The 57,671-nt window shown below is 41.2% G+C and carries 55 protein-coding genes (2 of these 55 only partly in view); 26 read left to right on the plus strand and 29 right to left on the minus strand.

Features of this window, described 5'->3' with window-relative positions; translation table 11 throughout:
- Positions 1-70, minus strand: partial view of a CPBP family intramembrane glutamic endopeptidase gene (locus ACXZ1K_RS03445; protein ID WP_458971985.1) — the beginning only. The gene continues 884 nt to the left of window position 1, outside the view; the window shows 70 of its 954 coding nt (coding positions 1-70); the start codon lies at positions 68-70; its stop codon lies beyond the left edge, outside the window.
- A 53-nt stretch (positions 71-123) separates the two neighbouring features.
- Between ACXZ1K_RS03445 and dusB the strand changes: the two genes are divergently transcribed.
- Both dusB and apaG read left to right on the plus strand, forming a co-directional pair.
- Entirely contained in the window at positions 124-1,122 is a 999-nt protein-coding gene (gene dusB, locus ACXZ1K_RS03450; RefSeq protein ID WP_458971986.1) for a tRNA dihydrouridine synthase DusB, read from the plus strand.
- A complete protein-coding gene (gene apaG, locus ACXZ1K_RS03455) occupies positions 1,107-1,493 on the plus strand; it encodes a Co2+/Mg2+ efflux protein ApaG (RefSeq protein ID WP_458971987.1) in 387 nt (128 codons plus the stop codon). Before dusB ends, apaG begins: the two co-directional genes overlap by 16 nt.
- Here apaG and ACXZ1K_RS03460 read toward each other — a convergent pair.
- Entirely contained in the window at positions 1,490-2,185 is a 696-nt protein-coding gene (locus tag ACXZ1K_RS03460; RefSeq protein WP_458971988.1) for a zinc metallopeptidase, read from the minus strand. The two genes, apaG and ACXZ1K_RS03460, sit on opposite strands and share 4 nt — an antisense overlap.
- 220 nt (positions 2,186-2,405) lie before the next feature.
- On the opposite strand from ACXZ1K_RS03460, the gene ACXZ1K_RS03465 reads away from it, so the two are divergent.
- Complete coding sequence (locus ACXZ1K_RS03465; RefSeq protein WP_458971989.1) at positions 2,406-3,632, plus strand: DNA recombination protein RmuC; 1,227 nt, start codon at positions 2,406-2,408, stop codon at positions 3,630-3,632.
- Here ACXZ1K_RS03465 and thiL read toward each other — a convergent pair.
- Together thiL and nadA are read right to left on the minus strand one after the other, a co-directional pair.
- On the minus strand, positions 3,629-4,663 hold the full coding sequence (thiL, locus tag ACXZ1K_RS03470; protein WP_458971990.1) for a thiamine-phosphate kinase: 1,035 nt from the start codon (positions 4,661-4,663) through the stop codon (positions 3,629-3,631). The genes ACXZ1K_RS03465 and thiL overlap by 4 nt on opposite strands.
- Positions 4,663-5,661, minus strand: a complete 999-nt coding sequence (gene nadA / locus ACXZ1K_RS03475; RefSeq protein WP_458971991.1) for a quinolinate synthase NadA — start codon at positions 5,659-5,661, stop codon at positions 4,663-4,665. Before nadA ends, thiL begins: the two co-directional genes overlap by 1 nt.
- 449 nt (positions 5,662-6,110) lie before the next feature.
- On the opposite strand from nadA, the gene nadB reads away from it, so the two are divergent.
- Together nadB and ACXZ1K_RS03485 are read left to right on the plus strand one after the other, a co-directional pair.
- Positions 6,111-7,697 (plus strand): L-aspartate oxidase, encoded by a 1,587-nt coding sequence (nadB, locus tag ACXZ1K_RS03480; RefSeq protein WP_458971992.1) that lies wholly within the window; start codon positions 6,111-6,113, stop codon positions 7,695-7,697.
- Between the two features lie 3 nt (positions 7,698-7,700).
- On the plus strand, positions 7,701-8,210 hold the full coding sequence (locus ACXZ1K_RS03485) for a gamma carbonic anhydrase family protein (RefSeq protein WP_458971993.1): 510 nt from the start codon (positions 7,701-7,703) through the stop codon (positions 8,208-8,210).
- Positions 8,211-8,223: 13 nt separating this feature from the next.
- Here ACXZ1K_RS03485 and ACXZ1K_RS03490 read toward each other — a convergent pair whose 3' ends face one another.
- The 8 genes from ACXZ1K_RS03490 to ACXZ1K_RS03525 all read right to left on the minus strand — a co-directional run bounded on the left by ACXZ1K_RS03490 (position 8,224) and on the right by ACXZ1K_RS03525 (position 20,559).
- Positions 8,224-9,819, minus strand: coding sequence for an Ig-like domain-containing protein (locus tag ACXZ1K_RS03490; protein WP_458971994.1), 1,596 nt, complete (start codon positions 9,817-9,819; stop codon positions 8,224-8,226).
- 179 nt (positions 9,820-9,998) lie between these two features.
- Positions 9,999-11,861 (minus strand): tRNA uridine-5-carboxymethylaminomethyl(34) synthesis enzyme MnmG, encoded by a 1,863-nt coding sequence (mnmG, locus tag ACXZ1K_RS03495; RefSeq protein ID WP_458971995.1) that lies wholly within the window; start codon positions 11,859-11,861, stop codon positions 9,999-10,001.
- Positions 11,862-11,933: 72 nt separating this feature from the next.
- Positions 11,934-13,790, minus strand: a complete 1,857-nt coding sequence (locus ACXZ1K_RS03500; protein ID WP_458971996.1) for an ABC-F family ATP-binding cassette domain-containing protein — start codon at positions 13,788-13,790, stop codon at positions 11,934-11,936.
- A gap of 70 nt (positions 13,791-13,860) precedes the next feature.
- The gene (ybeY, locus tag ACXZ1K_RS03505) at positions 13,861-14,307 is read right to left on the minus strand and encodes an rRNA maturation RNase YbeY (protein ID WP_458971997.1); all 447 of its coding nucleotides are present in this window, start codon (positions 14,305-14,307) and stop codon (positions 13,861-13,863) included.
- A gap of 5 nt (positions 14,308-14,312) precedes the next feature.
- Positions 14,313-17,624 (minus strand): DUF4175 family protein, encoded by a 3,312-nt coding sequence (locus ACXZ1K_RS03510; RefSeq protein ID WP_458971998.1) that lies wholly within the window; start codon positions 17,622-17,624, stop codon positions 14,313-14,315.
- Positions 17,625-17,980: 356 nt separating this feature from the next.
- Positions 17,981-18,172 (minus strand): cold-shock protein, encoded by a 192-nt coding sequence (locus ACXZ1K_RS03515; protein ID WP_008241764.1) that lies wholly within the window; start codon positions 18,170-18,172, stop codon positions 17,981-17,983.
- Positions 18,173-18,277: 105 nt separating this feature from the next.
- A complete protein-coding gene (locus tag ACXZ1K_RS03520; RefSeq protein ID WP_458971999.1) occupies positions 18,278-19,246 on the minus strand; it encodes a hypothetical protein in 969 nt (322 codons plus the stop codon).
- A 62-nt stretch (positions 19,247-19,308) separates the two neighbouring features.
- Positions 19,309-20,559 (minus strand): aspartyl protease family protein, encoded by a 1,251-nt coding sequence (locus tag ACXZ1K_RS03525; RefSeq protein WP_458972000.1) that lies wholly within the window; start codon positions 20,557-20,559, stop codon positions 19,309-19,311.
- 41 nt (positions 20,560-20,600) lie between these two features.
- On the opposite strand from ACXZ1K_RS03525, the gene ACXZ1K_RS03530 reads away from it, so the two are divergent.
- The gene (locus tag ACXZ1K_RS03530; RefSeq protein ID WP_458972001.1) at positions 20,601-21,920 is read left to right on the plus strand and encodes a D-alanyl-D-alanine carboxypeptidase/D-alanyl-D-alanine-endopeptidase; all 1,320 of its coding nucleotides are present in this window, start codon (positions 20,601-20,603) and stop codon (positions 21,918-21,920) included.
- A gap of 4 nt (positions 21,921-21,924) precedes the next feature.
- Here the strand turns inward: ACXZ1K_RS03530 and ACXZ1K_RS03535 are convergent, their stop codons facing one another.
- Genes ACXZ1K_RS03535 through porX form a run of 3 tightly spaced genes read right to left on the minus strand, consistent with a single transcriptional unit; the run spans position 21,925 to position 25,183 of the window.
- Positions 21,925-23,151, minus strand: a complete 1,227-nt coding sequence (locus ACXZ1K_RS03535) for an alanine dehydrogenase (RefSeq protein ID WP_458972002.1) — start codon at positions 23,149-23,151, stop codon at positions 21,925-21,927.
- A gap of 57 nt (positions 23,152-23,208) precedes the next feature.
- On the minus strand, positions 23,209-23,628 hold the full coding sequence (tsaE, locus tag ACXZ1K_RS03540; protein WP_458972003.1) for a tRNA (adenosine(37)-N6)-threonylcarbamoyltransferase complex ATPase subunit type 1 TsaE: 420 nt from the start codon (positions 23,626-23,628) through the stop codon (positions 23,209-23,211).
- Between the two features lies 1 nt (position 23,629).
- The gene (gene porX, locus ACXZ1K_RS03545) at positions 23,630-25,183 is read right to left on the minus strand and encodes a T9SS response regulator signal transducer PorX (protein ID WP_458972004.1); all 1,554 of its coding nucleotides are present in this window, start codon (positions 25,181-25,183) and stop codon (positions 23,630-23,632) included.
- A 148-nt stretch (positions 25,184-25,331) separates the two neighbouring features.
- On the opposite strand from porX, the gene ACXZ1K_RS03550 reads away from it, so the two are divergent.
- The 7 genes from ACXZ1K_RS03550 to ACXZ1K_RS03580 all read left to right on the plus strand — a co-directional run bounded on the left by ACXZ1K_RS03550 (position 25,332) and on the right by ACXZ1K_RS03580 (position 32,272).
- Positions 25,332-26,555 (plus strand): HD domain-containing protein, encoded by a 1,224-nt coding sequence (locus ACXZ1K_RS03550; RefSeq protein WP_458972005.1) that lies wholly within the window; start codon positions 25,332-25,334, stop codon positions 26,553-26,555.
- 120 nt (positions 26,556-26,675) lie between these two features.
- The gene (gene lpxD / locus ACXZ1K_RS03555) at positions 26,676-27,752 is read left to right on the plus strand and encodes a UDP-3-O-(3-hydroxymyristoyl)glucosamine N-acyltransferase (RefSeq protein WP_458972006.1); all 1,077 of its coding nucleotides are present in this window, start codon (positions 26,676-26,678) and stop codon (positions 27,750-27,752) included.
- Positions 27,752-29,164, plus strand: a complete 1,413-nt coding sequence (locus ACXZ1K_RS03560) for a bifunctional UDP-3-O-[3-hydroxymyristoyl] N-acetylglucosamine deacetylase/3-hydroxyacyl-ACP dehydratase (protein WP_458972007.1) — start codon at positions 27,752-27,754, stop codon at positions 29,162-29,164. Before lpxD ends, ACXZ1K_RS03560 begins: the two co-directional genes overlap by 1 nt.
- Positions 29,161-29,946 carry an acyl-ACP--UDP-N-acetylglucosamine O-acyltransferase gene (lpxA, locus tag ACXZ1K_RS03565; RefSeq protein ID WP_048908154.1) on the plus strand — a complete coding sequence of 262 codons (786 nt, stop codon included), beginning with the start codon at positions 29,161-29,163 and terminating at the stop codon, positions 29,944-29,946. The genes ACXZ1K_RS03560 and lpxA overlap by 4 nt, the downstream gene beginning before the upstream one ends.
- 8 nt (positions 29,947-29,954) lie before the next feature.
- Entirely contained in the window at positions 29,955-30,569 is a 615-nt protein-coding gene (locus ACXZ1K_RS03570) for an ABC transporter ATP-binding protein (protein ID WP_458972008.1), read from the plus strand.
- Between the two features lie 154 nt (positions 30,570-30,723).
- Positions 30,724-31,284 (plus strand): elongation factor P, encoded by a 561-nt coding sequence (efp, locus tag ACXZ1K_RS03575; RefSeq protein WP_458972009.1) that lies wholly within the window; start codon positions 30,724-30,726, stop codon positions 31,282-31,284.
- A 421-nt stretch (positions 31,285-31,705) separates the two neighbouring features.
- Positions 31,706-32,272, plus strand: a complete 567-nt coding sequence (locus tag ACXZ1K_RS03580; protein WP_458972010.1) for a 5-formyltetrahydrofolate cyclo-ligase — start codon at positions 31,706-31,708, stop codon at positions 32,270-32,272.
- Between the two features lie 70 nt (positions 32,273-32,342).
- Here the strand turns inward: ACXZ1K_RS03580 and ACXZ1K_RS03585 are convergent, their stop codons facing one another.
- Both ACXZ1K_RS03585 and ACXZ1K_RS03590 read right to left on the minus strand, forming a co-directional pair.
- A complete protein-coding gene (locus tag ACXZ1K_RS03585; RefSeq protein ID WP_458972011.1) occupies positions 32,343-33,113 on the minus strand; it encodes an exodeoxyribonuclease III in 771 nt (256 codons plus the stop codon).
- The gene (locus ACXZ1K_RS03590; RefSeq protein ID WP_458972012.1) at positions 33,110-33,814 is read right to left on the minus strand and encodes a peptidylprolyl isomerase; all 705 of its coding nucleotides are present in this window, start codon (positions 33,812-33,814) and stop codon (positions 33,110-33,112) included. The genes ACXZ1K_RS03585 and ACXZ1K_RS03590 overlap by 4 nt, the downstream gene beginning before the upstream one ends.
- A 121-nt stretch (positions 33,815-33,935) precedes the next feature.
- Here ACXZ1K_RS03590 and ACXZ1K_RS03595 point away from each other — a divergent pair, with 121 nt between their 5' ends.
- The 7 genes from ACXZ1K_RS03595 (at position 33,936) to ACXZ1K_RS03625 (ending at position 41,017) form a co-directional block, all read left to right on the plus strand.
- Positions 33,936-34,334: an HYC_CC_PP family protein gene (locus tag ACXZ1K_RS03595; protein ID WP_458972013.1), complete on the plus strand. Its 399-nt coding sequence runs from the start codon at positions 33,936-33,938 to the stop codon at positions 34,332-34,334.
- A 70-nt stretch (positions 34,335-34,404) separates the two neighbouring features.
- The gene (locus ACXZ1K_RS03600) at positions 34,405-34,941 is read left to right on the plus strand and encodes a heavy-metal-associated domain-containing protein (protein WP_458972014.1); all 537 of its coding nucleotides are present in this window, start codon (positions 34,405-34,407) and stop codon (positions 34,939-34,941) included.
- Positions 34,942-34,948: 7 nt separating this feature from the next.
- Positions 34,949-35,755, plus strand: a complete 807-nt coding sequence (locus ACXZ1K_RS03605; RefSeq protein ID WP_458972015.1) for a hypothetical protein — start codon at positions 34,949-34,951, stop codon at positions 35,753-35,755.
- Between the two features lie 75 nt (positions 35,756-35,830).
- Entirely contained in the window at positions 35,831-36,406 is a 576-nt protein-coding gene (locus ACXZ1K_RS03610) for a YceI family protein (protein ID WP_458972016.1), read from the plus strand.
- 54 nt (positions 36,407-36,460) lie between these two features.
- Positions 36,461-37,288 (plus strand): 4,5-DOPA-extradiol-dioxygenase, encoded by an 828-nt coding sequence (gene ygiD / locus ACXZ1K_RS03615; RefSeq protein WP_458972017.1) that lies wholly within the window; start codon positions 36,461-36,463, stop codon positions 37,286-37,288.
- 92 nt (positions 37,289-37,380) lie between these two features.
- Positions 37,381-38,550 (plus strand): hypothetical protein, encoded by a 1,170-nt coding sequence (locus ACXZ1K_RS03620; protein WP_458972018.1) that lies wholly within the window; start codon positions 37,381-37,383, stop codon positions 38,548-38,550.
- Between the two features lie 100 nt (positions 38,551-38,650).
- Positions 38,651-41,017 carry a S9 family peptidase gene (locus tag ACXZ1K_RS03625; RefSeq protein ID WP_458972019.1) on the plus strand — a complete coding sequence of 789 codons (2,367 nt, stop codon included), beginning with the start codon at positions 38,651-38,653 and terminating at the stop codon, positions 41,015-41,017.
- Positions 41,018-41,047: 30 nt separating this feature from the next.
- On the opposite strand, the gene ACXZ1K_RS03630 is transcribed toward ACXZ1K_RS03625, so the two are convergent.
- The 8 genes from ACXZ1K_RS03630 to ACXZ1K_RS03665 form a co-directional block, all read right to left on the minus strand.
- Positions 41,048-41,296, minus strand: coding sequence for a DUF6952 family protein (locus ACXZ1K_RS03630; RefSeq protein WP_458972020.1), 249 nt, complete (start codon positions 41,294-41,296; stop codon positions 41,048-41,050).
- The gene (locus ACXZ1K_RS03635) at positions 41,296-41,604 is read right to left on the minus strand and encodes a thioredoxin family protein (RefSeq protein WP_458972021.1); all 309 of its coding nucleotides are present in this window, start codon (positions 41,602-41,604) and stop codon (positions 41,296-41,298) included. Before ACXZ1K_RS03635 ends, ACXZ1K_RS03630 begins: the two co-directional genes overlap by 1 nt.
- A gap of 15 nt (positions 41,605-41,619) precedes the next feature.
- Positions 41,620-42,252, minus strand: coding sequence for a redoxin domain-containing protein (locus ACXZ1K_RS03640; RefSeq protein WP_458972022.1), 633 nt, complete (start codon positions 42,250-42,252; stop codon positions 41,620-41,622).
- Between the two features lie 347 nt (positions 42,253-42,599).
- Complete coding sequence (locus tag ACXZ1K_RS03645) at positions 42,600-45,188, minus strand: phosphoenolpyruvate carboxylase (RefSeq protein ID WP_458972023.1); 2,589 nt, start codon at positions 45,186-45,188, stop codon at positions 42,600-42,602.
- A gap of 242 nt (positions 45,189-45,430) precedes the next feature.
- Positions 45,431-46,978 (minus strand): DHA2 family efflux MFS transporter permease subunit, encoded by a 1,548-nt coding sequence (locus ACXZ1K_RS03650; protein ID WP_458972024.1) that lies wholly within the window; start codon positions 46,976-46,978, stop codon positions 45,431-45,433.
- A 3-nt stretch (positions 46,979-46,981) separates the two neighbouring features.
- Positions 46,982-48,025 (minus strand): HlyD family secretion protein, encoded by a 1,044-nt coding sequence (locus ACXZ1K_RS03655; protein ID WP_458972025.1) that lies wholly within the window; start codon positions 48,023-48,025, stop codon positions 46,982-46,984.
- 18 nt (positions 48,026-48,043) lie between these two features.
- Positions 48,044-49,360, minus strand: coding sequence for a TolC family protein (locus ACXZ1K_RS03660; protein WP_458972026.1), 1,317 nt, complete (start codon positions 49,358-49,360; stop codon positions 48,044-48,046).
- Positions 49,357-49,977 (minus strand): TetR/AcrR family transcriptional regulator, encoded by a 621-nt coding sequence (locus ACXZ1K_RS03665; protein WP_458972027.1) that lies wholly within the window; start codon positions 49,975-49,977, stop codon positions 49,357-49,359. Before ACXZ1K_RS03665 ends, ACXZ1K_RS03660 begins: the two co-directional genes overlap by 4 nt.
- Positions 49,978-50,164: 187 nt before the next feature.
- Between ACXZ1K_RS03665 and ACXZ1K_RS03670 the strand changes: the two genes are divergently transcribed.
- Positions 50,165-50,491 carry a DMT family transporter gene (locus tag ACXZ1K_RS03670; protein ID WP_458972028.1) on the plus strand — a complete coding sequence of 109 codons (327 nt, stop codon included), beginning with the start codon at positions 50,165-50,167 and terminating at the stop codon, positions 50,489-50,491.
- Between the two features lie 79 nt (positions 50,492-50,570).
- On the opposite strand, the gene ACXZ1K_RS03675 is transcribed toward ACXZ1K_RS03670, so the two are convergent.
- A complete protein-coding gene (locus tag ACXZ1K_RS03675; RefSeq protein WP_458972029.1) occupies positions 50,571-51,119 on the minus strand; it encodes a DUF2911 domain-containing protein in 549 nt (182 codons plus the stop codon).
- 22 nt (positions 51,120-51,141) lie between these two features.
- A complete protein-coding gene (locus tag ACXZ1K_RS03680; RefSeq protein WP_458972030.1) occupies positions 51,142-51,324 on the minus strand; it encodes a hypothetical protein in 183 nt (60 codons plus the stop codon).
- A gap of 331 nt (positions 51,325-51,655) precedes the next feature.
- Between ACXZ1K_RS03680 and ACXZ1K_RS03685 the strand changes: the two genes are divergently transcribed.
- On the plus strand, positions 51,656-52,051 hold the full coding sequence (locus ACXZ1K_RS03685) for a VOC family protein (RefSeq protein WP_458972031.1): 396 nt from the start codon (positions 51,656-51,658) through the stop codon (positions 52,049-52,051).
- A 4-nt stretch (positions 52,052-52,055) separates the two neighbouring features.
- Here the strand turns inward: ACXZ1K_RS03685 and ACXZ1K_RS03690 are convergent, their stop codons facing one another.
- Both ACXZ1K_RS03690 and ACXZ1K_RS03695 read right to left on the minus strand, forming a co-directional pair.
- Positions 52,056-52,562 (minus strand): DinB family protein, encoded by a 507-nt coding sequence (locus ACXZ1K_RS03690; protein ID WP_458972032.1) that lies wholly within the window; start codon positions 52,560-52,562, stop codon positions 52,056-52,058.
- On the minus strand, positions 52,543-53,763 hold the full coding sequence (locus ACXZ1K_RS03695) for a sensor histidine kinase (protein ID WP_458972033.1): 1,221 nt from the start codon (positions 53,761-53,763) through the stop codon (positions 52,543-52,545). The genes ACXZ1K_RS03690 and ACXZ1K_RS03695 overlap by 20 nt, the downstream gene beginning before the upstream one ends.
- A 46-nt stretch (positions 53,764-53,809) precedes the next feature.
- Here ACXZ1K_RS03695 and gltX point away from each other — a divergent pair, with 46 nt between their 5' ends.
- The 4 genes from gltX to ACXZ1K_RS03715 form a co-directional block, all read left to right on the plus strand.
- Complete coding sequence (gltX, locus tag ACXZ1K_RS03700; protein WP_458972034.1) at positions 53,810-55,321, plus strand: glutamate--tRNA ligase; 1,512 nt, start codon at positions 53,810-53,812, stop codon at positions 55,319-55,321.
- Between the two features lie 67 nt (positions 55,322-55,388).
- Positions 55,389-56,228 carry a KPN_02809 family neutral zinc metallopeptidase gene (gene ypfJ, locus ACXZ1K_RS03705; protein WP_458972035.1) on the plus strand — a complete coding sequence of 280 codons (840 nt, stop codon included), beginning with the start codon at positions 55,389-55,391 and terminating at the stop codon, positions 56,226-56,228.
- A gap of 94 nt (positions 56,229-56,322) precedes the next feature.
- Complete coding sequence (locus ACXZ1K_RS03710; RefSeq protein WP_458972036.1) at positions 56,323-57,447, plus strand: hybrid sensor histidine kinase/response regulator; 1,125 nt, start codon at positions 56,323-56,325, stop codon at positions 57,445-57,447.
- 12 nt (positions 57,448-57,459) lie between these two features.
- Positions 57,460-57,671 carry the start of a response regulator gene (locus ACXZ1K_RS03715; protein WP_458972037.1) on the plus strand. Its footprint extends 3,373 nt past the window's final position, so only the first 212 of its 3,585 coding nucleotides appear in the window; the start codon lies at positions 57,460-57,462; its stop codon lies off the right edge, out of view.

Below are 57,671 nucleotides of genomic sequence, written 5' to 3' on the forward strand. Positions count from 1 at the left end.
CATAGGCCAGCAGCATTAAAGCTTGCAAATAAGGGCTATTCTCTTGTCTTGACTTTTGTATGGAATTCATTATTTGTAAAGTTTGTACCTTTGTAGCTTGAAATTTGGTTTGAAGATAGAAAAATGTCTGTAAAGATAGGAAATATTGATCTTGGGGAGTTCCCTTTATTACTTGCTCCAATGGAGGACGTAAGTGATCCGCCGTTCCGTTTTGTTTGCAAGCAAAATGGTGTTGATATGATGTACACCGAATTTATCTCTTCAGAAGGATTGATCAGGGATGCCGCAAAGAGTAGGGCAAAACTGGACATTTTTGAATATGAGCGCCCAATAGGCATCCAGATTTTTGGTAGCGAAATTGACCACATGCGCGAAGCCACGGAGATAGCAACCGCTGCTGGCCCGGATTTGATGGACATCAATTATGGATGCCCTGTAAAACAAGTGGCTTGTCGCGGTGCAGGTTCTGCTTTATTACAGGACATTGATAAAATGGTGAGTATGACAGAGGCTGTTGTTAAAGCCACCCATCTTCCGGTTACTGTAAAAACGCGACTGGGCTGGGATGATACAACCAAAAACGTAGAAGAGGTGGCAGAAAGACTTCAGGACATTGGAATACAGGCACTCACGATACACGGCCGTACAAGAGCACAAATGTATAAAGGAGAAGCAGATTGGACACTCATCAGGCAGATTAAGCGGAACCCCCGCATTAAAATACCCATTTTTGGAAATGGCGACGTGACCAGTATAGAAAAGGCCGCAGACTGGAGACTGGAATTTGAAGTGGATGGTATTATGATAGGTCGGGCCGCAATTGGCTATCCATGGATATTTAGAGAAATTAAACATTTTTTTAAAACAGGGGAGATATTACCTGGCCCTACCATTACAGAGCGCGTATCCGTTTGCCGGACTCATTTTGAACGGTCAATTGACTGGAAGGGCCCAAGGGTAGGGGTATTTGAAATGAGGCGTCATTATGCCAATTATTTCAAGGGAATTCCAGATTTTAAAAATTACCGGATGCTATTGGTAAAAGAAGATAATATTGAAACAATTCATAGTATATTGGACGAAATAGCAGATAAATATCAAGAATTATGGTTACAGCTATAACCCAGGGTGTAAAGATTTCAGTAGAAACGAGTTACCAGGAAGATCAATCTAATCCTGCCAATGACTATTTTATGTTTGCCTACCGGATCACTATTGAAAACCTATCAGATTATGCTGTACAACTTAAAAGGAGGCAGTGGTTTATCTTTGATTCCAGTGGTTCACAGCGTGAAGTTGAAGGAGAAGGGGTAGTGGGTTTACAACCAATTATTGAACCCGGAGAAAGTCATTCTTATGTGTCCGGATGTCAACTTTCTACAGAAATTGGTAACATGAGCGGCAATTACCTGATGCACCGCCTGGCCGATAACAATTCTTTTACTGTAGATATACCTGAATTTGAATTAATTGTTCCTTATCGATTAAATTAGTCTTTATTCCTACCAAATAAGATAGACAAGTAGTAAACCAAATTGGTCATGGCTCCTAATGCAGAGATTACGTAGGTCATGGCAGCCCACCATAATGCATCCTTAGCTTGCGCATGTTCTTCTGTAGTATGCAAAACAACTCGATTGTTCTTTAACCAGATCAATGCCCTTCGGCTGGCATCAAATTCCACAGGCAGCGTGATGATGCTAAATAAGGTGATTAAGATCAATCCTGCAACACCAATAGTGAGCACAAAAGGATTAAAAGTAAAAGCAATCAACAAAACACCCAATATCAACACCCATTGTAATAAGTTGGAGGTAAGACTTACAAGAGGTACCATGCTGGTACGTAAGTTCAACCAACTGTAGGATTTATTGTGCTGAACGGCGTGGCCACATTCATGAGCGGCAACTGCAGCGGCAGCTACACTCCTGCCATAATATACATCTGTACTTAAGTTAATTGTCTTTTCCTCAGGATTATAATGATCTGAAAGCTGTCCTTCAGTACTCATTACTTTCACGTCAAATATTCCGTAATCGTGCAGCATCTTTTCTGCAACTTCTTTGCCTGAAAATTCCGAGTTCAATTGCATTTCTGCATACATTGAAAATTTACTTCTAAATCGCCACTGCACAAACATGCTTAATATCAGAACTGGAACTATTAAAAATAAATAAATTCCCATTATCGTAAGTGTATGTTTTTCAGCTGTGGTAAATCAAAAAGCGTTCCCTTTTATCAACCAAAAAGAAAATACTTAGAATTATTACAATTAGATCAATTGATAACAAATTTATCTTCCAGCCTATTACTGTAAAATCATTCCAAATTATAGCCTTAAATCCCGCAATAAATTTCCCTTGTCAATTTATATTTTATTGAGCATTTTTGTTAAAAATATTAGCATGGAAGTAGTTGTTATAGGATTATTGATCATAATTTTAGTATCTATATTTATATATAGGTTGCTCGACTCCAATAAAAAAGAGAAAAAATCATTACAGGAAGAAATAGCTGAGCTGCGCTTAAATTACATGAACGAACGGGACAAGGTGATTAAAGCCGAGCAGCGGCTCCTGGCACAAATTGAAAAACAGGTTCAACAAGAAAAATACATTGACGATCTGCAACATCGTTTCAAACTGGAGTTTGAACATATTGCCAATAAAATATTAGATGAAAAGTCTGCCAAGTTTACGGAGACAAACAGGACAAATCTGGATATTATTTTAAACCCACTAAAGGAAAATATCAGGGCCTTCGAAGAGAAGGTAGAAAAGGTATATAAATCAGAATCTGACGAGCGAAATATCCTTAAAGGTGTAATTAGCCAGCTAATGGACCAGAGTAAACTGATCAGTGAAGAGGCCGGCAACCTCACCAGGGCACTAAAAGGCGACAGTAAAAAGCAAGGAAACTGGGGTGAAATCATATTAGAAAGAATCTTAGAACGTTCAGGATTAGTAAGAGACCGAGAATATAGAATTCAAACCAACTTGAATCATGCTGATGGCAACCGGCTACAACCCGATGTGATCTTAGATTTGCCCGATGATAAACATGTAATCATAGATTCCAAAGTATCACTTGTTGCCTACGAACGCCTGCTTTCTGCAGATACCGATGAGGCAAAAGAAAGCTATTTGAAACAGCATATCCTTTCTATTAAAACACACATACAGGGCTTGTCCAGTAAAAACTACCATGACCTTTATCAAATAAATTCCCCTGATTTTGCATTGCTTTTCATCCCCATAGAATCTTCTTTTGGTATTGCGGTTCAACAGGATGCTGAACTTTTTAATTATGCCTGGGATAGAAAAGTAGTTATTGTAAGCCCATCCACTCTACTGGCTACTTTAAGAACAATTTCCAGTATCTGGAAACAGGAAAGGCAAAATAGAAATGTACTGGAAATAGCTCGCTTAAGCGGAAGCATGTATGATAAATTTGTAGGCTTTTTAGCGGATATGGAAGGTATTGGAAAAAACATACGACTGAGTCAGGATGCTTATGATAAGGCCCTAAATAAACTGAGTAAAGGATCAGGTAACCTGGCCAGTACGTCAGAAAAGATCAAAAAATTAGGTGCCCGTGCAACTAAGCAAATAGACACCAAATTTTTAGATTAAAATGCTTTCCATCCCTGTGCCTTAATATCATGTACCACATTGGATTTAGATATCATCTTACAGCCGGAATTTTTATCGGTAATGTGTCCAATAACAGTGATGTCAACATCATGTTTTAGCTTGGTATAATCACTTTGTTTAATGGTAAAAAGAAGTTCATAATCTTCTCCACCACTTAAGGCACAGATAGTTGGATCTAAACCCAGTTCCCTCGCTGTTTCATAGGTCAATGGATCAATCGGTATCTTTTCTTCATAGAGATTACATCCTTTTTCTGATTGTTGGCAGATATGCAATATCTCAGAGGCCAATCCGTCAGATACATCAATCATCGATGTAGGTTTAATGTCCATTTGCGACAATAAATCTACTATATCCCGTCTTCCTTCGGGTTTTAGCTGCCTTTCAATGATGTAGTCCTTTCCTTCCAAATCGGGCTGTATATTTGGATTTTCCAGGTATACCAGCTTTTCTCTTTCTAATATCTGCAAACCAACATAAGCACCACCTAAATCACCAGAAACACAGAGTAAATCACCTTCTCCAGCACCGTTTCTATAAGTCACATCTTTCTTGTCTGCATAGCCTATACTGGTTACACTGATCACCAACCCTTGCTTGCTGGTAGAAGTATCTCCACCTATCAAATCAATGTTAAACTTATTACATGCCAGTTCAATTCCTTTATAAATCTCTTCTACAGCTTCCAAAGGAAACTTGCTGGATAAGCCTATACTAACTGTAATCTGGGTAGCGATACCATTCATCGCATAAATGTCGCTTAGGTTCACTTGTACGGCTTTATAGCCTAAATGCACCAGGGGTACATAAGCCAAATCAAAATGAATTCCTTCCAACAACAGATCAGTGGATATCAAGACTTGCTTATCTTCAAAATTTAGTACTGCTGCATCGTCTCCAATTCCTTTGATGCTGCTTTCATGTCTAATTTTAAAATTATCAGTCAGGTGTTTGATCAAACCAAATTCACCCAATTCTGCTATATCTGTACGTTCTTTATTTTCAAACATTATAATCCTAATTGTGCTGATATCTCCAGCATTCGTTCTATGGGTTTTCTCGCTTCAACAATGATATGTTCTGGAACAGTAACTTCTGGTGTACCGTTTTTTAAACATAAATAAAGTTTCTCCAGCGTATTTCTTTTCATGTAAGGGCAATCATTACATGCGCAGTTGTTGTTAGGAGGAGCAGGTATAAAGGTTTTGTCAGGGTTTGCTTTCTCCATCTGGTGGATAATACCGCTTTCCGTTGCCACAATAAATTCCTTTGCATCGCTATTTGTAGAATACTTCAGCAAACCTGTTGTAGAACCAATGTAGTCGGCCATACTCAATACTGCTTCTTCACATTCCGGGTGGGCAATAAACTTGGCGTTTGGATGGCGCTCCTTTAGTTTGGTTATCTTTTCTCTGGAGAAAATTTCATGCACCATACATGCCCCGTTCCACAATACAAGATCACGACCAGTTTTCTTGGCTACCCAGGCACCGAGGTTCTTATCAGGACCAAATATGATCTTTGTTTCTTTTGGTAAACTTTCTACAATTTGTACTGCATTTGTAGAGGTACAAACAATGTCACTTAAAGCTTTCAATTCTGCTGTGCAATTCACGTATGTGATCACCACATGGTCTGGATATTTCTCTTTAAATTTCCTGAACAGGTGGGGCGGACAACTGTCGGCCAATGAGCATCCCGCCTTTACATCAGGCAACAATACCTTTTTATTTGGCGATAAGATCTTAGCTGTTTCGGCCATGAAATGAACTCCTGCAAAAACAATCACATCTGCCTCAGTTTTTGCAGCCTCTTGAGAAAGCCCTAAACTGTCTCCAATATAATCTGCAATATCTTGTATATCAGGTTCTTGATAATAATGCGCAAGTATTATCGCATTCTTTTCCTTTTTTAACTTTTCAATCTCATCAAATAGATCAAGGGTAGGATCAATCTTTTCGTCAACAAATCCTTTCCTGCTTAATTCTTCTAATGTATCCGTTTCCATCTGTTCGTATTTTGCTTTAAGTTCTGTTTGGCATTTGTAAAGGTAAGTGCTTTCAACAGATCAATAAATTATAATTATTTAATATAAATAGATTTCTATTGTTTATTAGTGTGTTGGTATTGTTTGTAAGTATTGGATTTTAATGCTGTGATCTGACTTACTCTAAACTTACCAACAATTTAAATGCTTTTATATTTTGAATTTTAACTGATTTACAACGTTATATTATTTGACATAAAAACTTATCAATAGCGATATGTTCATTCTTAACAGGTGTATAAAAAGTTAATAAACTCCACAAAGTTGCTTAAAAATAACTTAAATAATTGTGTTGAATTATCATTTTAGAGTAGCTTTAAACATTCAACAATACTTGCTCTATTTATTTAGACATTAAGTTAACACTTGTTGTAGGGTTGTTAACATAGTTTTTTAAACGCGTACATTTAATGAGAAAAGTCGATTTTTTGGTGATAGGTTCTGGCATAGCCGGATTGAGTTTTGCACTCAAAGCTGCTAAACACGGTAAAGTCCTGATAGTTACAAAGTCTAATGAGGATGAGTCAAATACGAAGTATGCCCAGGGCGGTGTCGCAGTTGTTGTTGATAAAGACGATTCTTTCGAAAAACATATAGAAGACACACTAATTGCCGGTGATGGCTTGTGCAATAAGGAAATTGTGGAAATCGTTGTTAAAGAGGGCCCACAGCGGATTCAGGAGATTATCGACTACGGGATAAACTTTGATAAGAATCAGACTGGTGTGTACGATTTGGCGAAGGAAGGTGGTCATTCTGAGCACCGTGTGTTGCATTATAAGGATGTAACGGGTTACGAAATTGAAAGTGTGTTGTTGAAGCAAATTCATCAAAATGATAACATAGAGATATTAACACATTACTTTTGTCTGGAGCTCATTACCCAGCACCACTTGGGTAAACATGTTGATAAGAGTACTACTGATATCAACTGTTATGGTATATATGCCTTTAATACAGAGCGTAACGATGTTGAAAAGATTTTAGCTAATGTGACTATCCTTGCTTCTGGTGGTGCTGGTCACATCTATTCCAGTACCACGAATCCGGTTATTGCTACCGGAGACGGAATGGCCATGGTTTATCGCGCTAAAGGAAAATTGCGGAATATGGAGTTTATACAGTTCCACCCAACAGCATTGTATCACCCGGGGGAGTATCCGGCTTTTCTTATCTCTGAAGCAGTTCGAGGATTTGGAGGGGTGTTAAGAAGGAAGAATGGGGAGGAATTCATGTATGAATACGACAAAAGGGGTTCCTTGGCTCCTCGTGATATTGTTGCCCGGGCCATAGATTCTGAAATGAAAAAGTCTGGTGAAGATTTCGTTTATCTTGACATCAGAAACAGGAGCAAGGCTGATATTTTAAGCCATTTTCCAAATATATATGCGAAGTGTTTATCGATCGGCATAGACATGACCAAGGACCTCATTCCAGTTACACCCGCTGCTCATTACATGTGTGGGGGCATCCTGGTGGATGAGAATGGAAGGTCGTCTATCAACAACTTATATGCCTGTGGTGAATGTTCTTCTACCGGTTTACACGGTGCCAATAGGCTGGCATCTAACTCTCTGTTAGAAGCTCCTGTCTTTGCACATCGGATTTACTTAGACGCAGTTGCGGCGTTTCAAAAGAACATTATACCTGACAATATACCTGACTGGAATGACCATGGTGTTACGCAATCCAATGAGGATATATTGGTTACACATAATTTAAGGGAAACACAGAAATTAATGAGTGATTATGTGGGTATTGTCCGGTCAGATTTCCGCCTGGAGCGTGCCATGCGGCGCTTATTTCTCCTACACCAGGAAACTGAGGATTTCTATAAAGAGAATAAGGTTTCTGTTAAACTCTGTGAATTGAGAAATGTAATTCAGGTGGCATTTGTGGTGATTAAGTCGGCCATGGCCAGAAAGGAGAGTAGGGGCCTTCACTTTACCACTGATTACCCTGAACACATGGATAAATTAATTGATACTGTTTTTTAAATTATGGCAACTATACTACCAGTTAAAGGAGTACATCCAATCATAGGTGAAAACAACTTTATTGCACCAAATGCAACTATCGTTGGTGATGTTGTTCTGGGAAAGAATTGCTCGGTTTGGTTTAATGCAGTAATTAGGGGTGATGTCAATTCTATCACCATAGGTGATGATACGAATATACAAGATGGTGCGGTAATTCACGCTACTTATTTGAAAGCGTCTACAACAATCGGTAATCGGGTTTCTATCGGGCACAATGCCATTGTACACGGTTGTATCCTGCATGACCATATATTGATTGGGATGGGGGCGATTGTGATGGATAACGCGCTTGTAGAAGATTATGTAATCATAGCCGCAGGCGCTGTGGTGTTGGAGAACACCCATTGTGAAAGCGGCTTCATTTACGCTGGTACACCCGCTAAAAAGGTCAAAGCCATCACCGATGCACAGCGCGAACTGTTGAACAAACTACCAGATAACTATATCATGTATTCCGACTGGTTTAGATAAGCCAGTCGGACTCTTATCGTTCCTTTGGAATCACAATGGTTTCATTCCTTTCCCAGTTCGGCCTGATGGACATTTCTTTCGGCTCATTCCATATGCGTTCTGGCTGGAGTTTTAGCGATACATTCCCGGTATCCCAAATGCCGTTTTTGTTGGTGTCGTACGTAATCCTCAAAAAGTACTTGCCGGATCTATAGTTTCTAAAGGTTACCGTAGTGTCTTGTCTAACCACAATGGTATTTACCGTGGTGTTATTTCCATTTAGTACCTCTAGAATGTAGCTTTTGTTCTTCTCCGGAACAGTAATTTTTGTAATTAAGCTCCCATAATCATCCCGGTTTGCCAGCTTAAAGATCTGAGTGAATTCCTTATTTTTCACATTGAAGATACCTGTAAATGCTCCAGCTCCGTACTTAATATCGTATGATTTTTTTGCCTTCCAGGGGTAGCGGACATAATAGCTAAGGAAGTCTACACTATCCTTAGTTACGGTAAAATTGGTCATCGCTACTGAATCCTCCATTAACGTTATTTTAGAAGAATCTACCTGATTAACGGGAAAGTTAAAGGTTAATCTTAACGGTTGGTTAGGATTCAATATAGAACCCTCCAGATTACCTGCAGCAGTAAGTGCTCTGGTGTACGTTTCTTTTTTACCTCTTGTTAGTGTTGTGGTCTGCAAAAGTTTTCCTTCATCTTTAATCGCAATTTTCACGGAGTCGAATGCCAAAGCTGTCAGCCATACCTTAAGGGAATCGTGATGTTGACTGAATTTTAACTTTTTAGAGACATCCAGATCCGGCGGATCCAGTACTATGGCTTCCGGCTTTTTTAACTTCTGATTGAAGGTGATATTAATGCTACCATCTTTATCTATTTTCCGCTCTAAGATTCTAAATACCTTGGCATCTTCTTTAAACAATTTAATGTTCATGCTATCGAGATTTTTAGTCAATAGCACGGAGTCTTTTATAAAACCAATTTCATCTGTAGGCTGCTGGTATATTTTATCGCCGTTGGTTTCTTTCAACGCATAAATTCTATAGGTATCTGTTCTGAGGTTGCTCAACTTATAGTTTCCATTGCTGTCTGTACGTGTATAAATGGCAGGCTTGCCTTTTCCAAATAAAGTATCTCTATTGAGGGGCAGAATAAAAGCTACTGCATCAATCTCCGGTTTTCCGGTCTTGGTATTGGTCACCCTTCCGCTGATGCTCAAAGAATCTAGCTCAGGGCCAGTTGCAAATACGTAAGTGAAATTTTTAATGGCGTTGCCTTCATTGATATCCACTATGGCTTTACCGAAATTTAGCGTATAGGTTGTATTTTTTTCTAAGGTATCTGTAAATGTTATTTCTAAACGTTTCTGCTTAACCTTAAGGGTAGGGGCAATGTCCAATTCAGGAGAGATGGAAAATTCCTTTACTTCGTTGGCAATTTTGAAGTACTCATCAAACTCTATGACAATTTTCTTCTCATTGAAATTCGTTGTTAAATTTTTCGGAGTCATTTTTAAAATCTCCGGAGGAGTGGTATCCCTCGGTCCACCTTGTGGTTGTTGGATGCTTGCACACCCATAAATTGATAAACATATGCCAACTATGTATGCCATCTTGGCTCTTAAGCTATGAATGTTCTTTTTTCGCATTTAAATGAGCTCTGTTGAATTTTAAGCGTGTTTAGATATAATTGATCAAAAAATAATTAAAATGGCTGAGAAGTGCTTAAAATAAGTCAATTATTTATTGATCAATACATTATCTAAAACACTGTTTATCAATTACTTATATGTTATTTTGCAATGTGTACCATTAAAACAGATATATCCGATGGGGAAACACCTGATATTCTTGAGGCCTGACCTAATGTTCGTGGTTTTATTTTCAATAATTTTTCTCTAGCCTCTTTGGACAATGAACCTAACTGTGAATAGTCAAAATCAGGATTGATATCTTTGTCTTCCATCTTCTGCATCTTGTTGACAATTTCCTGTTCTTTCTCAAAGTAACTTTCGTATTTTATTTTGATCTCCGCTTGTTCTATAGTCTCTTTATCGAAAGCTTCTAGCATTTCGTTTAGGGGAGTACTCACTTTCCTGATGTCGTTAATTCCAACTTGTGGGCGACTTAACAAACTGAATAACTTGACATTTTGGTTCAGCTCACTGGTACCTAACTCTGTTAACAATGCATTTGCAACTTCCATCTCTATACCTTGCTTCCTGGTAAAATCTACGATGGCATCAGAGTTTGCAACTTTCGATTTAACGATTGCTAATCGCTCATCGCTAATTAAGCCCAGTTGATGTCCAATAGGAGAGAGGCGTATATCTGCATTATCTTGCCTTAGCAGCAGTCGATGTTCAGCTCTGGAAGTAAACATACGATATGGTTCTTCCGTGCCTTTTGTAACCAGGTCGTCGATAAGTACGCCAATATAGGACTCTGACCTTTTCATGATCAGCTCTTCCTTGTTCCAAACTTTCTGATGTGCATTGATACCGGCAATAAATCCTTGACTCGCCGCTTCCTCATATCCCGTAGTACCATTGATTTGTCCTGCAAAATATAGGTTTTTGACCAACTTAGTTTCTAAAGTAAGCGACAATTGGGTAGGTGGGAAGTAGTCGTATTCTATCGCATAACCAGGCCTGAACATTTTGGCATTTTCAAATCCAGGAATTTGAATTAATGCACGATACTGTACGTCTTCTGGTAGGGAGGTAGAAAATCCGTTTACGTAAATTTCGCAAGTATCCCAACCTTCGGGTTCAACAAAAATCTGATGTCTTTCACGCTCCGCAAAGCGATTGATTTTATCTTCTATGGAAGGACAATAACGCGGGCCCAAGCCTTTAATTCTTCCTGTAAACATTGGGGATTTTTCAAAACCTTCCTTTAATGTTTCGTGTACATTAGCGTTGGTATAAGTAATCCAACAGCAGCGTTGTTTTGTAGGAAGGTCTACATTGGTATAAGAGAACCGGCCGGGATTTTCATCGCCACATTGTTCTTCCATCAGGGAATAGTTCAACGAGCGACCGTCAACTCTTGGTGGCGTTCCAGTCTTCATTCTGCCAGCTTCAAAACCATAGGCTGTTAACTGTTCTGTGATACCCGTTGCCGCTTTTTCTCCAGTTCTGCCTCCGCCAAATTTCTTCTCTCCTATATGAATTAGTCCATTTAAGAAAGTACCGTTTGTAAGCACGACACTTTTTCCTTTAATTTCAACTCCTATGGAAGTTTTAACGCCAGTTACAATGCCGTCCTTGATGATCAGGCTACTCACCATGTCTTGCCAGAAATCAACGTTAGGCGTGCGCTCTAAAGCCAATCGCCATTCCTCTGCAAACCTTTTCCTGTCATTCTGGCTTCGAGGGCTCCACATCGCCGGACCTTTAGATAGGTTAAGCATTCTAAACTGCAAGGTCGTTTTGTCTGCTATAATACCAGAATAGCCACCCATTGCGTCGATCTCTCTAACAATCTGCCCTTTCGCAACTCCCCCCATAGCAGGATTACAACTCATTTGAGCGATTGTTTCCATATTCATGGTAATCAACAGCACTGAAGAGCCGAGGTTTGCCGCTGCTGCCGCAGCTTCACAACCGGCATGTCCAGCACCGACAACGATCACATCATATTCTTTAAACATGTCTTATGTTCTAATATGTTTCACGTGGAACTGATGAATAAAGTTTCACGTGAAACATAGCATTTAATCAAATTATATTTCAGAAAGTTCTAGCCAGCGACTGGTAATTACATCCAGTTCCTCGGTCTTCTTTTCTATCAAATCACTTAGGTCTTTCAATTTTTTATAGTCCGCAGAATCCATTTCAGCGATCGACTTTGTAAGGCTACTGATTTCTTCCTCGAGTTCCTGAATCTTTAGTTCTGAATCCTCCAATTCTTTCTGTTCTTTGTAGCTTAATTTTTTTCCAGCAGGCTTTTCAATAATTTCCTGCTTCACAACTTTAGCAACAGGAACCTCTTTTGGAGTGCTCAAACTTAACCGGTACTCTGAATAATTACCATTGTAAATCGTCACTTCTCCATTGCCTTCCATGATGAACAATTGTTCACTCATTTTGTCCAGCAAGTACCTGTCGTGAGACACCAAAATCAATACTCCCGGGAAGTTCTCCAGGAACTCTTCCAGCACATTTAGCGTGTCAATATCCAAGTCATTTGTCGGCTCATCCAGTATGAGGAAGTTAGGATTCTGCATCAAAACTTTCATCAAATGCAATCTCTTTTTCTCACCACCACTCAGCTTTTCAACCATACCATGTTGCTTCTTTGGCGGGAATAAAAACAAGGTCAATAACTGAGATGCGGAAATGGTTGAGCCATCGGCCATCTTGATATATTCCGCGTCAGACTTTACAATATCGATTACACGTTCTTTCTCATTAAAGGCTAAACCCCCTTGTTTGTAATAACCGTAAACAGTAGTTTCACCAGTACCTACTTTTCCTTTTTCCGGAGTAAGTATACCGGTCATAATGTTAAGCAGTGTCGATTTTCCAGTCCCATTCTTTCCGGCAAGACCAATACGATCTGCCTTTTTGAAAGTATAGCTGAAATCATTGATGATTGCTTTGTCGTCAAACGACTGCCCAATATGATCCAGTTCAAGAATTTTATTTCCTTGCCTGGCCATCTTAACTTTTAACGTAATACTTTGATTATCACCTCTTTGCTTAGTTTTTGCATCTAAATCATAGAAGGCATCAATTCTAGCTTGAGATTTGGTACCTCTAGCCTGTGGCATACGTCTCATCCATTCGAGTTCCTTTTTCAACAGGTTCTTATTCTTATGGAAGGTGCTCTCATCTGATGCTTCTCGCTCCGATTTTTTCTCCAGGAAGTAAGCGTAATTGCCATTGTAATTGTAGATCTTACCTCTGTCAAGTTCCACTATGGTGTTAGACACATTGTCCAGGAAATACCTATCATGAGTTACCAGTAAAATGGTTTTATTTCCAGAGGTCAGTAATTTTTCCAGCCACTCAATTGTATCGATGTCCAGGTGATTCGTCGGCTCATCCAATACATAGATTTCCGGATCTTCGATTAAAAGCTTAGCCAGGGCCAAACGTTTCTTTTGTCCGCCAGATAATGTAGATATCTTTTGCTGCAACCTGGTGATGCCCATTCTGCTTAAAATGGTCTTAATCTCATGCTCATATTCCCAGGCATTGTGCTCGCTGAGTTCTTCATACAACCTGTTCAGCGTTTTTTCATCAGGGTTAGGATCTTCTATTAGTTCCTCGTACTCTTTAATCAGCTGCTGTTGTTTGTTCTCCAGTGAAAATATAAAATCACTAATGGAATATCCATCCGGGAAGGAAGGCTCCTGATCTAAAAATCCAATCTTTACAGATTTATTCTTTACGATTTTTCCTTCTAAAGGAGAGAAGCGCTCGGCCAGTAGTTTTAAAAGTGTGCTTTTGCCGGCACCATTGATCCCCACAAGCGCAACTCGCTGACCTGTTTGTATTCCTAAAGTTAGGTTCTTAAATAACCATTCATCATGATAAGCATGACCAAGGCTTTCGGCTGCAATTAATGTGCTCAAAGTGTTTTATTAACGATTTTATTTATAAGAAATTACTACAAAAGTAAACAATAAAAGGCAAACATGAATTCTATACCGTTGCCTCAGTATCAGAAAGCTTGCTCAAGTAAAAGTCTTCCTTTTCTGTCATCAAAGCCTTGGCGGCTTTTGTCTTGTCTTTATAGCCCAATAAATGCAAGGTTCCATGAACCATAACCCGGCAAAGTTCCTCGCGGACGCTAACATTTAAAGTTCCTGCATTCTCTTTAATGCGGTCTATGCTGATGAATATATCGCCAACAATCGTTTTTAATACCTCAGAATTGTCGAAAGTGATCACGTCGGTGTAAGTGTCATGTTGCAGGTAATCTTGATTCATACGCAGTAAATACGCGTCAGAACACAAAATGAAATTCAACTCTGTCAACCGATAACCTTCTGCAACGATCGTTGCCTTAATCCAGGCTTTCAATCCCCGTTTTTGTTTTAACTGGTAATTGGTTTCTTCAGCAAAGAAATTGATGGTCCCTATTGGCATTGCACTTATTTTTTTGACGAATTTAACAATTTAAAATATTCGGCTACCTTGTTTTTATAGTAGTAGTTAAGATCCGCCGGAAGCTTTTGCAGCCATTCGCTTTCAGATTGCTTTGAATTATTGAACTCTTGCAGCATCTTTTTATACGATGGCGGGAACTCTTTACCAGCCTTGGCTTCGCGCTTGTCATCCTCGTCTTCTTCTCGCTCTGCCTGCTCTGCATCAAGCATCTTGTCCAATATTTTTTTCTGCCGCTCCAGCGTTTGTTGTTCTATCTTTTTATTCACCAGGTCTAACTCCGTGGCTTTCATGTCTTCGATCGACTTACTGAGGTCGCCGGCCCCATTCTTACCACCCTTAGTCTGTTCCCGGTTAAGCTTTTGCATGGCCTCTCTAATCATTTGCTGCTGCTGTGCCATTTTGGAGAATTCCTGACTCATCTGTCCTTTGCCTGCCTTGCCATTGTTGCCTTCCTTTTGCATCTGCTCGCGCGCCTTCTGCATACTGTTGTTAAGCTGTTGCTGCATCTGCTGCAACTGTTTCATGCTGCCTTTGCCACCCTTTCCACCCTTCGCATTCTTCTTTGCATTTTGAAGCTGGTCCAAGGCTTCGCTTAACATCAACGACAAATTGTTGATAGAAGTCATGGCATATTGCTGGTTCCTGTTTGCTGCAGGCGTGTTTCGTTCACCAAGATTTTCCAGGCCTTTATCAACGTTCAAGTTAATTTTCTGCATTTCCTCATTCACCACACTTTCTATTTGAGGCACCCTTTTGCTCAGGGTAAATAAACTGTCAGAGATTGTTTTCAGGTTATCTTTGATGCCCCTCTGCTTTTGTACATTGGCTGTATACAGCGGGTCACTGCTGTTCATGTTCTTTAAAGCCAACATCACCTTTTCCTGGTCGAAAGAAGTTTTTAAAAGATTTTCCAATAGCTGCCTAAGCTCCTCAGTGTTCACATTATTTTGAGCATCAGAAGACTCCTTTTGCATCTCCTCCATCTTTTGCGCCATCTTTTCTATTTCATCGCCGGCTTTCTGCTGACTCTTGGCAGCCTCTTTCTTATCGCCCTTGCTTAAACTATTTTTGCTGTTTTGTTGCTGTTTGGAGACTTCCTGCGCTTCCTCTTCAGGCGTTTTAAAAGCATTCGGGCGTTCCAGCTGCTCATTCTTCTCTGCTATTTTGGACAACTCCTCTTTTAAGTTTTTAAAATCTTGCGCCAGTTTATCTTGCTCAGCTTTCAAATCCGCAGGCTTACTTTCCTTTGCGTCAGATTTCTTAGCCAACTCTTTTTGCTCCTTCGCAAGATCCTTCAGCTGGTCAATGTTGTTTTGAAGATTCTGTTCAAATTCCAATTGCTTGTACAACTCCAGGATCCTGTCTAATTCGTTTTTGAGCGACTTATTGTCCATCTGCATCTTAGACAGCTCGTTCTGGGTCTGGTCTTTATTGTCTTGATCCATCAGGTCCTGAAGCTTTTTAAGCAGCGACTTCGTTTTTTCGTCCAGCACATTATTAAACAAATCGTCTATCTTCTTTTGCTTTTCTGCCAGTTCATCTTTCAGCGCATTGTTCTCTTCCTTCTGGAAAGTATTCTTTTCATTTTGCTCCTTAATGTTCTTAACGGCCTCATCAAGCTGCTTTTGCTTATCCAGGAGCTGCTCTACCAATTTCTTGTCATCAAAAGAAAGTTGCTTCTTATCCAACAATGTTTCGCTTAGCTTTTTCGTTTCCTTTTCTACATCGCCGGCAAGCTTAATCGCTTTCTCCATCTGTTGTTTCAGACTCTTACTGCCCTCATTAAGCTTATCATTAACCTGTTGAGCAGAAGGCACTTCGAATACTTTTATATCTGATTTGCTGGTTTTTGCACCATTTACGCCGTCATTATCCCAAACCTGGAAGTAATATTCTAAAGACTGACCGCCTTTAAGCACTTCATTCTTTAAATTCCAAACAAAGAAAAAGGAGCTTTCCAGGTCACTTTTCTTTACGGGAATGTACTTTTTGCTTACGGCTTTCAAAACGCCGTTCTCCTTGACATTCACAATAAAGGCCAAACCACTAAAGCCATGATCGTCGGCAATATTCCCTGTAAAATACAACACTTTGCTGCTTAGTGAATCTGGTTTTTCAACCGCGTTTACTGAAGGAAATTCATCCCGGATCACATTGATTTGGTGATGAATGGAATCTTTGCCAGATACAAATTGGTTTTTCGGACTAACGGTGTAAGCCAGATCGTCCTTAATAATTCTACTAAATCGGTAAACATTATCATCTGGACTAAGGCCCAATTGCTCATTGCCTAAAATAAACGTTAACGCAGAACTGTTCTCGGTATTGATGTTCCACGTGACGGCAGTCCCTTCCGGTATCAACAGATCGCCCGCGTTTTGAATCGTTTCTTGTTTTTTATGGAGGTATGCCGGGTATTTCAGCTCAGCAGTCATACTCAAGATGGCAGGTTTTGCATTTACTTCAACATCATAAGATACCGAGTTGAAACCACCTGCAAAAAACTGGATCTTCCTGCTCTTTTGGATGTTTTTAAAAGTATAATTGAAGTTAACTTTGCCGCTTTTTTCCAGCTTATAGCTATTCACACCGTCAGAAATATACACTTCTTGTGGAATTTGGTCGCCAGTTAGTTTTAAACTAACCACCGCATCATCACCCTGCGAAAATTGCAAAGAGTTATTTAAAAGGTTGAAGTTAAAAGGTGCCACTGGCAATATCTCTTTGTCGTACTGCACAAACCTATTAGAACCTTCCTTTAAAATGGCAGGCGCAATCAAGCCGATCAATAAAATGATCGACAAAGGAATGAGCACAAACCGAACATATTTCCTATTGTCTGCAAGGCGAATGGCACTGGCAAAAGGGATGAGCTTTAGCTCATTAATCTTTTGATCAATACCGGCTAGGATTAAACTGCTGTTTTGTGGGTGTTGGTCTGCAAGGGCTTTTAACTGCAACGTATTCAATAGCTTGTCCTGTACACTAAAAAAGTGACCGCCAATAAGCTTGGCTGATTCTTCTATGCTGAGGCTTTTCCTCAAATTAAAATAGAGGAGAGAGGGTTTGATGATCCAAATAAAGATCATAACCAGGTCTGCTGCTACAAAAGAAAAAAACAAAATGGTTTTGGTTCCAACGCCCGGGTTGAGGTAGTAGGTGAGGACGAATAAACATAAAAACAGCGCCAATATAACTGCAGCAGCATAAATGCTTCCTCTTAAAAGTTTATTGAGGTAAAACTTTTTAGTGAACTCATTAATTTTAGAAACCAGATTTGCGTAATTGCTGTCCATAGGGTTGGATGATTTCTAAAGTTAAAAAATAAGCGCAACTTAATTTATTAATCGGCTATATTTTGTATATAACAGCTTAAGGTATTGTTAGGGATAAGTAGCACATTAGAACATACACGAATTAATGCAAAGTCTCACCTTCTGCACACCTCCGTCACACTTTCTTCACAAAAAAGTACCTGAATGTGATTTTGGTGTGAAGGAGGTGTGAACAAAGCCTGAAAAAGCTAAGCGCTTGTGAAGAATTCATCATCAACCTAAAGCGAGCTCAAACAATTGTAGGCCTGGTAAAAAGCGGGCAAAAAAAAGAGGATGACCGTTAAGTCATCCTCTGCACAATTTATGTTTTTAATAATCTAGATTACTTTAACATTAATCGCATTCAACCCTTTTTTACCGCTTTCAACATCGTATTCAACTTTGTCGTTTTCACGAATTTCATCGATAAGGCCTGTTGAATGTACAAAGATTTCGCTATCTCCGTTTGCAGGGATAATGAATCCGAAACCTTTAGTTACATTAAAAAATTTTACTGTTCCTTCTTGCATTGTATTATTTATTATAAAATTAAGTGTGCAAGGTACATATTATTTTTCTATTAAAATGCAAATGCATATTTTTTTACGTTTTCTAAGTTTTTGTCTCAGAGCATCTTATTGCTTTTTTCCTACCAGAACCAACGTAACTTCACTGGAGTGGGGCATTCCCAGCGTCTTACCCGGAGTTACTTTAAAAAGGTTCTTCACATAAACATCAAGTATTCCCTGCACTGTTTTTTTTCTCGATTCGAGGAACTCTGGCTGGATAAAATAAAGTTTGTTTAGATGAACACCTCCTTTGGAATCAATGATCGCAGAAATCTCGTAAGCGAAGTCCTGATACGCCTTATTGATTTGTAAGCGGTATTTTGGAAACAGGTAATCATATGCCTCAGTTCTGCCCACCAATCGGTTAACGGTAGAAATCTTTTTAGCGCTAACCACAGGGCTGGTTGGTGTAAAAACGGCTGGATTCCTTCCTGCAAATACAGTTTTTGGATTTAAGGGGTCTTTATTGGATTTAGCAATCAGTCCCTTAATGTAAGCGGTGTCTGCAGGGGTAGGCTTTTGCAAAAGGGCAGCGGTTGTTTTAAGGGTGTTTTTGATATAGTCATCGCTATAATAAACGATGTTCACATCAGAACTGATATCACTCAAAATCTCTTTTCCTTTGAGCTGAAGGCGCTGAAACAAAAGGCTGTCTTTGGTAATTTTCTTGATGCGGAAATATTCTTTGGCGAAGTTATAGACGTTTCCATGGTCAAAAGTTAGAAAGAAGGGCTGCATGCGCAATTTTTGTGGGCTCCATGCCATGACCGTATCGTTAGATTTAAACTCAATGATCCAGGTTGGCTCCTGAGCAAACCCAAGCTCATTATAAGATAATCCTGTGCTGAATCTCCGTTTTACCTCTGTGTACCTAATTCCCAGTATTGGTGTAAAGTCTAATTTTTTACCGATTTTCTTTTCTTTAATTTTAGTCTGCTCTTTTTCTTTTTCCGCCTCACTTTGGCAACTGCTTATAAAAATGGATAAAGTAAAGGCACAGAGAACTAAGCCTCTTGTTATTGGGGACACTTGCATAATCTCAAAATTAAGGCTTCTTCTTCAAAAGGATAACATTTGCTACATTTTAAATGATAAAGTCATATTCTACGTTTTAGTTTTATCAACTTATAAATAAGTTCGCCATGTCTGTTAAGGGTTAAGAATATGGTTTTACCGTCTTGTTGCCTGAACAGTTTTGTGATCTCACCAAGCTCCATTCGCTTGGTGTCTACAAAGTTGATGGCAAGTATTTCATCGTCGGTTTGGATACCGGCCTGTTCTCCCGGTGATCCGGGCTCGATTCTCACCACAAAGAATCGCTTTGTATCCGTATTGTCGGCAAATATTTCCAAACCAGACATGTCATGTTCAAATGGTAGTTTAAAGTTTGGGTTTTTCCTGATATACATCAAACCATTCTCGTAATCAAAGGTGATGTTGAACCGGCTCAGCACATCGGCGCCGAGGTTTCCATTGCGATTGGAGAGGTAAGTCTTGGCCATGGCATCATCATAAACAGGGAAGGAAGAGACGACATTGTTGAGCTGGTAACTTCCAATTTTTAGCGATGCAATCCTCCCAATTTTACCGCTGATGGGTCCGCTTAGGCCGTTTCCAAGATTGGCCTCAAAAGACGGTTCCGGGGTAGGAAAAGGGTTGTCTCTATAAGTTTCCAGCGAAATGGCATGCCCTGCGCCATTGTCCACAATTACTTTGGTTTGCAACGTACCCAAACCATTGATCACCGTCTCTATAGTGGTATAGGGTTTATTGTAAATCAGCTCGATAGGAATTTTGTCGCCTTTTATTTTCGGCTTTTTAGAACCGAGTTGAAAGAGGAGTGTCTTTGACGGATAGTTGATGCTGACCAAAAAGCTTTTAAAAAAATAATAGCCGATCAGTCCATGTATTTTAACCCCCAGGTAATTGGAAAGGCCCAGTATATCATCCTCCAAGATAGCAGTCGGGATATTCTTGATGGTGGCTTTACCCACCCTGGCAGAAAGTTCGCTGGTTATTAAGGCATCAATTTCCGGGCCTTTACCCAGGCCGCTGATTTTGGTTGGCCTTAGCATTTTTAGATTTAGGCCCTCTATAATTTTTGGATCGGTGATGATCAATGGAGAAACGCCTGTGTCCAGGATAAAATTAAAAGGCCCTGTATCGTTAATGAATAGCGGGATGATGATCAGGTTTTTGATGAGGTTAAAGCTAATGCGGTTCTTAGCCCTTTTGCCATTAAACTCAAACTGTTGCGCTGTACTGCTGGTCGCGTCAAAAATGCAGCAGGCCAGGATTAAGCCTAACCCAACTAAATGTAACTTATTAACGCGCTGTAGCACAATCATTGAACTAATTTAATAAATTAGTAACGGGTAAATATATTGGTATGGTTAATAGCAGGTTCCGCATTTTATTTTCAGTTGGTGTACTTAGTTTATTTCTGTTTGCTTGTTCTGCGGATCGTCAAATGGCGAATAAGTTAGGAAAGATTTTTACAAAATCAGCCGTACTTAAACAGTATTATTCCGGATTCGCGCTGTATGATCTTTCAACAGGCCACATGGTTTTTGAAAGGAATTCAGATCAATATTTTACACCAGCATCAAATACCAAACTGTTTACTTTTTATGCCGGATTGAAGATGGTGCCCGACTCAATTCCTTCTTTAAGGTATATCGAAAAAGGGGATTCCTTAATTTTCTGGGGCACTGGCGATCCATCTTTTTTGCAAAGTCAGCTCAAAGCGATAAAGGCATTTAATTTCTTAAAATACAGCAATAAGAAATTATTCTTCGCACCAGGCAGGTACACGGGTAGTTTTTATGGAAAGGGCTGGCAGTGGGATGATTATAACGACTATTACCAGGCTGAAATTAATGAGTTCCCAATTGCAGACAATTTAGTAGACCTTAAAAATACAAATGGCAAATTGGCTGTTTCTCCGAAGTATTTTGCAGATAAAGTAATGGCTGACCCGACAGCTAAAGCACCAACCTTTTCCGTTACAAGAGCCTTTATCGGTAATTCATTCACTTACCCTGCTGTTGTATTGCCGTCAAACTTCAATCAAAAGGTGCCTTATAAAGTAGACCTGGCTACCACATTGAGCCTGCTTTCAGATACGCTGGGCCGACCAGTTGAGTCCATCTCAATGCTTATGCCGCCTGGAGCGAAGACTTATTACGGAATCAAATCAGACTCCGTATTTAAGGAGATGCTATTACCGAGTGATAATTTTATTGCTGAACAATTGCTGTTGGTATACGCCAACCAGCTTGGACAAGAATTGAGCACAGATAAGGCGATTGCACATATTCAAAAAGAATACCTTTCGTCCTTGCCGGATAAATTTATTTGGGCGGATGGCTCCGGGTTGTCCAGGTATGATCTGGTTACCCCAAGGAGTGTTATTAAACTGCTGGAGCTCATCTACAAAGAAGTAAATAATCCTAAGAAGCTTTTTGCGATGCTACCGGCTGGGGGAATGAGCGGGACGTTAAAGAACGCGTACCCGAAAACAGATCAGCCTTTTGTATTTGGTAAAACCGGATCGCTGGCAAATGTGCACAACCAAAGTGGTTATGTGGTTACAAAAAAGGGGAAAACATACCTGTTCTCTTTCTTAAACAACAACTTTGTGGTACCTACGGCAACGGTAAGAAAAGAAATGGGCAGGATTATGACCTATATCCACGAGAATTACTAGCTAACTACTGATTTGATACCACCAACAGTTCAATGTCTTTATACGGGATGTTAAAGCGATTGGCAAGATCTTTATTGGTCAGGTGCCCCTGGTAAATGTACAAGGCATCCCTAATTCCGGGCTTGCTCCAAACCACGCCCATTAAACCACCCATCTCACCTATATCTACCAATATTGGGGTAAAGATATTGGTAAGGGCATAAGAAGCTGTTCTAGGTACTCTGGAGGCAATATTTGGCACGCAATAGTGGATTACATCATGTTTCCTGAATACCGGATCTTTGTGGTTGGTTACTTCAGAGGTTTCAAAACAACCTCCCTGGTCAATACTCACATCGATTACTACCGAATTTGGTTTCATCCTGCTTACCGTCTCTTCCATCACCAGGCAGGGACTACGGCCATGGGATGCCCTGATGGCGCCAATCACCACGTCACAAGTCGTAATGGCTTTTTCCAAAACTATCGGTTGCATAACTGAGGTAAAAACCCGACTGCCAAGGTTATTTTGCAAGCGCCTTAAGCGATAAATCGAGCTGTCGAAAACTTTTACGTCGGATCCTAATGAAAGCGCTGTTCTTGCAGCGTATTCACCTACGGTACCTGCGCCTAAGATGACAATTTCTGTTGGGGGCACTCCGGTAAATCCGCCCAGCATCAGTCCTTTGCCACCGGTCACATTACTTAAGTATTCAGCAGCGATAAATATGGAGGTGGCGCCTACAATCTCGCTCATGGCACGTACCACACTTAAGATATTTCCCTCGTCCCGCAGGTTTTCGAAACACAGCGCGTTGATCTTCTTATCCATCAATGCCTTCAGACTGGTTTCTTTCAAGCCACCCATTTGCAATGCTGAAATTAGCGTTTGCCCTTTATGCATCAGTGCAATCTCCTCCAGCATAGGAGGCGCAATTTTTACAAGTACATCAGCATTAAAGATTTCTTTTTTATCAAATGATATGATGGCCCCCTGTTCACTGTAATCGTTATCTGAGAAATTTGCTCCGTTGCCTGCCCCGGATTCAATGACCACCTTATGCCCATTGTTAACAAGCAAAGCGACAGAGAGTGGGGTAAGTGCTATTCTGTTCTCCTGAAAAGAGATTTCTTTGGGGATACCGATGTAGAGACTATCGCTTTTCTTGTTTAATTCTGACAAGGTTTCTTTGGGCTGCAGTAAACCTTTTTGAGCGATCTGCGCCATGCCTTCACGTAATCCTGTTGCCATTGCTGTTGAGTAAATTTTGGTTTTAAATTACGCAAAATAACTGGATATGACCAAGTATCAATTGTAGATTTTGATATTAAGCTTTCGCTTGTCCTGGTCAATTATGCCAATTTCTATGTCCACTCTTTCTTCGGGGATCAGTTCCTGGATTTTTTCCGGCCACTCTACCAGGCAAATATTGCCGGAGTAAAAGTAGTCCTCATACCCAATATCAAATGCCTCCTGGATTGATTTGATCCGGTAAAAATCAAAGTGGTAAATCACCTGATCACCAGCATGATATTCGTTCACTATGGAAAAAGTGGGACTACTTACTGTTTCTTGAACACTGAGTGCTGCGCAAATGGATTTGATCAGGGTAGTTTTACCTGCGCCCATATCTCCATAAAAGAGACAAATTTTGTTTTCTTTTACTATTGCCGCCAATTGCTTTGCGGCAATAGTGATATCTGCAAGGCTATTTACTTCAAGGGTCATCTTACCGACTACTGTATGTTGCGATTGGAATGATCATTTCTTCTAATGAGATTCCACCATGTTGGAAGGTTTCGTTGTAATAGTTTACAAACTGGTTGTAGTTGTTCTGGTAAACGAAATAACGATCTTCTTTTGCAAAGATATAATTGGAACTGATATTAATTTTAGGCAATTGTGCCTCATGCGGGTTTTTGATCAAAAAGACCTCCTTGGCATTGAAATTAAGGTTCCGGCCCTGCTTATACCTCAGGTTTGTGTTGGTATTGCGGTCGCCAATCACTTTACTTGGATGTTTTACCCTAATGGTTCCGTGATCTGTAGTGATGACCAGCTTTACATTTTTCTGAGCGATCTTTTTAAGCAGCTCAAACAATGGGGAATGTTCAAACCAGGAAAGTGTCAAAGAGCGGTAAGCCGCATCGTCGTTAGCCAGCTCGCGGATCATCTGCATATCCGTACGCGCATGTGAAAGCATATCCACAAAGTTGTAAACGATCGCGTTAAACTCGTTTTGCATCAGGTTGTTGAGCTGCTCATTGAGTGCCTTACCATCATCGTAAGTCAGGATTTTATGGTAGCTAAACTTGCAGTCCTTTCTTACACTTCGTTTAATCTGGTCGGCCAAAAATGCTTCTTCATGCATGTTCTTACCACCTTCATCATCGTCGTTTTGCCATAACGAGGGGAAGCGTTTTTCCATTTCCAAAGGCATTAAACCTGAAAAAATTGAGTTTCTGGCATATTGCGTTGCAGTCGGTAAAATACTGGAATAGGTATCTTCTTCATCCAGGCGGAAATGTTCAGTAATTAACGGGTTGATAATTTTCCATTGATCATACCTTAAGTTATCTATCAAAATAAAGAAAACAGGGGTATTGGTTCCCACCAGAGGGAATACTTTTTTCTTTAACAATTCATTAGAAAGGAGAGGTGCTTTTTCTTTGCCATTCACCCATCCCAAATAATTATCTTCAATAAATCTGGAGAACTGCATGTTGGCTTCAGATTTTTGCATGGTCAGGATCTCATGCATTTGCGGGTCGTCCAGCTTTTCCAATTCCAGCTCCCAGAACACCAGTTTTTTGTACACATCTACCCATTCTTCGTAGCTCAACTTATCGTTGAGGGTCATCCCCAATCGTCTAAAATCTTGCTGATAAGCCATGGAAGTCTTTTCATTAACCAGGCGTTTATTGTCTATAATCTTTTTTATGGTGAGCAGTACCTGTTTGGGGTTTACCGGTTTAATGAGGTAGTCGTCTATCTTAGAGCCTATGGCATCCTCCATTAGGTTTTCCTCTTCGCTTTTGGTAATGAGCACCACCGGAACATCGCTTCTGATGTTTTTAATTGCAGTTAGGGTTTCCAGGCCACTTATGCCAGGCATGTTTTCATCAAGAAAAACCAGATCGAAGTATTCATTTCCGAAAGCTTCGAGGGCGTCGTTACCGTTGGTGAAGGTAGTCACATGGTAGCCTTTCTCATTAAGCAATAAAATATGTGGTTTTAGTAGATTGATCTCGTCATCGGCCCATAGGATCTTAATTTCCTGCATTCTATATTTTTATAATTTAAATAATTCTTTTTATGCCTGTGCGGGATCCTGAAATAAATCAGGATGACGAACATACCTTTTTAGTCATTGCCTTTTTACTATCGATAAAAATAGCAATTTTTGTACCGTATAATTTATTTTGCACGGATTGAATAAAAAGAAAATAATTAATGATCCAGTATATGGCTTCATTACTATCCCCTCCGAATTAATATTTGACCTCATCGCCCATCCATACTTTCAACGCTTAAGGTATATCAAGCAGTTGGGCATGACCCACTTAGTGTATCCGGGGGCTTTGCATACCAGATTTCATCACGCGCTTGGCGCCATGCACCTGATGGGACTGGCCATTGATGTACTTCGTGGAAAGGGACATGATATTGACAAAGAGGAGGAGGAGTCGGCCAAAATTGCAATCCTGTTGCACGACATCGGTCACGGCCCATTTTCTCATGCTTTGGAGAATTCTCTGGTCAACGGCATCAGGCATGAAGACATCTCCAGGCTCCTAATGCAAAAGTTAAACGAAGAGCACAATGGAAAGCTAAGCCAAGCCATTACCATATTTGAAGGCAAATACCACAAGAGCTTTTTAACACAGCTTGTTTCTGGTCAGCTTGACCTGGACAGGATGGATTACCTGAACAGGGATAGTTTTTTTACAGGGGTAAGTGAAGGTGTGATCAGTTTCGACAGGATCATCAAAATGATCAATGTGCTGGATGATAACCTGGTTATTGAAGAAAAGGGAATCTATTCTATTGAAAACTTCCTCATCTCCAGAAGATTGATGTACTGGCAGGTTTACTTGCATAAAACAGTGATTGCCGGGGAGCAGGTTCTGGTGAAAATATTGAAAAGGGCAAAGGAGCTGGCCATGAAACAGGAGCAATTGTTTGCTACACCCGCTTTACAACATTTTTTGGTGAATAACATAGCGGAGGAAGAATTTTTCAGCTCGGAACACCATATCGTAAAATTTGCGGAGTTGGATGATCAGGATATTTTTGCCTCTATTAAAGCATGGCGGATTCATCCCGACAAGATCCTTTCTACGCTTTGCAGGATGCTGACCGACAGAAATCTATATAAAGTGGAGATTACCACCGAAGTGCCGGACCCAGCCAGAGTGCAACGCCTTAGAGAAAATGCAGCCACATCTCTCAACCTTACAGAGGAAGAAGCAGCGTTTTTTGTTTTCACAGACGTGATCAGCAATAGGGCCTACAATGCCGGAGACAGCAATATTAACATACTGTTGAAGAACAATACGACGGTTGACATTGCAAAGGCATCTGATTTGTCTAACTTAGAATCTTTAGACAGGACTGTTAAAAAGTACATTTTGTGTTATCCCAGAATCATTTAGCACTTTTTAACAAAATAAATAAATTTTAATCCCGTTTTTAGAGTTCTCAATACAACACCAATACAAACTACTCCAATTAGGTTTATTTGTTCATATCAATTTAACATATAACTTTGTAAAATGCAATTTACTGCCAAGCAGATAAGCGAATTTATAAACGGAACCGTAGATGGTGACGAGAATGCTAAGGTCGATGAACTTTCAAAAATTGAAAGTGGTGAGGCCGGCTCTTTGTGTTTTTTATCCAATCCAAAATATGAGAGCTATCTGTATACCAGTAATGCCTCTATTGTAATCGTAAGTCAGGATTTTGTTCCTTCCCAAAAGGTTACGGCCACATTGATTAAAGTGGCAGATCCTTATAGCGCTTTTTCAGTATTGCTAGAGAAGTACAATGAGGCGGTTAATGCCATGAACGTACAGTCTGGAATTGAACAGCCAAGTTTTATCCACCCTACTGCAAAAATCGGGAAGAACGTTTACATTGCGGCATTCAGTTATATTTCAGAAAATGTAGTGATTGGCGACAATACCAAGATCATGTCTCAGATAAGCGTTGGTCAGGATTCAACAATTGGTAGCAACTGTACCATTTATCCGGGTGTTAAGATCTACAACAGGTCTGTAATTGGAGACCGGGTAATGATTCATGCCAATACTGTAATTGGCAGCGATGGCTTTGGATTTGCACCACAGCCGGATGGTACTTATTCCAAGATTGCGCAGATTGGAAATGTAGTGATAGAAGATGACGTGGAGATCGGTGCAAATACCACGATCGACAGGGCAACCATGGGCTCTACTTTTATCCGCAAGGGTGTGAAGCTGGACAACCTGATACAAATTGCCCACAATGTTGACGTAGGTGAACACAGTGTGGTAGCTGCGCAAACAGGAATATCGGGAAGCACTAAACTTGGAGAAAAGTCTGTTATTGGCGGTCAGGTGGGTATTGCAGGACACCTTTCCCTGGCTAAAGGCACTCAAATTGGTGCTCAGGCGGGTATAAATTTCAATACTACAGAAGAGAATAAACAATGGCACGGTAGTCCGGCACAGCCACTGCGCGATTGGATGAGGGCTTCGGTACTCTTCAAGCAATTACCGGCAATCGTTAAAAAGGTAGCCACACTTGAATCCTCGGTTGAAGAATTAAATAAAATCATTGAGAAAGACAATAGCACAGCACAGCAATAATGAACGTTAAGCAAAAAACTATCAAATCTGAGATTTCCGTACAGGGTGTAGGCCTTCATACAGGAGCAAATGTTACGCTGACCTTCTGCCCTGCGCCTGAAAACCATGGGTTTAAGTTTCAAAGAACAGATTTGCCGGGCAATCCTATTGTTGATGCGGACTGCGACAATGTAACCGATACTGCCAGGGGCACTACCATTTCTCAAAATGGTGCCAGTGTAAGTACCGTAGAGCATGTTATGGCTTCGTTGGTGGGTATGGATCTGGATAACGTATTGATTAAGCTGGATGGCCCTGAAACTCCAATTATGGATGGCAGTGCTATTTTATTTCTGGAAGCACTGGAAACCGCCGGTGTGCAATTGCAGGATGTGGATAGAGAATATTTTCAAATTCCGCACAACATCACTTACACTGAGCCGGACCGTAAGGTAGAGATCGTGGCGATGCCGCTTGATGATTACAGGTTTACCTGTATGATCGATTACAACTCTCCGGTATTGGGAAGTCAGCACGCTGGAATCTCCAGCATAGGCGAGTTTAAAAAAGAAATTGCTTCCTGCAGGACCTTTTGTTTTCTACATGAACTGGAATACCAGCTTCAAAATAACCTGATCAAGGGCGGAGATTTGAACAATGCCATTGTTATTGTGGATAAGGAGGTAACCAAGGAAGAGCTGGATCACCTGGCTAAGATATTTAACCGCACCGCAATGGAAGTTGCTCCTCAGGGTATCCTGAACAATATGGAGTTGAGATACCAAAATGAGCCTGCAAGACATAAGTTGTTGGACATGATTGGCGATCTTGCTTTGGTTGGAGTACACCTTAAAGGTCACATTATGGCGGCAAGGCCAGGTCACGCAGCCAATGTTGCCTTTGCTAAAAAGATAAAAGCAGCCATTAAGAAAGAAAAGAACAAGAAAACACAGCATGTGTACGACCCGTCGGTAAAGCCGCTTTACGATGTGGTGCAAATCATGGAGATATTGCCGCACAGACAGCCGTTCTTGTTTATTGATAAGATATTAGAACTTTCAAAAACACACGTAGTTGGGGTAAAGAACGTGACGATGAACGAGGAGTTTTTTAAAGGACATTTTCCAGGTGCCCCGGTTTTCCCCGGCGTTATCCAAATAGAGGCGATGGCACAAACGGGAGGAATACTTGTACTGAGTACAGTTCCTGATCCGAGAAATTATCTTACCTTGTTCTTAAAGATTGACAATGTAAGATTCCGCGCACAAGTGTCGCCAGGAGATACCATCGTATTCAGGTGTGATTTGATGGAGCCGATTAGAAGAGGAATTGCCCAAATGAAAGGTGTTGGAATGGTGGCCGGTAAGGTTGTTGTTGAAGCCGAAATGATGGCACAAATTGTAAAAGTAAAAGATAGCGAACCCGCAGCATGATACAACCATTAGCGTACATACATCCACAGGCAAAAATTGCAGATAATGTTGTTATCGAACCATTTGCAGTTATACATAAAGACGTTGAGATTGGCGAAGGAACGTGGATCGGTTCAAACGTGGTGATCATGGATGGGGCAAGAATCGGTAAAAATTGCCGGGTTTTTCCTGGATCTGTTATTTCAGGGGTGCCTCAGGACTTAAAATTTGCAGGGGAAGTGACCACTGCAGAGATCGGCGACAATACCACCATCAGAGAATGTGTAACAATCAACAGAGGGACTAAAGACAAATGGAAGACTGTTATTGGCAGTAACTGCTTGATTCAGGCCTATTCTCATATTGCTCACGATTGTGAGGTGGGCGATTACTGTATATTTTCCAACAGCACTACACTAGCAGGTCACATCACCATAGGAAACTATGTGGTACTTGCAGGATTAGTTGCCATCCATCAGTTTGTAAAAGTTGGTGCGCATGCTTTCGTAACCGGTGGTTCATTGGTAAGAAAAGATGTTCCTCCTTACGTTAAAGCAGCCAGGGAGCCACTTTCTTATGCAGGGATTAATTCAGTTGGTTTAAGAAGAAGAGGTTTCTCTTCAGAAAAGATCAATGAAATACAAGAGATCTACCGCGTACTGTTTGTAAAGCATAATAATGTTACCAAGGCATTGGATATGATTGAAGCAGAGTTTAAGCCTACGGAAATACGTGACGAGATTGTTGATTTCATCAGGAACTCCAACAGGGGTGTCATGAAAGGTTTTGGCTCAGGAAGCTAAGCAGATCAATGACGATCAAGCTTGAAGAAATAGGTCGCAGGTTTAATCAGGACTGGATTTTCAGGGGTATTAGTTATGCTTTCCATGCTCATGGTAAATATGCAATACTTGGGCCGAATGGCTCTGGGAAATCTACCCTATTGAGCGTACTGATGGGCAATCTTGCGCCTTCAGAAGGGACAATCAGTTATTCCGATAATGGGCCAGTGCCCATAGAACAGATTTACAGGAGCATCAGTGTAGCCGCACCCTACCTTGATCTTATTGAAGAATTTACGCTATCAGAAACCATAGATTTTCATTTCAAATTCAAAGACATCCACCCTTCGGTTGAACGTAAGGACATCCTTTCTTTGCTTGGGCTGGCACGTTCGGAAGATAAAGCCTTGAAATATTTCTCATCAGGTATGAAGCAACGGACAAAGTTGTTATTGGCTTGTTGTTCAGCCACCCCAATACTCATTTTAGACGAGCCAACTTCTAACCTGGATATACAAGGGGTGTCCTGGTATCATGAACTAATTAAAGAATTTACCACAAATCGCCTGGTAATTATTGGCTCTAACCAAGAGGTGGAGTACTCTTTTTGCGATCATCTGCTACAAATTACAGACTACAAATAACAATTTTTATATTTATTATCTGTTTATAGGGGCCTTAAAGGCCTGTTTTCTCTTTTGTCAAATTATTTTTATTTTACTATTGTGTAATCCAAAAAAACACTGCACCTTTGCGGCACGAAAAAAAGCCGGTAGTATGGGCTAACTTTCAATAACAATGGCAAAAGCATCAGATGTAAAAAACGGCAATATTCTACGCTTCAGCGGAGAATTGGTACAGGTGGAGGAGTTCCTACACCGTACACCAGGCAACTTACGCGCATTTTACCAGGCAAGAATGAGGAACGTTAAAACCGGTAAACTGGTTGAATACAGATTCCGTGTTGATGAAGAGGTAGAGATTTGCCGAGTTGAAACCAGCGATTATCAGTTCCTTTACGAAGATGGCGATGCGCTAGTGGTGATGGACAACAATACTTTTGAGCAATTTAATATTCCAAAATTGTTATTCGGAAAGAGTGTTAGGTTCTTGAAAGAAGGTATGAATGTGATCATTGCCTTTGAAAGTGACGAGCCAATTATGGCACAAACACCTCCGCACGTGGAATTGGAAGTGACGTATTCTGAGCCTGCAGTTAAAGGTGATACCTCAACTAATGCACTTAAGTATGCAACAGTTGAAACAGGAGTAGAAATAAAAGTACCTATGTTTATCAATCAGGGCGATAAAGTACGCGTTGATACACGCACAGGTGATTACATAGAAAGAGTTAAATAAGAGTTTTCATAGTTTAGTTTTAGGTTTAGGTTGATTGTGGCTTCGGAGTGGTTCCCGAAGCCATCTTTTTTATACGCTTTTTTTTGGTTGGGAAAAATCAAGGTGCGCTTCTGAGGCTGGAATCTTTGGCCCTGAAGAAGGGCCAAATTTCCTAGGCCTCTTCTGCGCAACCTTGATTTTTCTCTGCACGTATAGGCAAGCGAATAAAAAGCAGGGTGGCTCGGGAATTGGGTTGGGTTTGTGACGGATGCGTGCGTGACGGATGTGATACTGTTGGATGTTTGACGTTTGGGTGTTTGACGTTTGGGTGTGGGAGGGTGTGCATGGTGTGTGAAACTTGGGTATGTACAGGTTGAGTGCGCGAGGTTGGACGGGTAATTTGATTTTAGAGTTATTCGGGGTTATAACTATCTTTGCTTTGATGACGAAGAAAGAGCTAAGAAAAGGGGCAATGGTGCAGAGAAGGACATTATCTAATGCCGCGGTAGCTGCTTATAGCCGGGAATTGCTGCGCCAGTTTTCTTCAATTGATCTCAGTAGCGTGAAGACCCTGCACATCTTTCTTCCAATTGCCGAGAAGCAGGAACCAAACACTTTTCTGTTTATCGATTGGTTGACGGATCATCATCCCGACATCAAGATCATAGTTCCCAAAGCAGATTTTGATACCGCTCTGATGACCAATATTGTTTACGAAGGCCAGGAAACCTTAAGCAAAAATGAATTCAATATACTGGAACCTCAAAAGGGCGTGCTCCATGATGGTGATGTTGATCTCGTCCTTGTGCCCATGCTCGCATTCGATCTTAAAGGTTATAGGGTGGGCTATGGTAAAGGATTTTATGACCGCTTTCTTCAAAATTTGAATACGCTCAAAGTTGGGGTCTGCCTATTTGAGCCAGTTTCCATTATCGATGATGTTGATGCGCATGACGTCCCGTTAGACCTCTGCATCACCCCAAAGAAAACCTATTATTTTAAGGATTAAGGGATCAATTTAAGGGTGAAGCGTTTAATTTAAGAATTAGGCTCTCGCTTTTAAGAATTAAGCCCTCAATTTAAGGATTTAGCTCTAACAAAACCGGACAATGATCAGAGTGGATGGCATCTGGTAAGATGCGCACGTGCTTTAATTTTTCCAGCATTGGGGTAGTCGCCAGGTGGTAGTCGATACGCCAGCCCAGGTTCTTTGCTCTTGAATTTGCCCTAAAACTCCACCAAGTGTATTGATGAGGGTCTTTGTTGAAATAGCGGAAAGTATCGATAAACCCATTTTGCAGAAACAATTCCATCCATTCTCTTTCTTCAGGCAAGAAACCGGAGGAGTTGGCATTGGATTTAGGATTATGGATATCCAGCGCAGTATGGCAAATGTTGTAATCGCCAGATATGATCAAGTTTGGATAAGCTATCCTTAGGTCTGCTATATAACCATCAAAAAAGCGCATGAACTCATATTTTTTAACTTGCCGTTCGTCGCCACTAGAGCCTGATGGCATATACAGGCTCATCAAGGAGAAGTCATCAAAATCAGCCCTTAAAATCCTACCTTCTTGATCAATCCATTCCTCACCACAGCCATATTCTACATGGTTTGGTTTAACGCGTGTAAGTATTGCAACCCCGCTATAGCCCTTTTTCTCTGCCGGAAACCAATAATGATGGTATCCCAACTGCTCAATTAAAGCAATAATCTCCGGGATTTGGATGGGTAGGGCTTTAACCTCCTGCAAGCAGACCATGTCTGCGTCTGTTGATTGCAACCACCCAAAGAAGTTCTTAGTAGATGCAGACCTGATCCCGTTTACATTGTAAGAGATGATTTTCATTTTTTACTGTTTATGCGTTTTAATTGTTTTTCCAATTTCCTTACTTCCCGTTTCTTTAATACAGTCACCATCATTTTCACATCACTGGTTGGCCGGTCGTTGCTATCCGTCTTCATGTCAGCAATTTTATCAACCATTTCTAGGCCTTGAACTACCTCTCCGTATACCGTGTAGTTGCGGTCCAGGTGTGGCACTCCGCCGAGGGTTTTGTACACTTGCCTTTGCCATTCAGGAATTTTGTGTTTTAAGCGCTTCACTTCAACCGTATCCAATTGGGCATCAGTAAAAACTTTGCCTTGTACCAGGTAAAACTGGCTTCCGCTTGAGGCTTTTTCTTCATTATCGTCTCTTGCTGCGGCCAGTACACCTTTCTTATGAAAAAGGCTATCCCTAAACTCAGCAGGAACTCTATAGCCCACATCACCCTCTCCCAGTGCTGCACCTGGGAGCGCTGTTTTCGAATCCGGATCACCACCTTGAATCATGAAGTTTTTAATGACCCTATGGAACAGTGTGCCGTCATAAACATGCGCTTTTGTTAATTTGATAAAGTTGTCGCGATGCAATGGCGTTTGGTCATAAAGCATAACCACACATTCTCCCAGATCAGTTTTGATCTTCACATATTTATGCCTGGGTGGTTTGGCAGCAAAACTTGTGGCGAATAGGAAGCAAAAAAGAAGGGTGATTATGGATTTCATGAATACGCTTATTGGTTTGGCTAAGTTAATATTTTACTTTCTATCCACAGACACTACGGCAGTTGAACAATAATTTTTCGTTAGCTTTGTTTAATAGATCGAAATCAGTCAATAACATAAATTGAAGTTACAGCAAAAGATAGCCGCGGCATTGTGTGCCTTTTACCTGATCAGCATGATTGGGCTGGCTATCAATATGCATTTTTGTGGCGGAAAACTGTCTTCTGTAAAGATTGATAAGGTGGCTACCTGCCCCGCATGTAAGGAAGATAAGAAAGTAACCAAGGAACACGATTGCTGTAAGACCAGATCAGTAGAGGCTAAAATAAAAGACAGTCACCAGGCAGGAGTTAAAGTCAAACTTCCTGCTGATTTTAGCCTTCAGTTATTTTTGGGACAGCATTTCTCCTCCCTGGCAAACAAAGCAGTTGCCAGTCTGCCGGCAAGGGGCTTCAATAAAGCACCACCATTATCCGCTATCCTTTCCCTCCATATTTTCAATTGTATTTTCAGGAATTAGGCCTGTTCTAAATTTTAACAGATCACCTTCGGGTAATTCGTGCCATTTTAAAATTATTTAGACATTCATCATGAAAATTATAAAATACTTGCTGCTATTGCTATTGGCAGTACCATTTAAGCAATCGTTTGCACAACAAATTTCAACTGCAGAACTCCAGGTTAACGGACTAACTTGCTCTATGTGTTCGCAGGCCACAGAAAAATCATTAAAAACACTTGGCTTTGTGGAGTCCATTAAGCCTGATTTGAATACCAACACCTTTAACATCAAGTTTAGAAAGGACCGTCCGGTAAACATAGACCTGATCAGGAAAAAAGTACAAGATGCAGGTTTCTCTGTAGGCAACCTTGCAGCAACAATAAACTTCAGTAATGTCAAAGCAGATGAAAGCGGTCAGCTCCAAATCGGCTCAGATACCTTCAAGATCTTAAACGGTAAAAATAAAGCCTTGAGTGGCGAGGTTAAGGCAGTGATCGTGGATAAGAACTTTGTTCCTACTGCAACGTTCAAACAGAAGTCGGCCCAGTTTAAGGATGACAGCTACCAAAGCGGCTACGGACTGGTTAAAGGAATTAAGACTAGGATTTATCACGTCCTGATTTAACCTGTTTATGAAATACAAAGTTTTTATGCTGGTGTTGCTCTTGTGGAGCAGCACCGGCAAATCCCAGGAGCTATTCGTGTTTTCAGAACCGGCAAGTAACATGCCCTCAAAAGCGATCGGGATAAGACTGACCAATGAGGGAATGAACAATCCGTCTTTTGTTTCTCGGACCATACCAGAGATGATGATCGGGTTTAATAAAAACCTGATGACGCATGCCCAAGCCTTTTTCTCTGATATGGACGGCAACTATAAATTTGAAGGCGGGAGCTTTTACGCAAAGTACAGGTTCCTGTCTAACGATAATTTGCAGCGCCATTTTCGTGGATCAGCATTTATGAGGGTCAGCAAAAGTAACCGGCCAACGTATACCGAAGACATCAACCTGGAGGGCGATAACAGTGGAGTGCAAGGGGGGTTGATCTTTACACAGCTGCTGCACAAACTGGCACTTTCAGCCACTGCCGGGTATGCAAAATCTTTCAGAGATCAGGACCGGCAATTGCTAAACAGGGATGCGCCAAATCAAATGCTTTCCTATAGCTTATCCTCAGGATATTTGTTGTTCCCCGTGGTGTATAAAAATTATCATCAGCCCAATTTCAATCTGTATTTTGAAGTATTGGGTAAAACAAATCCCTTAAACGGGAGGTCTTACGTAGATTTCGCGCCAGCAGTACAAATGGTGCTGAACAGCAAAACAAGGGTTGATTTGGGATACCGATTTGAAGTGGCAGGAAACCTGGCCAGTCGCTATACCCGAAACATGTATCTTGCCCGTGTAGAGTTTAACTTCTTCAATGTTTTAAAGTAAGAAGCATTTCTTACCATACATCAAGTTTAAAGGCAGTCATTCCTACTAACTTTGTACCAAATCAAATTCATCAACATGAAAAAAATATTCTTATTCTTAGTGGCTGTTTCCATCAGCACGGCATCATTTGCACAAACGAAGTGGACAGTAGATCCAGCGCATTCATTTGTAAGTTTTTCGGTAAAACACTTGGGTATTTCCTTTGTAAGTGGTTCATTTAAAAAGTTCGACGGTACATTGGCAGCTGCTAAACCAGATTTAACGGATGCTAAAATCAGCTTCACAGTAGATGTAAACAGCATCAGCACTGATGTTGAACAAAGAGATAAACACTTAAAGTCTAACGATTTCTTTAACGCAGAGACTTATCCTAAAATGACTTTTGAAAGCACTTCTTTGAAGAAATTAAGTGGTGATAATTATGAGTTGAGCGGAAAGTTAACCATTCGTGACGTAACCAAAGATGTAAAGTTTGCTGTAGTTTACGGCGGTATTAAAGATGCCATGGGCGCCACAAAAGCAGGTTTTTCTGCAACTACTACCATCAACCGTTTTGATTACAATGTGAATTATGATTTGGCTGCGGCTGGTGCAAACGTTGGTAAAGACGTTAAGATCACCCTGAATCTTGAATTTGCTAAAGCAAAATAATAAGCAATACGCTTCGCTGGCCTAAAGCTGGCGAAGCCTTTTAAAGCTAAGGTCATGTCGGGTTTATCACAGTTCAAAGCCATTACTTCCAAGTTTCCTATCCAGGAAACCCTGATGCCGGTCCTTTTTATTGGTCACGGTTCTCCGATGAACGGGATAGAAGACAATGAGTTTAGCTTGCAATGGGCGGGTATAGCTAAAGACATCCCGAAGCCCAATGCGGTGCTGGTTGTTTCGGCACACTGGTTTACGAAAGGCACTCATATTACCGCGATGGATTTCCCGCAAACCATTCATGATTTTGGAGGGTTTCCACAAGAACTGTTTGATGTGAATTATCCCGCACCAGGTTCTCCCGACCTGGCAATGGAAACAAAAAAACTGTTGACAGGAGTAGAACTTGGGCTGGATCACGACTGGGGGCTTGACCATGGCGCCTGGACTGTAGTGAGGCACATGTACCCGGATGCAGAGATCCCGGTATTACAACTTAGCATTGATTATACAAAAGATGCCCGGTATCATTATGAACTGGCAAAAGAACTTTATCAGCTGCGCAGAAGAGGCGTGCTAATCTTGGGAAGTGGCAATATGGTCCATAACTTAAGGATCATGAGCTGGGAGATGATCAACGGGGGCGGTTACGACTGGGCCCTGGAGATCAGCGATAAATTCAAAAGTTTAATCCTCAACAATACACACCAGCCACTGATCAATTACCAGTCGCTAGGTAAAGAAGCCATGCTGGCCATCCCAACGCCAGAGCATTATTTACCCTTAATGTATACGCTGGGCTTAAGAACGGAACAAGATGCCATCAGCCTTTTTAACGACAAGGCGGTAGGCGGTTCGCTGACTATGACCTCCGTTAGGATAGGCTAATTGTTAAATTAGGTTAAAACAGAAAATCTACTTCGTAAATAATCGTAAATAAGTGCAAATTAGAGGATATTGCGCTTATAAATACAATAGAAATGAAACGGGGATTTTTTGTGGCTTTGGTTGTCATAGTTTGCTTTGCTTCCGCAAACGCGCAAACCACTAAAACTGGAGTATTGGTGGTTGGAAACACGGCGAATGCCATAGGCGCCGGCATACAATCGGCAAAATCAGGAGTGGCTACGGTTATTTTGATGACGGAGGCAGGATTTAAAGCGCCGATAATTGATTCTGTTGATGCAACCGGTCTGGAGCGCGATTACCTAAAAGCCACAAAGAAAATTGGTCAACAGAACAATGCGAACGACCTGTTGAAAGCCTGGACAGATACCATAAAAAACCTTACTGTAATTAAAAGTGCGAGCTGGACTAAATTTAAAAGATCTGGAAGCGGCTGGGTTGTGGAGTTAAAAGACGGCAAAACCGTCAAAGCCAAAGTGCTGATCGATGCAGACGAATCCGGGAAACTCAAAGAATCACTTCAAATCCAATATCCAGCAGCAAAATCTCAAAGCTTAACCTACGACAACAATTTGTACCGCACCAGCATTTCCTCATCCAACAATGGCGAGGGAGCGCCCAGCATACTTTCCCTGTACCAGTTCTTGATCCCGGAGCAGGAAAACCTGATTGCTTTAGACCCCGCATACCAACGTATTTCTGCTGGTCAGTCCGCCGGTGCAACAGCAGCCTTTGCCGCTTTTTTCGATAAAAAGACTTCCGAAGCCAACTTAAAAAGCATACAGGGAGAACTGATCAATTTCAAACTGTCATTGATTCCCTTTGCTGATGTTACTGATTTGGACAGCAATTGGAAAGCCATACAATATGTGGGATTAAGCGGGATATTGAAAGCAGAGCTTAAGGGCGGTAAAGCGCTTTTCCATCCAGAAAGCCAAGTTTCTACACAGGAGATCAAGCAGCCATTTAAAGACTATTTCTACAAAGCGCAGATTTGGTTCGACGATTATAAGGCAGAACAAATGACGATTGGCTCGGCCCTGGAACTGATCTGCTACACCGGCGGTAAAATGCCCCAAACCATCAGAGCAGAAGTTTTAAAAAATTGGAATAAGCTGTACAAGTTTAAAACAACATTTGATGAGAAGCGGGTAATTACCCGGAGGGAATTCTCGGTTCTTTTACACAGCTATAATAACCCTTTTAACGTTAACGTAGACAAAACTGGTCGTATTGCCAGGTAATTCTTAATGTAACAATCATAAAATCTTCGTTTTCTTGTAAGCAGGGCTGTGCAGTTTTCCATAAATTGCGCTTATCACCCAAACTAACAGAGAAAACACCATGAAAAAATACCTGTTCCTGCTATTTTTTATTGTTTCAGTTGGCAAAGCTCAGCAATTGGCGCCGCTCACTGTAGAAAAAATCATGAGAGATCCCAAATGGATGGGCGTTGCACCAAGCAACTACCGCTGGTCGGCCGATAGCAAGAAAGTATTTTTTAACTGGAATCCGGAAAACAAAGACAAAGACCAGCTGTACAGCATCAGCATCTCCAACAGTAAACCACAAAAAGAAGATGAAAAAGGGATGGATAAGGTAATTGGTCCCAATTATACCTACAACACCAGCAACACCTCAGCCTTGTATGAAAAAGGAGGGGACATCTATCTCTACAATCCGAAAACAAAAGCAGAACAGAGACTAACAAATACGGTCGACAGAGAGAGCGGGCCACGCTTTCTAAGTAACGGTAATATATCCTACCAAAGAGGCGACAATCTTTTCCTGATAGATCTAACAACCAATGAGACCAAACAGTTGACTAATTTTGTAAAAGGTAAAAGAGCACCCAACCCAGAAAAAAAGCCAGTTACCGAACAAAATACCTGGTTAAAGGAAGATCAGGGCCAACTGTTTGATGTATTGAAGAAAGACAAGAAAGCAGTTTCGCCCGCGCGTTTTGGATTTGGAAGAAACACAACCGCTGCCGCAGAAAAAACGATCAAGCCCATTTACCTTGAAGATAAATTTATGACCGGATTAGTGGTTAGTCCGGATGGCAGGTATGTGACGTACCGCCTGGTTAACATGCCTGCCACAGGCCAAAATACCATTGTGCCTAACTATGTTACCGCCAGTGGTTATACCGAAGATATCCCGGGGCGCACTAAAGTAGGAGAGCCCATGCCTACGTATGAGAATTACATTTACGACAATCAAAAGGACACAGTTTACACCATACATACCGGGCAAATCCCCGGTATTAAAGACCTGCCAGATTACGTAAAGGACTATCCAAAACAACTGGAAGAGCGAAAAAAGAAAAATGAAGATAGGGCTGTAAATCTTTCCGGGCCTTTCTGGAACGATGCTGGTACAACAGCTATTGTCGTTGCAGATGCGTTAGATAACAAAGATTTGTGGATCCTTAAACTGGATGTCGCCACAGGAAACCTAAGCTTAGTAGACCGTCAGCGTGACGAAGCCTGGATCGGCGGTCCGGGTGTTGGTGCCAGAAACTTGGGCTGGTTAAACAACAACCAGATCTATTATCAGAGTGAGGCAACTGGTTATTCACACCTGTATCTGGCCAATGTGGCCACTGGCGAGAAGAAGCAGTTAACCTCAGGAAAATGGGAGGTACAAAGCTTGCAATTGTCCAAAGACAAGAAGACGTTTTACATCACGGGAAACAAAGAACACCCGGGCATTACGCATTTCTATAAATTAAATGCCCAGGGGGGAGCATTGCAGCAAATTACCAGCATGAAGGGCGGTAACGAAGTAACCCTGTCGCCAGACGAGAAATGGATTGCCATCAACTATTCCTACATGGACAAACCCTGGGAGCTGTACCTGCAAGAAAATAAAGCAGGAGCCAAAGCGGTTCAAATTACCAATTCCTCATCCGCAGAATTCAGTTCCTACAAATGGCGCCAGCCAGATATGGTGTCGTTTAAAAACCGGTACGGCTCAGATGTGTACGCTAGAGTATACCCTGCAAAAAATCCACATCCCAACAGACCTGCTGTGGTGTTTGTACATGGTGCGGGGTACCTGCAAAATGTTCATTTCTGGTGGAGCCAATACTTCCGCGAATACATGTTCAATAATTTTCTGGCGGATAACGGTTATACCGTTATTGATATCGATTACACAGCCAGCTCTGGATACGGCAGAGATCTCCGCACAGGCATTTACAGGCATATGGGCGGCAAAGACCTCACCGATCAAGTTGATGGCGTTAAAATGCTAGTAGAGAAGTATAATGTAGACCCTAAGCATGTCGGCCTTTACGGCGGCTCTTACGGCGGCTTCATTACGCTCATGGCATTGTTTACAGAACCAGATGTATTTGTCAGCGGCGCCGGATTAAGATCGGTGACTGATTGGGCACATTACAACCATGGCTACACCGCCAATATTTTGAACGAGCCTTATAATGATGAGCTGGCTTACAAAAGAAGTTCCCCAATCTATTTTGCAAATGGCTTGAAAGGGAACTTATTGATGTGCCATGGGATGGTAGATGTGAACGTACATTTTCAAGACATTGTCCGCCTGTCGCAACGCCTAATAGAATTGGGCAAAAATAATTGGGAGCTGGCAGTATATCCGGTTGAGGACCATGGCTTTGTTGAGCCCAGCAGCTGGACAGATGAATATAAGCGGATCTTTAAATTATTTGAAACTACACTGAAGAAATAGAAAAGGTCCGGCTTACGCCGGACCTTAATTTTATTTATCTATAGATCCCATTACTTTCTGGGAGAATGCATTGAGCGCATCTTTTTCAAGGGCTCCTGCATTTACACTGGCATGAACTTCTAAGGCCCCGCAGATGTTGGTGATGAGCTCACCTGCTACGTCAATCTCGTGCTCATTTACGCCCCTGAACTCGCAAAATGCTTCCAGGACATTCAATGTAGCTTCAAGATCTTCAGGATTGCTATTTTGAAACAGCTGTCTGATTACTGGAATCTTCATTATTTTATTTTATCAAATAACTCGTTCAACAATTCTGCTTTGTTGGTTTGCACCTGGTGTACCAGTTGACCATTCTCAAAGGCAGCAAATGTTGGCAGATTATCAACGTTTGCCAGTTTTCGTGAATTGGGAAGCTTTTCCGCATCAACGATTAAAAATGCAACGTCATCGTTTTCTGCTGCCAGCTTTTTAAACTTCGGCTTCATGATCCTGCAGTTACCGCACCATGATGCCGCATACTGAACCATTACCTTTTTATTATCGGCAACATACGCTTGCAGGTTGTCTTCTGTTAATTCTTGAAACATCGCTTTTGTGTTTAATTAGTGAGCACTTAAATACTCAGCAACACCGCTTCTGTTGGCGTTCATTGCTTCTTTTCCTTCTTCCCAGTTAGCAGGGCAAACTTCACCATGTGTTTGAACATGACTGTAAGCATCTATTAAGCGAAGGTATTCTTTTACGTTTCTACCCAATGGCATATCGTTTACGCTTTCGTGGAACACTTTACCTGTTTCGTCAATTAAATAGGTAGCTCTGAAAGTAACGTTTGAACCAGAAAATGATTCGTTTCCTTCTTCATCATAAGTTACATCTTGTTCTACAATGCCTAAGATATTAGCCAAATGCCTGTGGGTATCTGCAAGGATAGGGTATGTTACGCCTTCAATACCGCCATTGTCTTTTGGTGTATTTAACCAAGCAAAATGAACTTCGTTGGTATCGCAAGAAGCACCAATTACGATGGTATTTCTTTTTTCAAATTCTGGCAATGCTTCTTGAAAAGCATGAAGCTCTGTTGGACAAACAAAAGTGAAATCTTTAGGATACCAGAACAACAACACTTTGCTTTCTCTGTTTACTGCTTCTTCAAATACATTAATTTTCAAGTCATCGCCCATTTCGGACATTGCATCAATACTTACACTAGGGAACTTTCTACCAACTATTGCCATAATTATATTTCTTTTAATATTTATTTTCGGCAAAGGTAAGGCTATTGCGCTACACTGGCAACGCCATTTCAGTAATTCAGGATACTTATTGTTGATGCCCGTATAGAGAAAATCTATATCTATCTAAAAGATTATAATAGGTTTGACTAACAGATTGTAGAACTTACCAAGCTAACCTGAAATGGCGACACACCAGGAGTTGGTAGCGGCGACAAGCACTACTTCCGTTGAATGAAGTAAATGTCACTGCGAGGAACGAAGCAATCTCTTCATGTGGATGAGATTGCTTCGTCCTCGCAATGACGACTCTATGATCGACGACAATGTTATATCAATATAACAAATTTTTACGCCAAATTCCTGCCTGCGTTAACGATACCGTAAACGGTTCTTATCGCCAGTTTCTCTAAAGATTGTTGTTCTTGCTCTGGTAACTCTTCCTGAAGACGTTCCAAAGCATAATGTTGGATCAGCACCAATGGCAGCACAATCTTTTCTCTCACAGCTATGGAGCGCTTCTCAGCAGGATAATTCTCCATCAAGCTCTCATGGCCTGATAACTTAAGTAGCATGCGTTTAGAAAGCTCAAATTCATCAAACAACATCTTCCAGAATGCACCATATTCTTTATCATTTGCAAAGTGGGCAGTGATCGCGAAATCTGATTTGCTCATAGACATCTGGCAGTTTTCTACTATTGTTTTGAAGTACCCAGACTCGTTGTAAGTTTCTACCAGTTTATCCCAGTTGCCTTTCTTTTCCTGATTAGCCAGCGCAGTTCCTACACCAAAAAAGCCAGGAATATTTTGTTTCAATTGGCTCCATGCAGTAACAAAACTAATGGCACGTAAGTCCTCCAGTTTTAGGGCTTCGCCCGAATTTCTTTTCACCGGCCTGCTGCTAATGGTTATTTTAGACAATAGGGTTAGTGGCGAGAATTTCTCCAGGTAACTTAAAAACAACGGATGTTTTCTCAATGAAACAAAGGCATCAAAACTATCGTTGGCCATTTCATCCAGCAGGCACTTGTGTATCGGATCTAACAGGATGTTGTGCTTTTCCCTGATGCCCGCAGAAATCCCTGCATTAATCAATTGCTCAATATTAAACTCAGCGCTGTTGATAGAGCCATATTGTGAACTGATGGTTTGCCCTTGCACTGTTAGCTGGATGTTTTTGTTCGCAATTTCTTTACCCATGGATGCGTAGAAACGATGTGTTTTACCACCGCCTCTTGAAGGTGGGCCACCGCGACCGTCAAAGAACGCCAGCTGGATATTGTGTTTGTTTGCGGTCTCTGTTAAGGCAACTTTAGCATTAAAGATAGACCAGTTGGCCATCAAATAACCACCATCTTTTGTACTGTCGGAGAAGCCCAGCATGATGTCTTGCTTGTTGCCTCTGGACTCCAAATGTTTCTTATAAAACGGATGTGAATATAGGGTTTCCATAATCTCTGCAGCACCTGATAGGTCATGTACTGTTTCAAATAGGGGTACAAAGTCGATGGTCAGATTATTCTCCTGCCAGCCGTTCCATAAGAACAACTCAATGAGCTGTAAAATATCACTTGCTTGCTGACAGTTGCTGATAATGAACCTATGGCAAGCCAGTTCTCCGTTGCTCTCCTGTATTTGTTTTACCTCGGCGATGGTTTGTAGCGTATCTTCAGTTAATGAATCACCCTTCTCTCCATAAATAACCTTTGCACTCTTAAAGGAAAGCACCTTTATTTTTTCCTCTTCACTTAGCTCGTCATAGTTCTCCGGGAATAGCGAAATGATCGGTTTGCTTTGTCTGCAATAAGCATGAACTTTCCTTAAAACGCGACTGTCCTGCCTGATGTCTAAAGAAGCAAAATGACAACCATACAATTCCACCTTGCGGATCAAACCGGAAACCAAGTCGGCAAATAGCCCGTCATGGTCTTTATCCAGGATCGCTTTGATATCTGATAAATGCCTGATCACATCATCAGCAATGTTTTTATGGTCAATGTTTGGATCAAAAGCATTCTTGTAAAGGATGTCCTGAACTATAGCAATTGAATCTTCAACCCCCCTAAAGGTGATTCTCCTTTTTAGGTTTCGGAAGTCGCGATAATAGCAACGGAACAGGATTTGTCTCAACATTTTAGACACCTGTATGGTAGAGTCGGTATGCACATTAGGGTTACCGTCCCTGTCACCTCCTGGCCAAAAGCCTAGTTCTATGATCTTCTTTGGCGACAAGCTGAAGTCGTTCAATGTTTTGTCAATACCAGACTGGATATTGGCTGCGGCAAAATAGAAAACGTTTTCCAGGTACCAGGCCAGGCTTAGCGCCTCATCAACCGGTGTTGGCGATTTTTTATTGAAGAATGGTGTCTTTCCCAACTGTTGCAACAACAGGTGTATGGTAGAGATTTCATTGGTCTTAATCGCCGTGGTCAGGTCAGTAATGATGGACAATACACTACCCGGGTAAAACTGGGTAGGATGCGCGGTAAGTACCAATCGTAAAGAAAACTCTTCAATCAAGGCGGCTATCTTATCGCTTAACTGATGGTTGTCTACACCTTTCTTTAAGTAGGAAAGCAAGGCATTTTCCTCATCATCGGCATTTAACTTGTTGAACGAAGCATCCTCTACCGCATCAAACAATACCACCTGTCTTTCAATGTATTGAATAAAGCGGAACAGCAAGTCAATAATGTCCTTATTGGTGTTATGCTGCGTATACTTCTTAAAAAAAGCCGTAATAATTTTGTCTGGTGTTTCGTGGTTTACTACGCCTTCTTCACAAAATTTAATAAATAATGGAAGTAAAGTTCCCGTGTCTTTAATCTTGTAAAAAGGTAGCGTAAGAAAAAGGCTGTTGTAGAGTTCAAATCTGGATACAACCTCGTTGTTAAATACGGATTCTCTCTGGCCTTTTGCGCGTTGTTTCTGCATCATATTTGAAGGTAATTTTTCGCGCTTAAGCTACCAAAAATGCAGCAAAAAAAAGACCCCAAAGGCATACTAAATTAAATTTGATTTTTTAGCAAAAAGTAATTAACTTAGTCACATAGGACTTAAACAAATCCTTTTTAATCGTTTCGCTGTTTCTAGCATTAAAACACAGATAGCGAGTGAGTTAATTGTAAAAATTTTTTGGGTAAAAGAAAGGCGTTAAGTAATCTTAACGCCTTTTCTATTTAATGTGAATCTACAGGCAACTGTACATTCTTCTTAAACTTTTGAAGATACAACAGTGGAATAGAGCACAACATGATCAAACCGGCAACCCAGTAGGCATCATTGTAAGTGAGTAACAATACTTGTTTCGTCAGCGTTCCTTCAATGGCTTTTGCCGAAAGGATCTTCGCATCCAGGTAAGTATATCCTTTGGCCATAAAATTCTTGATGAAGCCGTTGAAGCGATCGGTAAATGCCGGATTATATTCGTTGATGTTCACCAATAAGTTACTCCTGTGAAAACCCTGACGGATGTGAATCAAGGTAGTCAACGAAGCAATACCAAATGATCCGCCCAGCTGTCTCATCATGTTGTTTAATCCGGAACCCTGACCAATTTCAGGACCTTTCAAATCCTGTATCGCCAATGTAGTTAGCGGAACAAATAACAAGGCCATACCCACTCCCCTTACCATCAATGGTAAAAAGAAGTCGTTGGTGCCTGATTGTAATGTAGAGTTGCTCAGCATCGAACAGAATACAAAGAACAGGAACATCCCAATGGTGGCCATAAATTGCGCGGGAATATTTTTCTTCAACATGATCCCAATGAAAGGCATCATGACAATGGTACATAGTCCGCCCGGAAATAACAACTCACCTGTCTGCAGGGCAGAGAAACCTAGTAAATTCTGACAGAATATCGGGAATACGAATACTGACCCATACAAACCGAAACCAAGAACAAAGGAAGTAAACATACCAACAGAGAAACTCCTGTGCCTCATGATCTTAAAGTTTACGATCGGGTGATCGGTCGTCATCTCTCTCCAGATGAACAGTAGGAGGCCAACTACCGATGTTACAGCAAGGGCGGTAATGTAAGGTGTTGCAAACCAATCCTCACTTTCGCCTTTTTCAAGCAAAGTCTGTAAACTACCTACCGCAATGGCGAGAAGGGCAATACCCCACCAGTCTACCGGCATTCCTTTGCCATCTTTTGGTGTCTCCCTAACAAACATGTACGTACAGTAGGCGGCGAGAATTCCGACGGGAATATTCACATAGAATATCAAAGGCCATGAGCTGATCTCCAATAGATAACCACCAATAGTGGGACCAACAGTTGGTCCTACTACAGCACCTAATCCGAACAAGGCCGTAGCAATACCCACATCTTCACGCGGCCAGGTTTCAATCAGGATTGCCTGTGCTGTGGAGATTAGACCACCACCTGCAAGACCCTGTAGAATCCTGAAGGCGATCAGTTCTTCCAGATTGGTCGCGTTACCGCATAAAAACGATGCTATGGTGAAAAGGATGATAGAAAACAGGAAATAATTCTTTCGGCCAAACCTGCTGCCCAGCCATCCAGACATGGGCAAAATAATTACGTTGGCCACGGCATAACCGGTAGATAGCCATGCCACATCCTCTAGGGTTGCGCCAAGGTTACCTTGTATCTGGGGAATGGCCACATTTACAATGGTCGTATCAATCAGCTCCAATAAGGAGGCTGTGATCACCGTAAAAGTGATTACCCATTTTTTTAAACCTTTTTCGGCCATTATCTAGTCTTTTAAAGAAACAGAAACCTTAACACTCATTCCGGGACGCAGCTTAGCCATCATCTCTTTAGAGGCCTTGGTAATTTTAATTTTAACCGGAACTCTTTGAACAACTTTTACGAAGTTACCTGTAGCATTATCTGGAGGGAGCAGCGATCCTTTTGCTCCTGTAATTGGTGCAAAATTGTAAACCTCTCCTTGTATGTCCTCATCTGGATAAGCATCTACTTCAACTTTTACCTTTAAGCCCGGAGTAATTTCCTCCAATTGGGTTTCTTTAAAGTTGGCAGTTACGTACACACTGTTTTCGTTAACAATAGAAAACAGTGCCTGACCAGCCTGTACCAATTGTCCTTTCTGTACGTTCTTTTTGGAAACGATACCAGAAGATGGCGCTTTGATGTCTGTATAAGAAAGCTGAAGTTTTGCAAAATCTACTTCCGACTGGCGTTGTGTTACGCCGGTATTGCTTACCGCCAATTGCGATTGGGTAGTGCCAACTTGTTTAACGGCAGCAGTGTATTGATCCTTAGCAGCGGTAAAAGCAGCCTGGGCAGATTCCTTTTGCGCTTTAGCCTGGTCAAATTGTTGTTGCGTAATTGAGCCATCTTTAACCAGATTTGCATAACGGTCGTAGTCTTTTTGAGCCAGCATTAATTGTACTCTTGCGGCCTCGATGTTCGCTTTTGCAGTACTGGTATTGGCAGCAGTAGCCGCAATTTGTGATTGTGAGACACCTACACCTGCACTAGCGCCTTGCTGACCGGCCTGTGCTTGTTCCAGCTTTACTTTGTAATCGCTGTCGTCCAGTTTAACCAATACATCACCTTCTTTTACGCTGGTGTTTTCTTCAAACTTGATTTCCTTCACATAACCGCCAACACGGGCAACAACCGGACTGATGTCGCCATCAATTTGTGCATCATCGGTATCAACGTGCTTGCTGTAGTATATATATTCCTTGGTGCCAAAGATGGCGCCTATAACTAAAAGTACCCCTAATATAATCGGTACTACTTTGTTTTTCTTTTTCTTTTCAGTGGTCATTGTGGTATGTTTTGAGAATTAGTTAGCTATTTTTCCTGTTGATTTTAGTAAAGTATAATAGGCAAGTCCGGCATCGGCTTTGGCCAGTTCCAGGTTAATTTTTGCCTGGTATAACAATGTTTCCGCATCAATCCTATCGATGGCAGAGGCCACATTGTTTTTGTATTTAGACGCCAACAGGTTGTCGTTTTCAGTAGCCTGGGCAATGGAAGTTTCTAAAACTTTAATCCTGTTTACTGCCAGCTGATAATCCTGGTAGCTTTTGTTGATCTCGGTTTTAACCTGATCAGAGAAGATGTCTTTCTGGATCACTACATTTTGCTGTTGTATCCTGGCTTCAGAAATTTTGTTCTTATTGGTCCAAAGGTTTCCGATGTTCCAGGATACATTAGCGCCTACAGTAACTGGCATCAGGTACTGGTTAACCGGGGGGATAAAGCTGCCACTTGGGTTAATGTAATAGAGGTTTGCGCCAACACCTACAGTAGGTAAGGTATTCGCTTTAATGGTTTTAATGTTAACTCCTGCAACTTTGTTTTGCAATTCCAGTTGCTGAAGTTCTTGTCTGTTGCTCATGGCTAAATCTATGTAGCTAGTGAGCGAACCGGCAACTTTAACCCCGTTTTCAGGCTCGGAGATTTCTATATTGGTACCTTCGTTAAGGCCTAACAAAATGTCCAGGTTATAGTTGATGATTTTGCGATTGTTCTCAATCTCCATGTCGGTCAACGTCACGTTGGCTTGCTGAAGCTGAAACCTCAGCACATCATTTTTAGTAACGATGCCTTGCTCAAAGAAACGCTGCGATTGTTTGAGCTGACTGGCAATAGACTCCAGGTTTTGTGCAACTACCTTTTTGCTCTGCAACACTTTGTAAAGTGCGTAATAGGTATTGATTACCGCGTAGCTTACTTCCTCTTTGTTTTTATCTGCATCCAACTTGGCCACCTCAGTAAGCAATTTGGTAGATTCCTCTGCATACTTGAATTTACCACCCGCGTAAATCAGTTCCTCAACGGCTGCAGTACCTACAAAAGCATCAGCGCGTTTAGGCAGATGAATAGGGTCACCTCCGCCAATAATTAAGGTGTTGGTTGGAATCTCGGCATGGTTGTATAAAAAAGAAGCCGATGCACTTGGCAGTTTATTGTCCTTCACAATTGCCAGCCTGGAAACTGCCTCATCAATTTTGCTCTGAGCTAATTTCAGGTTCTTGCTATTGGCAATGCCCAGATCAATAGCTTCTGGTAAGCTCAGTTTTTTAACTTCCTGGGCATACATCAGCCCGGGAAGGAGGAGGGTTGGAAGAATTAATTTTAATGTATTGCGTATCATTTTTGGGGTGTTAGGTAAATTGTAACTAGTTCTTTCAGATGGATAATCAGTCGCTCGGTAATAATTTTCCGGTCTTTTGTTTTTTCAATATCAAGGTTTGTTCCTGAGGTGATTTTAGCTGGTGAAGTAGCCACCGCACTTATAGTTCCCATTACCGTGGCAATCAACATGCGTACATCCACTTTTCTAAAGCTTCCATCCGCAATTCCATCATTGATGATGTCCTCAATGATCAGCATGTTTGCCATCATTGCATTCTTAAGCGTGGTAAACATCTCCGGCCGTTGCGGCAAGCTTAATTCCCGTTGCATCATTTTATGAAAAGTGTGGTTGCAAAGAATTCTGTTTGCGTAACGCTCAACTACCAGTAGTAGTTTCTCCATCATCGGCACATCTTTCTGACTAATGGCGCTCAACTGATCGGCGAAATCTTTGATCCTCATGCTCATAATCTCAAAGAATACACCTTCTTTAGAGCCAAAGTAATAATTGATCATGGCCATATTGGCCCCCGCTTCCTTCGCGATTTGACGAGTTGAAGCACCCTCGTAGCCCAGTTCAGAGAACAGCTTTTCTGCTGCTTCTAAAATGCTGGCCTTTTTATCTGCTTTTTCCATCTTCATTTGTGCGACAAAATTAATCAATCGATTGATTAATTATAGTATAATTTGTTAATCGATTGATTAATGACAAATGGCTGACCAAAGCGTATATTGTACACTAAGGGTTGTTCAGGGTGACCGGATGGTTCATTCAAGACCTAATATTAAAAAATTAATACTTTTGCAGCTTAAACACATAACTATGAGTTGGATAATTTTAGTGATCGCAGGACTATTTGAAGTTGGTTTTACCACATGCCTTAAGCTGTCTAACAATTTCTCTAACCTGAAATGGACGATTGGGTTCGCCATTTGCATTAGCCTTAGCTTCTTTTTCTTAAATAAAGCAACACAGGTATTACCGATGGGAACCTCCTATGCAGTGTGGACTGGCATCGGTGCGGTAGGAACAGTTATTATAGGAATTGTTTATTTTCAGGAGCCCGCCAATTTCTGGAGGATATTTTTCATTACCACTTTAATTGGCTCTATCCTTGGCTTAAAATTCTTCGCCGAAGGACATTCATAAAAAAGTTAGGAAACAAAAAAGCCGGATATTTTTATCCGGCTTTGCTATTTCTGATATCGTCAGAAAGATATGTTTTTAACTACTTAATGGTAATAGGCAATGATACAGATGTAGTGTCCCATCCTACAACCAAGTTAGCGCCACCGGCTGCTTCTGTGAATATGATAGATAATGCTTCAACAGGTGCTGCCAATGTTTTAACAGGAACATCAGTCCTTACCACGTCTTTAGATGCATCATATGAGTAAGCACCCCAGCTATGGATTTTGCTGTTGATGATCATTGTCCATTTGTCTTTGTTAGGGATTGCAAATAAGCTATAAGAACCTGCTGCGATTGCTTTTCCACCAATAACTACTGGCTTATAAAAAGTGATCTCGTTAGATTCGTTAGCACCTAAACGGTATACTGCACCAAATTTCTCTAACTCGCCAAATATCACACGGCCTTTTTTCTGAGGTCTTGAATAGATCAGGCGAATAGAAGGAGGAGTGTTTTTTTGGGTAGTGTTTGCAGGAAAATAAGAAAGATCTGCCGGACTGCCATCTAAACCAGGAAATTTAGGGTCCTGAGCATTTGCTGCAATGGTAAATAGGGCAAACATTGCCACTAAAGCTAATTTTTTCATGTTTATATCGGGTTAAGTTAAATTAGTACTCGCGACCTTTAACGATCGAGTTAAGAAAAACTGCACCGAAAATAAAACCCAAAAGGCCTCCAAAAAGCAACCAGCCAAAATGCAATGTAATTGCTGAGGTAGTTAAAATTCCGGCAACCAGGCCTAATACATAATAAATCCAATCGAAGCTGTTGTTATTTTCTTGTTCAGTCATTTTATAAATACTTAATGCCCAAAGATATTGATTTATTTTATTTGCTTATAATTATTATCAAGTAAGTTTGTACGGAGTCGGGACAAGTTCAGGACTGGCTATAGATGCAGTCGAGGCAAATGCTCACCTCATACAGACCTTCTACACGCTTTCTTCACAAAAAAGTCCCTGATTGTGAGTTTGGTGTGAAGCAGGTGTGAACAAAGTGTGAAGAAGCCTACAACTTGTGAAGAACTCATCTCAAATCAATTACGAAGGAAGCTTTTTCAATTTAGACTGGTAAATTCGGCTGCTATTTTATAAGTTTGAACACCAAATAAGAACCCCTATTATGAGAACCCAAATAAATGCCATTACCCTAGCCGCCAACGATTTGCTTAAGCTGAAACACTTTTATGCTACGACATTTGGCTGGGAAATTCACTCAGAAAGTACAGAGATTGTAATGTTCAGGTTAAAAAATGGTTTGATCTTCAGCATTTATAAAGATCAAGATCATGCACGGTACATTGGCAGCCCCGAAGTAGCCACCGGCGCAGCTCCAAAATCATACATTACCATAAATACCAATTCCCTTAAGGAAACAGATGAGATCTTTATGGAATTGGAAAGGAAGTCGGCAAATATTATCAAAAAGCCCGAAAATGTTTTCTGGGGTGGTTATAGAGGGATCATTGCGGATCCTGAAAATAATTATTGGGAAATATGCTTCAACCCGATGGATTAATCCATTACCCTAAATATCGCTCTTTTATGATGGCTGTATGGTGCATGATGTGTCCTGCAACGATGTAAACAATTGCTTTGACCGTAATTTGTCTGCCTGATGCGGTGCCGCTTCGGTTCAATTCTGCTTCGGTTAGTGATTTAATTAGGTATAAATTGGCTTTTCTAAGCAGAGAAAATTCTTCTGAAAAGCTGTTCAGGTTCCTGTCAGAGAAATGTGCATTGGCTACATAATCATCTTCTTCAAAGCCGGGGAGTGCTTGTTGTTCGTTTCTGGCAAAGCAAGTGATGCGGTAAACCAAAATGCGTTCGGTATCAATGATGTGTCCTATCAATTCTTTTATAGTCCATTTTCCCGGGGCATAGGCATGATCGGCACGCTCTTCTAAACTGTGTATGAAATCAGCAAATTCTGTAGCCTGCCTTTCCAGTAGGTCAATGACATCGCCGTCTACAAGTTTGATATAAGTTTCGCCCCAGATGGGGTATTCGTTAGTTTGCGGTCGGTTCATAAGTGATACTGCTTTTTAGAATGATGCGGAAAGTAGTGCCCTTGCCCAGTTCAGAATCTTTTACAAATATTTCTCCGCTATGGTAGTTGTCTATTATTCTCTTGGTGAGGGATAACCCTAATCCCCATCCTCGTTTCCGGGTGGTATAACCGGGTTGGAATACGGCATCAAATTTAGAGCGCGCAATGCCTTTCCCGGTATCTGTTACGTCTATAAAGACTTCTTCTTTAGTGAGGTTCTCAATGATATCAATGGTGATTTTACCCTCATTTTCAATAGCATTGGCTGCATTTTTTAATAGATTTTCAGTTACCCAATCGAACAGCGGTACATTTAACATAGCCCTTACCTGTTCATCACCGGTGATGCTGAAAACTACTTTATCAGATGTGCGCAGTTTGAAATATTCTACAAAATTATGGATTACTGTAAATACCACATGGTCTTCCAAAATAGGCTTAGATCCAATTTTAGAAAAGCGATCGGTGATGACTTCCAACCGCTTGATGTCGTTCTCCATTTCTGCAATGAGGGGATCATCTTCCGCATCAAAGCGGGATTTCATGAGCTCTACCCAGGCCATCAGGGATGATATCGGCGTGCCCAATTGGTGTGCTGTTTCTTTGGCCATACCCACCCATACTTGATCTTGTTCCGCTTTCCTTGCCGAACTAAAGGCCACATAGGCCGTAATTAGAAATAAAGCAATAACGCCCAATTGGATGTATGGAAAGTAACGCAATTGAGTTAGTGTAGGCGAATCTTTATGGTAGATGTACCAGTTGGAGCCATCTAGTCCCAGGCTTTTGATAGGAATGGGAGGATACTGGCTTTTCATCTTTTTCAACTCCCGTTTGAAATAATCGGGATCGTAATTAATGCCGGGTTTCTTTTCTATGTTATAATACGTTTTGGTAGAATCCAAACCTTGAGAGGCCAGGAACTCATCTTTAGAATCGGTTAATATAACCGGTAACTTTGTATTTGCCCTGATCAGATCGATTAGGCCGGTGTAGCGGTCATCATCATACATCATGATGGCTTGTTCCGTTACTTTAACATACAATTGGAACTGCAGGCGCTCTTCGCGCTCCATCTTCTTTACAAAAAAATCACTGTAGAAAACAGAAGCAGCGCCTATTACAATGGCAAATACCAATAGAAAGAATTTCCAGCGCCGCTTTTTTTCGTAAGGGTTCATAGATTATGTAGGCAAATTACAAAAATATATCTTTGCGGACAGTAATATGGAAAAGAAAGTAAGAGTAAGATTTGCGCCAAGCCCTACAGGCGGTTTGCACCTTGGTGGTGTACGCACTGCATTGTTCAATTATTTGTTTGCTAAACAGCACAATGGCACGTTTGTGCTGCGGGTGGAAGATACCGACCAGACCCGTTTTGTGGAAGGCGCCGAAGAATACATTGTCTCTTGCCTGGAGTGGTGCGGGATCTCACCAGATGAAAGTCCGCAATTGGGAGGCGCTTTTGGGCCATACCGACAGAGTGAAAGAAAGGCTACTTACAAACAATATGCCGACCAGCTGATTGCCGATGGTTATGCCTATTATGCTTTTGATACCCCTGAAGAGTTGGATGCCAAGCGTAAGGAGGTTAATAATTTTACGTACGGAATTTCTACCAGGAGCCAGATGCGCAATTCACTAACGCTAAGTGAAGCGGAAGTTGCTCAACTTTTGGCGGCCAATGTACCGCATGTGGTGCGTATAAAAATGCCTGAGGATGAATTGGTTTCCTTTACCGATTTGATTAGGGGCCATGTTAGTTTTGATACCAACCTGGTAGATGATAAAGTGTTGTTAAAGGCAGATGGAATGCCTACTTATCATTTGGCGGTAGTAGCCGATGATAAAGCCATGGAAATTACCCATATTTTTAGGGGAGAAGAATGGTTACCTTCCGCACCAATTCACATCTTATTGTGGCGATATTTGGGATGGGAAGATACCATGCCTAATTGGGTACACTTGCCATTGATTTTGAAACCCGATGGTAATGGTAAATTGAGTAAACGTGATGGCGATAGATTAGGTTTTCCTGTTTATGCACAAAATTGGACAGACCCTAAAACTGGCGATTTAACGGCCGGATTTAAAGAACTTGGCTTTATGCCGGAAGCTTTTGTAAACCTGCTGGCGATGCTGGGCTGGAATGATGGTACCGATCAGGAACTTTTCTCCTTGGCAGAACTGATAGAGAAATTCTCCATTGAAAGAATCAGTAAGGCTGGTGCGAAGTTTGATTTTGAGAAGGCAAAATGGTATAACCATGAGTGGATTAAAAATGCCGATGCTAAAACTTTAGCCCCTGCTGTAAAAACCGCGCTTGAAACAGCGGGTATTGCGGTTGCCGATGAAGCTTATTTGTTGAAGGTGATTGACTTGATTAAAGACAGATGTAACCTGCTGACTGATTTTGTCCTGCAGTCGGGCTATTTCTTTGCTGTGCCTGAAAACTATGATAGTGCTGCGGTATTGTCTAAATGGAGTGCCGAAAAAGCGGCTTTTTTCGAAGCATTTGCCTCAACACTGAGTGAGGAGTTAACTGCGGCAGAACAAGAAGAGAAATTTAAAGCCCTAGCCACTACCCATAATTTTAAGCCGGGCGAATTGATGTTGCCTTTCAGGATAATGCTGGTTGGTGGTAAATTTGGTCCTGGTGTTTTTGACATCTCCGTTGTGCTGGGTGCGGAAATCGCTCAAGAGCGAATTCACACTGCGATAAAGATATTTAATCAATAGCTAAAAAATTGCAGTTTGGTATAACAATTGTCGTAGGTAATTGTTATACCAAATAAACAATTTTTATATGCAGTGGTTCGGTAAAGGAAGTGGCAATATAGACGATAGAAGGGGAATGAGTGGCGGTGCGATAGGCGGGGGCATCGGAGTTATCGTAGTTATTATTGGATTAATTTTTGGACAGGACCTCACTGGCCTCGTTAGTCAGCTCCCAGCTGGAGAAGGACAGGCTACAGAAGGAAAAACCGGCGACCCAACCGATGCGGAGGGTAAATTTGTGGACGGGGTTTTTGAGTCTACTAACCAGGTCTGGGAAATACAATTCAAAGAAATGGGTTCTACCTATCAGGAACCTGAGAAACTCACTTTATTTACAGATTACGTGCAATCGGCATGCGGGGGCGCGAGTTCTGCTGTTGGTCCGTTTTATTGTCCGGGCGACAGAAAGATATACATTGACCTTTCTTTTTATGAAGAACTTAAGAACCGATTTGGTGCTGCGGGTGACTTTGCACAAGCATATGTGATTGCCCATGAGGTTGGGCACCATGTACAGAACTTGCTGGGCATATCTGCAAAGCTGGATGCAGCCAGGGGAAAAGTAAGTGAAACCGAATACAATAAGCTTTCTGTAAAACTGGAACTACAGGCCGATTTCCTGGCTGGCATGTGGGCGCACCATGCACAAAACCTTAAAGATTTCAAACTTGAAGAAGGTGACATTGAGGAAGCGCTTAATGCTGCGAATGCCATTGGTGATGATAAGTTGCAAAAGCAGTCGCAGGGTGAGGTGGTGCCTGATGCATTTACCCACGGCACATCTGCACAGCGCATGTACTGGTTTAAAAAAGGATTTGAAACGGGAGATCTAAAGCAAGGCGACACATTTAACTCAAATGAACTTTAATAACGTTAGTTGCAATTTTTTGATATGATATGAAATTATACCCTAAATATTCTCGAGAGTTGTATAACTTTAAAGCTCCATTTATACCTCGAGAATGATATTAATAGTAGATGATACCCCCGAGAATCTCATTTCATTAAAAAAGGTTCTGGAAAGGCATAATTTTGAAGTTGATACCGCTTCCTCAGGTGAGGAGGCCCTCAAAAAGGTGCTTAAGAATGAATATGTGCTCATCATTCTCGATGTTCAAATGCCAGGTATGGACGGCTTTGAGGTTGCTGAAGCGATTTCTGGCTATAGTAAGGCCAAAGAAACAGCTATTATTTTCTTATCGGCAGTTAACACGGAAAATAAGTTTATCACTAAAGGATACTCTTCTGGAGGATTGGATTACATAACCAAGCCTGTAGACATGGATATTCTGCTCCTGAAAGTGAAAACCTTTTATAGGATCTATGAACAGAGCAGAAAACTAATAGAGATCCAGAAAGCCCTGATAGACGAAATTGAGTTTAGAAAGCAGGCAGAGCGTAAAAAGGATGAGTTTATTAGTATTGCCAGTCATGAATTGAAAACCCCTTTAACCAGTGTAAAAGGTTATATGCAATTGCTGGAGCGCAACCTGGACAGAGGTGATATAGAAACCGTAAAACGGCATTTGGGCAAGGCGCAAGTGCAAATGGAGAAGCTGAATGACCTGATTGCTGATTTGCTGGATATTTCCAAGATTGAAAGCGGTAAGCTGAAATTCAACAAGAAGTTTTTTGATTTGAATGCATTGCTGGATAGCGTTATTGAAATCATGCACCAATCTAACCCGGATTTTAAGCTCATCCGCAAAGGAAAGGCCTCAAAAGAAATTTACGCAGACGAAACACGGGTGGAGCAAGTGATTATCAATTTCTTAACGAATGCCATAAAATATTCTCCCGGAACTACAGAAGTAAAAATTAATGTGGAACCTATGGGCGACAAAGTTTATCTTGGCGTACGGGACTATGGTATCGGAATAGCTCCTGAACTGCAGAAACATGTTTTTGATAAATTTTACCGGGTTGAAGAAACGGCAATTCATTTCCAGGGATTAGGTATAGGATTGTATATTTCTTCTGAGATTATCAGGCGTCACAAGGGAGAGATCGGCGTTAAAAGCAAGGCAGGCGAAGGCTCCGAGTTTTATTTTATACTACCGGTAAATGAAGGACCAGAAAAAGATTAAGTATAGATTTTTATGAATTCATCTTTAAAAAATAACCTAAGAATTGGCTTAGGACTTTCACTATTAATATTATTTATTACCTCACTTGCTTCATATACAAGTATCAATAACCTGATCAAGAGCGCCGACCTGGTAGCCCATAGCAACAGGGTGATGTCCAGCCTTGATGGTGTGATCTCTACACTAAAAGATGCTGAAACCGGTCAGCGGGGATACTTGCTAAC

This window comes from Pedobacter jaeyakensis (assembly GCF_054461315.1).

Excerpts from the sequence above, each read along its gene's own strand:
- dusB (WP_458971986.1), top strand. The coding sequence starts at position 124 with ATGTCTGTAAAGATAGGAAATATTGATCTTGGGGAGTTCCCTTTATTA.
- apaG (WP_458971987.1), top strand. The coding sequence starts at position 1,107 with ATGGTTACAGCTATAACCCAGGGTGTAAAGATTTCAGTAGAAACGAGT.
- ACXZ1K_RS03460 (WP_458971988.1), bottom strand. The coding sequence starts at position 2,185 with ATGGGAATTTATTTATTTTTAATAGTTCCAGTTCTGATATTAAGCATG.
- ACXZ1K_RS03465 (WP_458971989.1), top strand. The coding sequence starts at position 2,406 with ATGGAAGTAGTTGTTATAGGATTATTGATCATAATTTTAGTATCTATA.
- thiL (WP_458971990.1), bottom strand. The coding sequence starts at position 4,663 with ATGTTTGAAAATAAAGAACGTACAGATATAGCAGAATTGGGTGAATTT.
- nadA (WP_458971991.1), bottom strand. The coding sequence starts at position 5,661 with ATGGAAACGGATACATTAGAAGAATTAAGCAGGAAAGGATTTGTTGAC.
- nadB (WP_458971992.1), top strand. The coding sequence starts at position 6,111 with ATGAGAAAAGTCGATTTTTTGGTGATAGGTTCTGGCATAGCCGGATTG.
- ACXZ1K_RS03485 (WP_458971993.1), top strand. The coding sequence starts at position 7,701 with ATGGCAACTATACTACCAGTTAAAGGAGTACATCCAATCATAGGTGAA.
- ACXZ1K_RS03490 (WP_458971994.1), bottom strand. The coding sequence starts at position 9,819 with ATGGCATACATAGTTGGCATATGTTTATCAATTTATGGGTGTGCAAGC.
- mnmG (WP_458971995.1), bottom strand. The coding sequence starts at position 11,861 with ATGTTTAAAGAATATGATGTGATCGTTGTCGGTGCTGGACATGCCGGT.
- ybeY (WP_458971997.1), bottom strand. The coding sequence starts at position 14,307 with ATGCCAATAGGGACCATCAATTTCTTTGCTGAAGAAACCAATTACCAG.
- ACXZ1K_RS03510 (WP_458971998.1), bottom strand. The coding sequence starts at position 17,624 with ATGGACAGCAATTACGCAAATCTGGTTTCTAAAATTAATGAGTTCACT.
- ACXZ1K_RS03515 (WP_008241764.1), bottom strand. The coding sequence starts at position 18,172 with ATGCAAGAAGGAACAGTAAAATTTTTTAATGTAACTAAAGGTTTCGGA.
- ACXZ1K_RS03520 (WP_458971999.1), bottom strand. The coding sequence starts at position 19,246 with ATGCAAGTGTCCCCAATAACAAGAGGCTTAGTTCTCTGTGCCTTTACT.
- ACXZ1K_RS03525 (WP_458972000.1), bottom strand. The coding sequence starts at position 20,559 with ATGATTGTGCTACAGCGCGTTAATAAGTTACATTTAGTTGGGTTAGGC.
- ACXZ1K_RS03530 (WP_458972001.1), top strand. The coding sequence starts at position 20,601 with ATGGTTAATAGCAGGTTCCGCATTTTATTTTCAGTTGGTGTACTTAGT.
- ACXZ1K_RS03535 (WP_458972002.1), bottom strand. The coding sequence starts at position 23,151 with ATGGCAACAGGATTACGTGAAGGCATGGCGCAGATCGCTCAAAAAGGT.
- tsaE (WP_458972003.1), bottom strand. The coding sequence starts at position 23,628 with ATGACCCTTGAAGTAAATAGCCTTGCAGATATCACTATTGCCGCAAAG.
- porX (WP_458972004.1), bottom strand. The coding sequence starts at position 25,183 with ATGCAGGAAATTAAGATCCTATGGGCCGATGACGAGATCAATCTACTA.
- lpxD (WP_458972006.1), top strand. The coding sequence starts at position 26,676 with ATGCAATTTACTGCCAAGCAGATAAGCGAATTTATAAACGGAACCGTA.
- ACXZ1K_RS03560 (WP_458972007.1), top strand. The coding sequence starts at position 27,752 with ATGAACGTTAAGCAAAAAACTATCAAATCTGAGATTTCCGTACAGGGT.
- lpxA (WP_048908154.1), top strand. The coding sequence starts at position 29,161 with ATGATACAACCATTAGCGTACATACATCCACAGGCAAAAATTGCAGAT.
- ACXZ1K_RS03570 (WP_458972008.1), top strand. The coding sequence starts at position 29,955 with ATGACGATCAAGCTTGAAGAAATAGGTCGCAGGTTTAATCAGGACTGG.
- efp (WP_458972009.1), top strand. The coding sequence starts at position 30,724 with ATGGCAAAAGCATCAGATGTAAAAAACGGCAATATTCTACGCTTCAGC.
- ACXZ1K_RS03580 (WP_458972010.1), top strand. The coding sequence starts at position 31,706 with ATGACGAAGAAAGAGCTAAGAAAAGGGGCAATGGTGCAGAGAAGGACA.
- ACXZ1K_RS03585 (WP_458972011.1), bottom strand. The coding sequence starts at position 33,113 with ATGAAAATCATCTCTTACAATGTAAACGGGATCAGGTCTGCATCTACT.
- ACXZ1K_RS03590 (WP_458972012.1), bottom strand. The coding sequence starts at position 33,814 with ATGAAATCCATAATCACCCTTCTTTTTTGCTTCCTATTCGCCACAAGT.
- ACXZ1K_RS03600 (WP_458972014.1), top strand. The coding sequence starts at position 34,405 with ATGAAAATTATAAAATACTTGCTGCTATTGCTATTGGCAGTACCATTT.
- ACXZ1K_RS03605 (WP_458972015.1), top strand. The coding sequence starts at position 34,949 with ATGAAATACAAAGTTTTTATGCTGGTGTTGCTCTTGTGGAGCAGCACC.
- ACXZ1K_RS03610 (WP_458972016.1), top strand. The coding sequence starts at position 35,831 with ATGAAAAAAATATTCTTATTCTTAGTGGCTGTTTCCATCAGCACGGCA.
- ygiD (WP_458972017.1), top strand. The coding sequence starts at position 36,461 with ATGTCGGGTTTATCACAGTTCAAAGCCATTACTTCCAAGTTTCCTATC.
- ACXZ1K_RS03620 (WP_458972018.1), top strand. The coding sequence starts at position 37,381 with ATGAAACGGGGATTTTTTGTGGCTTTGGTTGTCATAGTTTGCTTTGCT.
- ACXZ1K_RS03625 (WP_458972019.1), top strand. The coding sequence starts at position 38,651 with ATGAAAAAATACCTGTTCCTGCTATTTTTTATTGTTTCAGTTGGCAAA.
- ACXZ1K_RS03630 (WP_458972020.1), bottom strand. The coding sequence starts at position 41,296 with ATGAAGATTCCAGTAATCAGACAGCTGTTTCAAAATAGCAATCCTGAA.
- ACXZ1K_RS03635 (WP_458972021.1), bottom strand. The coding sequence starts at position 41,604 with ATGTTTCAAGAATTAACAGAAGACAACCTGCAAGCGTATGTTGCCGAT.
- ACXZ1K_RS03640 (WP_458972022.1), bottom strand. The coding sequence starts at position 42,252 with ATGGCAATAGTTGGTAGAAAGTTCCCTAGTGTAAGTATTGATGCAATG.
- ACXZ1K_RS03645 (WP_458972023.1), bottom strand. The coding sequence starts at position 45,188 with ATGATGCAGAAACAACGCGCAAAAGGCCAGAGAGAATCCGTATTTAAC.
- ACXZ1K_RS03650 (WP_458972024.1), bottom strand. The coding sequence starts at position 46,978 with ATGGCCGAAAAAGGTTTAAAAAAATGGGTAATCACTTTTACGGTGATC.
- ACXZ1K_RS03655 (WP_458972025.1), bottom strand. The coding sequence starts at position 48,025 with ATGACCACTGAAAAGAAAAAGAAAAACAAAGTAGTACCGATTATATTA.
- ACXZ1K_RS03660 (WP_458972026.1), bottom strand. The coding sequence starts at position 49,360 with ATGATACGCAATACATTAAAATTAATTCTTCCAACCCTCCTCCTTCCC.
- ACXZ1K_RS03665 (WP_458972027.1), bottom strand. The coding sequence starts at position 49,977 with ATGGAAAAAGCAGATAAAAAGGCCAGCATTTTAGAAGCAGCAGAAAAG.
- ACXZ1K_RS03670 (WP_458972028.1), top strand. The coding sequence starts at position 50,165 with ATGAGTTGGATAATTTTAGTGATCGCAGGACTATTTGAAGTTGGTTTT.
- ACXZ1K_RS03675 (WP_458972029.1), bottom strand. The coding sequence starts at position 51,119 with ATGAAAAAATTAGCTTTAGTGGCAATGTTTGCCCTATTTACCATTGCA.
- ACXZ1K_RS03680 (WP_458972030.1), bottom strand. The coding sequence starts at position 51,324 with ATGACTGAACAAGAAAATAACAACAGCTTCGATTGGATTTATTATGTA.
- ACXZ1K_RS03685 (WP_458972031.1), top strand. The coding sequence starts at position 51,656 with ATGAGAACCCAAATAAATGCCATTACCCTAGCCGCCAACGATTTGCTT.
- ACXZ1K_RS03690 (WP_458972032.1), bottom strand. The coding sequence starts at position 52,562 with ATGAACCGACCGCAAACTAACGAATACCCCATCTGGGGCGAAACTTAT.
- ACXZ1K_RS03695 (WP_458972033.1), bottom strand. The coding sequence starts at position 53,763 with ATGAACCCTTACGAAAAAAAGCGGCGCTGGAAATTCTTTCTATTGGTA.
- gltX (WP_458972034.1), top strand. The coding sequence starts at position 53,810 with ATGGAAAAGAAAGTAAGAGTAAGATTTGCGCCAAGCCCTACAGGCGGT.
- ypfJ (WP_458972035.1), top strand. The coding sequence starts at position 55,389 with ATGCAGTGGTTCGGTAAAGGAAGTGGCAATATAGACGATAGAAGGGGA.
- ACXZ1K_RS03710 (WP_458972036.1), top strand. The coding sequence starts at position 56,323 with ATGATATTAATAGTAGATGATACCCCCGAGAATCTCATTTCATTAAAA.